This is a genomic window from Dyadobacter sp. CY351, from assembly GCF_021502625.1.
Taxonomy (GTDB): Bacteria; Bacteroidota; Bacteroidia; order Cytophagales; family Spirosomataceae; genus Dyadobacter; species Dyadobacter chenhuakuii.
Window position 1 is genome coordinate 173,014 of the sequence record NZ_JAKFFU010000012.1, and the last position, 57,671, is coordinate 230,684.

The following is a 57,671-nucleotide window of genomic DNA, read 5'->3' on the forward strand; positions in this document are numbered from 1 at the left end:
CCCTGACCTTCCACTACGGGCACGGCGCGGGCTTCAACTTTGTCCATAGGGACAGTAAATGTTCCTGTAACGGTTATCTCTCTCTGCCCCCTAACACTTTGCTGATATACAGCCTGGAAAGCCGGTGAAGTGATTCGGATTTGCGAGAAAGCTGTTGAAGATATAATACTGATTAACAGCAATGCCTTTGCCACAACCGGGAGAATAATTCTATAACGCATTGGAATTCTTAAACAGGGTAAAAATTTGTATATCTGATGGATGTTGGATTTTTTCAACTTCGGCGTGTGCGCCATTACAAAACGGTCACAAATGTAAATGATTATTTTTGCTAAAATATCACTATTCCGTTTTTTTGATCACATCACTAGCGCTACGACCGTTTACTGAACGATAATCAGCTTTTGGGATGCAGTAAACGCCACCGAAACAATCCGCACCACGTACAAACCACTTGATAAGCCCTGGATATTAAAGAATTGCTGACTGTCAAATTTCTTTACGGTGAAGGTTCTGTGAATAACCCCGCGGCTGTCGATGATCTGAACTTCGGCGTTATTCAGGTTTTGTAATGTTTCAATAGTGATCTTGCCGTCGACAACCGGGTTTGGATAAGTAACGAAACCTGGATTCCGGGTATCTGCAATAAAACTGAAGGGATCAGAAAAATCTGAAAAACAGGTTAACGTGGGGCTGTAAATTACCGTATTATTAACTACATAACTTCCCGACTGGATCGCTTTCAATGTTGTTCCGTTTTCGGTCAGTTCCTGTCCGTTAAGCTTCCAGACGTGATCTCCTGAATTTAAATTGTTTTCTGCCAGCAACGTAAACACACCGATCTGCTTAATGGTCGGCCGCGTAGGCGTAGGCTTTACATCCACCTGGATTGATCTTGAGAATGGTGAGTAACAGCCTTTTTCATCCCGGACCCTGGCGGCATAGCTGCCCGTTGTATCTGCCTGAATGCTTTCGCCTTCTTCCAGGGTGTTCCAAAAGAATGTATTTCCTAATGTTGCCTTCAGCACCACAAAGTCACCGTCGCAGAAAGTGGTGGCTCCTTCCGCAGCAATATTCGGAGCTGGCGGCAGGGCAAGTGTTTCTGTTGTGATCTGGTTACTGGGATCAGAAAAGCATTGGAACTCGTTGATCGTTTGCACGGAGAATGTTCCGGGCGTGGTCACTTTCAATGATTGTGTCGAAGCGCCATTGCTCCATAGGAACGCCGCGGCCGGTGACGATTGCAAATTAACGCTAAGGTCTGCGCAGAAAACCGTAGGGCCGTCGGCGCGGATTGTTGGCGTTTCAGGAAGAACATTCGCCACAACCCTTACCACGGGTGACACCGGAGAAACACAACCGTTTTCATCTTTCGCCGCAATTGTAAAATTACCGGAATTGCGGATCTCGATTTCCCTGCCGGTTTCGCCGTTGCTCCACAAATAAGAGAACGCTTCGCTGCTTCTTAATGTCGTATAGTCCCGGAGGCAGAATGTGGTTGGACGAAGAGCAGTGATGGCTGGTGTTGCAGGAAGAGCATTTACTTTCACAGCTATCTCGTCCGAAGTCGATTCACAGCCATTGGAATCACGCTGTTTCAAAGAGAATGTGCCTGAGGCAGTTACCGTAATCGCTTTTGAAGTTGCGGCTGTGCTCCATATGTTCCCGCTATCATAGTTGGAAGTCATGATCAAATTTTCACCCTGGCAAAAAGTAGTGTTGCCGCTCAAAGCAACCACAGGCTTTTGCGGTAATGCATTAACCTTAACATTAACAGGATCAGAATCAGGTGAGTAGCACCCAACTTCATCCAATGCTCTTACCCGATATTCACCGGAAGATTTTACGACAATGGTCGATGTGTTTCCGCCGTTTGACCAGGCATTTTTCAACTTTGAGTCGGAAGTAAGGCTTACTTCGCCGCCGTCACAGAATTCGAGCACGCCCGAGGCCGCGATCTTTGGTTTTGGTGGCAGGGGCGAAGTGGAGACCGTCATTGTAATCTTGTCGGACGTCGATTCGCAGCCATAAAAATTCCTGGTTGTAACAAAATATTCTCCACCTGTGGTCACAGGCACGCGATCGCTGGTGGAGCCGTTGCTCCATCTGATGTTTTCAGAAGTGTTGGATATCAATGTTGCCGTATTCCCAAGGCAAACCGGATTGCTTCCTTCAAGCTGTATAATCGGCTTATTAGGTTGAATGTTGTCATTGATCCTGATATTCGGAGAGAAGATATAACGTCCTTTTCCATCGCGGGCGCTCACGCTATGCGTGCCGTTTCCAACCTGGGTATTGCTTGAATTCGAACCATTGCTCCAGCTGAATTGGGAAAGACCAACATTGTCGGCCTCCAGGTTGAGGTTACCATTGCCAGCGCAGGATGCGCTTACCCTTAACGGCCTAACGCCCTGGTAAGGGTTTGAATTTGCAAAAAAGTTATCGTTCAGTTGCTGCGCCCAGGCATCGCCCAGCTGCCTCAGCCCGTCATCCTTGAAGTGAACGCCTTCACCTTCTGCCGGACGTGGGATTTGGAGCAAATCTGTGTTCGGTCCCTGGAATACGTTAGGGACATTATTGATAACCCGTTGCTGTCCGTCCGTAACACGGGAAGTTGCCCCGAGCCGGTTATCATAAGAAGTAATTGAGACAACCCACGAAATGTTTTCACCAGCATCGTTTCTGCTGGTTTCAATCACTTTTTTTAGATCGTTGAAATAGGAATCGGTGCTTGTTGATGGTGCATAGTTATCAGACTCGCCTTGTTGCCAGAGAATCCCTCTCAACCCGGTAATGGGCGTCAGGCGCTGAATAACATTCCGAAGATTTCCATATGGCATTCCGAATGGTTCATAATTGACTGCCGCATACACCGATTGCGTCGGCCCATCTATACTCTCTTTCCAGTTCCGGACAGCAGTTCCTGTCCAGGCTACATTGAAAAATAAAACGGGCACCTGGAGTTTGTTAACAAGCTGATCGCCAAGCCGTCCCCAGCTCCATGCAGACTGTCCACGAGGGCTGATCTTTGTCTCCGCATCTAGGTGAGAAAATTGTGGATGACGGTCATAAGTCTCAGGAAAAGGCTGATTATAGAGTCTGTTTACGGTGCTTACACGGTCGTCCTGCGCACCTTGTGAACCGAAATGTTCGAAACCTTCTGCATTGGACTGGCCGGCAATAATAAACACTTCGCCTATGCCTACATGGTCTATCCGGGCAGGTTCACCGAGCTGCTGGTCGCCATTGAAAGCGCGTACATAAAGTGTATACCAGCCTCCTGTCCCTTCGATGGCGCCTGTGTACAAGCCACCCTGCGGATTGTTCGAAATTTCTTTCCAGTCGGTGGAGATCCCTTGCCCGTTGATGGCTTCTAGCCGCGCGTCAATGCGTGTAGTGATTTTTGTGTATGTGCCTGAAATGTAAATGTTGGCGCGATTGCCCTTATCCCGTTGAAAAACAGCTCGATCTGTTGGAAAGTCAATGTTTACTTGTGCAGAAGAGGTGAACGAAAGAAAGATTAATCCTACCCAGAACAAGTATGGTAGATAGTGCTTCATGAGTAATATAATTCATTAGAATAACTCCTTGGACACACAAATTGCATCAATTGGTTGCCTGTTTCAATAAAATATTATTTTACGGACAACGGCAAATTGATGAGGTTCCATATCTGATCTTTCAATTGTTCAATTCCTTCTTGGGTAATTGCAGAAATGAAAATACTGGGTATGGATGCTGGAATTTGTGATTTTAAATCGGCACGTTCCTCTTCGGAAAGAACGTCAGTTTTTGAGATCGCGAGAATGCGACTCTTATCGAGAAGGGAAGGATTGTATATTCTTAACTCTTGGAGCAATGTTTCGTATTCGGCGTTAATGTCTTCACTGTCAGCCGGAACCATGAACAGTAAGATGGAATTTCTTTCTATGTGTCGTAAAAAACGCAAGCCAAGGCCTTTTCCTTGTGATGCGCCTTCGATAATGCCGGGAATGTCGGCCATCACGAAGGATTTGTAGTCCCGGTAAGAAACTACGCCCAGGTTGGGCACCAATGTAGTGAAAGGATAATCAGCGATTTCCGGCCGTGCAGCCGAAACAACGGAAAGCAATGTGGACTTGCCTGCATTTGGGAAACCAACCAGGCCAACATCTGCTAACACCTTCAATTCCAGGATAATCCAGGCTTCGAGGCCAGCCTCTCCTGTCTGCGCATGTTGCGGAGTCTGGTTCGTGGCTGATTTGAAATGGTCGTTACCCATTCCACCGCGACCGCCTTTCAGCAAGATCACTTCCTGACCGTCTTCGGTAATTTCAAAAAGTTGTTCACCGGTTTCGGCATTTTTGGCGATGGTGCCTAGTGGCACTTCGAGGGTAATGTCCTTACCGATCGAGCCTGAACGTCTTCCGCCTTCGCCGCCTTTTCCGTCAAAGGCTTTGATGTGCTTGGTGTATTTCAGGTGGAGCAATGTCCATAGCTGGCTGTTCCCTTTCAGGATTACGTGGCCGCCACGTCCGCCGTCACCGCCGTCCGGCCCGCCTTTTTCAACGTGTTTTTCCCTTCTGAAATGCAGTGAACCCGCACCACCAGAACCGGAGCGCACATTAATTTTGACGTAATCAATAAAGTTGGAGGAAGCCATGTGTATAGTGAATGAGTAAATTATTTAATGGTAACCGTCGAAATTGCTTTGGTAATTTCTCCAAAAATGAAATCAATCTCACCAATTCCGTCGATCGCGACAAATTTGCCTTGTTCCTGGTAATAGTCAGCAACCGGTTTGGTTTTGCTGTTATATTCCTGAATGCGTTTGCTGATCAGTTCTTCATTCTGGTCATCAGGACGGCCGGAAGTCTTTCCACGGTTAAGCAAACGAGCAAGCAGCTCATTATCGTCTACAACCAGTGCAATCATTACAGAAATACTTTCATTGTAGCTGGCCAGAAGCTGGTCTAGCGCCTCCGATTGCTTTACAGTCCGCGGGAATCCGTCGAAGATAAAACCGGCAGCATCCCGGTGCTCTTTCAGCTTATTGTCGATCATGCCGATCACCACCTCGTCAGGAACCAAAATCCCCTGATCCATCAATGTTTTTGCTTGAAGGCCCAATTCTGATCCTGCCTGGATTTCTGAACGCAGCAGATCACCTGTCGAAAGGTGTATCAGTTTGTATTTAGCAATAATATTTTCACTTTGAGTGCCTTTACCTGCACCCGGAGGGCCAAACAGTATAAGATTCAGCATAGTTGCAAAAAAATTGATGTCGCGGTGGAATGGTGTTTTTCGGCAAATTTACAATTCTAAATAAATGCCAGCCTAATAGTTAGTAGTATTTTTACAATAAAAAATCCTCCTGATGGCTTAAAATCAGGAGGACATGGAATATTTTTTAGAATAAATCAGGGAATAACGACCCGTTTGATGGCTCCGTCTTCATTTTGCACAACGGTTACGAAAACGGTTCCTTTTGTATTTTTCTTTAATTCAATCTGCCCTACAAACTCACCCTCAAAGTCCTTGATTTCTTTCTTTCCGACTTCTTTTCCTTTTGTATCCGTAACAATTACACTCACATCGCCTTTTTGCGGAACGCCGAATTTAAGGTTCAGGACACCATTATCAGGATTATTTGTATAAGCAGTCAGCGAACGCACACTTGCCGGTTTCACGACTTCCTTATTCCAGAATTCACCCATTTCATTTCCAAAATGCTCCATATCACGCATAAGCATTTTGGTCTTTGGTTTCCATTCGTTTTCAAAAGTCCGCATATGCTTTTTGAGATTCTCGGTATTGAATTCAAAATCATTGGAAAAATCGCCTTTCCAATGATAAGCCAGTGGCTCCCGATCATCGCGGTGGTCAATGATCACTTTGCGCCTTTTTTTTGCGGCCATATCCTCATCGCCGTCATCAATGGTCACCGATACCATCTGGTTATTTTTCTTTTTATCAACACCCAGTGAGTCCAGGACTTTGTCCACAAACTTATCCCGTTCGTCGTCCGTCATAGCGCCCACGCGATAACTCCGCTCCTTGCTCTCCGTTTTACCATCCTTTTCCCCGGTAACCTTGATGCGAATGGTTGCTTTTTCCTCCTTTCCGGGTTTTTCCGGTTTATCTTCCTGTGCCTGTGCTAACATTGCAGTTGCGCCGGTAAGCAGCAATGACAACATGATTTTGTTTAAAAAAGAAGTCCTCATAAGTAAGATTAGGTTATGTGTATGAATGAATTACAAAATTATCAGAAGCTATTTTCAGTGGGTGTTAAATTTTGTTAAAAACAAGATTGACCCGGGCGGATGCGTTAAATTTGTTTTCAGCAAGAATGTCGGTGGATACGGCGTGCGCGTTGCACCGGAGAATTTAAATTTATGACGAAGAGGAAAATTCAGATAATAGTCGGCTTAATGTGCATTGCGCTCATTGGCCTTATTGGATTTCAATGGTATTGGATCCGTGAGGCGATTGCAATCCGCAATGAGCAGTTCAACCAAAAGGTTTCGGAATCTGTACAGCAAGTGGTGCATCGCCTCGAAAAGCAGGAAATGATGTATCTGCTTCAACGCAGGATTGAAACCGAACAACAGAAAAGCAAGCTGAACCGCATTACCCAGCTGCGGCATACGCCCATCAAAAAGACGCCGGCTGCCAAAACCAAACCTGCCCGTGAGCTTGCGCAGCGAACGCAGCCCCGCATGGAGATCGCAATTGGACCCAATGGCGAGGAAATTCATTATCAGATCATTACCGAAGCCGTTCCGACGGATGTGCTCAGCCCCAATTTCCGGGTGATGGTGGAGCACCAGCAGCAGATTATGGAAGAGTTTTTCCAGGCTCAGCAATATGGTGCTGCCGGGATTGACGAATTCATGCGCAGAAGATTAGACGACGAAAGGCGCCTGGGCAATGCATTCAGAGGAATGCAGGATAGCGATGCCAAGAAATATCAGACAGGCAACGGAATGTATCCAGATTCATCTCAGAGAAGGATCGCAAACCGCCAGGTGGCTATTCCCGAGTCAAGAAAAAATGGCAAAAGCACAAATGCTGTGATCAGCGACGCAGAACCTGATCGGGCATCATTGCTGAAAGAGGTGATGAAGGATTTTATTTATACTAAAAGACCTATTGAGCAGCGCGTTAACCGTTTCTTGCTGGATACATTATTAAAAAAGGAATTTGTTGAAAGCGGCATCACGCTACCCTACGAATTTGCCGTGAGGGGCCGGTCAGACAACAGCCTGATCTTTTCCACGGCAAGCCTCAGGCCGAGGGAATGGGAAGAAAAGTCTTACAAAGCGGATCTTTTTCCCAGTGAGACCATTAATGCACCTAATTCTTTGTATGTATACTTCCCTGATCAGCAAAAGTACATTTTGAGCAATATGGGAGTAATGTTCGGTGGTTCTGGGATCTTGATAATCGTCATTATGGCCTGCTTTTACATGGCGGTTACTACGATCTTGCGCCAGAAAAAGCTTTCGGACATTAAAAATGACTTTATCAATAACATGACCCACGAGTTCAAAACGCCGATTTCAACCATTGCATTGGCAGCGGAAATGGCGCAGGAAAACTCGTCGGCGATCCAGCAGGCCGCAATCGGTTCGAGGCTCGACCGGTATCTGGGCATCATTAAGGAAGAAAATAAAAGACTGGGAACGCATGTCGAAAAAGTGTTGCAAATGGCGCTTCTGGATAAAGGGCATGTTAAATTAAAGCTCAGCCAGGCGGATGTGCATGACCTGATCGGTAAAGCTTTAAATGCCCAGAGCGTCCAGATCGAGCAGCGGGATGGTGAGATCGATCTTGATTTCGAAGCGACTCATGAAGTGGTTTCAGGCGATGAAATTCACATTTCAAATATCCTTAATAACCTGATTGACAATGCTATCAAATACTCGCCTGAGAAACTGCATATCCGCATCAGGACCTGGAATGAGAATGATGGCATTAACATTGCCATTTCCGACAGCGGAATTGGCATGGGCCGGGAACAGCAGCACCGCATTTTTGATACATTCTACCGCATTCCTACGGGTAATGTGCATGACGTGAAAGGTTTCGGGCTCGGATTGAGCTATGTTAAAAAGATGGTAGAAGCGCATGATGGAACCGTTCACGTGCAAAGCAAACCAGGCGAAGGCAGCACATTTACAGTCTGGCTGCCCATTAGCAAAGAGGAACAATTAGTTTAGAAATTTCGTCGGCAACGCCTAACTTGCCATCTTTTTAGATGACCAACCGCGGTTTGCGGGAAATTTCAGATTATACAATGATTTCCAAAACATATGCCCCCCAGGAAATAGAGGATAAATGGTACTCCTACTGGATTGAAAACAAGTTCTTCAATTCAAAACCAAATCCTGATAAGGAACCTTACTCAATCGTAATTCCTCCCCCAAATGTCACGGGCGTGCTGCATATGGGGCATATGCTCAATAATACGATACAGGATATTCTGATCCGGAAAGCCCGTATGGAAGGCAAAGAAGCCTGCTGGGTGCCTGGAACCGACCATGCTTCCATTGCAACGGAAGCCAAAGTGGTTGCGATGCTCAAAGAACGCGGCATCAACAAACGTGACCTTACCCGCGACGAGTTTTTAGAATATTGCTGGGAATGGACGCACAAATATGGCGGCATCATCCTCCAACAATTGCGCAAGCTGGGCGCTTCCTGCGACTGGGACCGCACGCGCTTCACGATGGAGCCTGATTTGTACGATTCGGTTATCGACGTTTTTATTGACCTCTATAATAAAGGAGACATTTACCGCGGGCACCGCATGGTGAACTGGGACCCGCAGGCACGAACGACGGTCTCGGATGAAGAAGTGATCATGAAGGAGGTGAATCAAAAATTGGTTTACCTGAAATATCCCCTTGTAGATGAAATCGGCGAAGCGCTTACGGACGAAGCGATCATTATTGCCACCACGCGTCCGGAAACCATTATGGCTGATGTCGCCATTTGCGTAAACCCGCACGACGAGCGTTACAAGCATTTAATAGGGAAACAAGTTGCTATCCCGCTGATCAACCGCACCATTCCGATCATTGCCGACGAATATGTGGAGATGGAATTCGGAACTGGCTGTTTGAAAGTGACGCCTGCGCACGATGCGAACGATTATGTGTTGGGCAAAAGACACGATCTGCCGGTTATCGATCTGCTCAATGAAGATGGCACATTGAATGAGAAGGCGCAGATTTTGGTTGGTGAAGATCGCTTCGTAGCGCGTAAAAAGATCATTAAGCTGCTCGAAGAATCGGGTGCCCTGGTGAAGACAGAAGAATACAAATCCAATGTAGGCCATTCCGAGCGGACCAATTCGGTGATCGAGCCGCGTCTTTCGGAGCAGTGGTTTTTAAAAATGGATAAAATCAGCAAGCCTGCACTGGAAAATGTCATGAATGACACGGTGCAGCTGATTCCTGCCAAGTTCAAGAATACGTATCGGCACTGGATGGAGAATGTTCATGATTGGAATATCAGCCGTCAGCTTTGGTGGGGCCACCGCATTCCGGCTTATTATTTGAAAGACGGAACGACCATTATAGCAAAATCCAAGCGCGATGCATTGCATAAGGCGCAGCATGAATATCAGTTATTCGCATTGACAGAAGAGGACATTGAGCAGGACCCGGATGTTCTGGACACCTGGTTTTCGGCCTGGCTGTGGCCGATTACTGTTTTCAACGGCATTAAGGAGCCGGATAATGCGGACATTAACTATTATTATCCTACCAATGACCTCGTTACTGCACCCGAAATTCTGTTTTTCTGGGTGGCGCGGATGATCATTGCAGGTTATGAATACAAAGGACAGTATCCGTTTAAGAATGTTTATCTCACGGGAATTGTACGGGATAAGCAAGGCCGGAAAATGTCGAAATCACTCGGTAACTCGCCCGATCCGATCGATCTCATCAACCAGTATGGTGCCGATAGTATTCGTACGGGCATGCTTTTCAGCTCACAGGCAGGCAATGACCTTCCTTATGATGATAAGTTGGTTGAGCAAGGAAGAAATTTTGGTAATAAAATATGGAATGCGTTCCGTTTGGTTGAAGGTTTCCAGGTTTCCGACAGCATATCAGCGCCCGCGGGTTCGCAACTGGCGATCCAATGGTTTGAAAGTAAACTGAACCAGACCATTCTGGAAGTGCAGGATCATTTCTCCAAATTCCGCATTTCGGATGCCCTTAACTCGGTTTATAAACTGATCTGGGATGATTTCTGCGCGCAATATCTGGAAATGATCAAGCCTGGCTTCGAGCAGCCGATCGATAGGCAGACTTACGATGCAACATTGGAATTCTTCGACCGATTAATGCGCCTTTTGCATCCGTTCATGCCATTTATTTCAGAAGAAATCTGGCAGAATATTATTGAAAGAAAAGAAAAGGATTCCATTTGCATTGCTCCATTCCCGCAAGCCGGCAACATGGATCAGTCACTGCTGAATGATTTTGAAGTGCTTTTTGAAGTGATATCTTCGATCCGGAATTTGAGAAATGCAAAGAATATCAGTCCAAAAATTGCGCTTCCACTTGCTATAAGGACGGATAACCAGGCGCGTTACTCGGGATTAGAGCCATTAATACTAAAACTGGCGAATGTTGAGAACATTGGCTATGTGACTGACGAAGGTGAAGGAACTGCCTTCCGGGTGAAATCAGATGAGTTTTTTGTCAACCTGGCGGATGAGCTGGATGTGGAAACGGAGCGTGAAAACCTGCAACGTGAACTGGAATACACGCAAGGGTTTCTGGATTCGGTGATCAAGAAATTATCCAACGAACGCTTTGTCCAAAATGCAAAAGGCGACATTGTGGAGAAGGAGCGCCAGAAGCAGGCGGATGCCGAAGCCAAGCTGGAAACATTGAAAGAAGCGCTTGCAAGGTTGGGTTAGTGGTAGTTTTCGTACCTTTGCGCGATGCAGACTACGCAAAACAAATTTGAGCAATTCAAGCTTAACCGTCAATTACTCAATGCCATTGAAGAAGCGGGATACACCGAGCCAACGCCCATCCAGGAGCAGGCCATCCCGCTCGCTTTATCGGGACAGGACATTCTGGGCATAGCCCAAACAGGCACAGGCAAAACCGCCGCTTATACATTGCCGCTCTTAATGCGGATTAAATATGCCCAGGGCGAGCACGCCCGGGCATTAATTATGGCTCCTACGCGCGAGCTGGCCATGCAAATTTCAGAAGCCATCGCGCAGCTGAGCAAGTACACCGACATTCGTACAGTTGTGCTTTTCGGTGGAGTAGGAGCCAAGGCACAGATCGAGGCGATACGGAAGGGCGTTGACATCATTGTGGCCACGCCCGGCAGGTTCATGGATCTTTATTTTCAGGAAGAGGTCATTGTCAAGCATCTGAATGTGATGATCCTGGACGAAGCCGACAAAATGATGGACATGGGCTTCATGCCGCAGATCCGGAAATTGCTCGAAATCATTCCCACAAAAAGGCAGAATATGCTTTTTTCAGCCACATTCTCGGATAAAGTGGAAAGGCTGTCCTTCGAATTTCTCGAATTCCCAACGCGCATTGAAGTAACACCTCAGGCCACAACGGCCGAAATGGTTTCCCAATCCATTTACGAATTGCCCAATTTTCGCACGAAAATCAATCTTTTGACCCATTTACTGAAAGATCGGGAAGCATTCAACCGTGTCTTGATTTTTACGAGGAGCCGGGAAGTTGCCGGATTGGTCCATCAGAATCTGCTCGATAGGGTGGTGCGCGAGGATGAATTGAAAGTAATCCATGCCAACAAAGGACAGAACACGCGGACCAATGCAATGGAAGCATTTAAAGAAGGTTCCGTGCGCGTAATGGTGGCAACGGACGTGGTAGCCCGGGGCATTGATATCACGGAAGTAAGCCACGTCATCAATTTCGACGTTCCGCTGATTTACGAAGATTACGTGCACCGGATCGGCAGAACGGGCCGTGCAAACCGCATTGGACAGGCCATCACATTCATGACCATGGCCGACGAATATCACATCCGGAAAATCGAAAAAATGATCCGCATGGAAATCCCGCGGATGGAGTTGCCTGAGGATCTGGAAGTCGCTTCAACGCCCGTTACAGAACGCCAGGACATGCTGAGGGAGATAGATAACCAAAAAAGAAAGGAAGATCCGACGTTTTTGGGAGCCTTTCACGAGAAGAAAAAAACGTATCGCCCGGCGCAGAAACAACCCAATAAAGGAGGGTCAAACCGTCGTAATTCGTCCGGAAGAAGTAAACGGAAATAATGCAATACTATTTAGATAAAACCGTTTAACTTGGACAATAGAAAACCTGTTTCTCTATTAAAGTCACCTATGAAAGAGTCCGTTGTTATTTGGCTTGCTATTCTTATCCCAGTATTTGGCCTTGCACAAAACACCCATCTCGCGAGTGCCGGACCGAATACAGATACGAACCTTGCCCAAAAAAAGCCCTTAGATTTAAAAGAAAGACGCGTGCTCCCGCTTTTTGGGGAAGTAAGCAAAACTTCTGATCAGATTGACGAGGAAATCCGTTTTTTGAGTGAATGCGACAAGTCATTTACAAGTCGCGCTGAGGCGAGCAGCTTTTTTACCGCACGTGCCTGGGAATATTTGCAGGAAGGAGCATTGGATACCGCTTGCTATCGCTTCAATCTCGCGCATTTACTCAATGATAAAAATGTGGAAGCATATTGGGGCCTGGGCGTTATTTCCTACCAGCGCGAAAACTGGGTGGAGGCCAAAAGAATGCTAAGCCGGGGAATTGGTTTGCAGGGTGAAAATGTGCCGCTGCTTGTCGATTTGTCAACCGTTGATCTGAAATTATACGCGATAACAAGCCGAAAGGAAGAACTGGATGAAGCGGCCGAACTGCTTAACAGGGCCACTGCAATAGATTCTACTTATGCATTAGGCCAATACAACCTGGCTTTGTTACACTATAATCTCAATGATCTTGATAAATCGTGGGAGCATTTGCATAAAGGAAGATCGCTCGATTTTAACCAGATGAACCTTGATTTTGTGGAGCTTTTAAAAGCCAGGAAGCCAGATCCGCAAGGTTTCTTCAAATAGGTTTTCAATTTGATATACATAAAAAAAGTCTCCCGCGAAGGAGACTTTTTTCGTTTGTGATGAATATGCCTTCTGTTATTTGAAGAAGAAGCCTGTTGGCGCAACATTCACTTTTACTGAATCAACAAGTGATCCGTCTGCGCGGTAACGGAGCGCATAACCTGCCTGCGCGAACGAAGGCGTTACACCTGCATACAAAAGTCCCTGCGTAGGATCAACTGCCAAACCTGTGAAAATTCTTTTGATTAATGGCGTCGTAACATTCACCTGCGCGTCGCTGATGCCGAATTTATAAGTTCCTCCATGTTCGCCGGCAGCATCAAAGTATGACAGAACAAAGAAAACCGTTCTCTTATCCGGGCTGAAAGCAAAGTTGGATGCAGATTTGGTCGCATCGCTTCCCAATGATAACGTAGCGTCTGCATTGTAAGAATCAGGGTTCATTTTAATGACCTTAATGCCATCATTTACCCAAAGTTTTCCATCCGCATCAATCCCGATCGGGTTTGGTGCGTTTTCAAATGAAATTGATTTATCAATTGCGTTTGTGGTCGTATTGATCACCGTCAACGTTGTGCCGCCGCCATAGGAAACCGTTCCCACAAACAACTTGCCGTTATTCAAAACCAGATTTTCCGGCCCGCCTGATGTGATCTCGATTTGGTCAACCACTTTATTGGTAACCAAATCAACGACAGCTACATAACCGGTCGTGAATTTGAAATCGGCATTGGTCCCCCAGCAAGACACATATGCTTTGTTGTTGGTCCCAAAAACCACTTCCCGTGGATTCTCGATTTCCGGCGCGCCAATGGTCGCAATTCTCTGGAACGTGTTGCTGTTGACAATCTCAACCTTATCCTGGCCGGCAGACATATTGTCCACAAGGATGATCCCGGTTGCGTCCAGGGCCACATAATCCTGCACGCCGCCTTTCAATGTAGTCCCGTTTGCCGTGTTGAAAATGTCAATCTCCGCAGTGGTTTGTTCTCTCGTAAAGAACGAGATCGCTCCGTTATTTTGAGAGAAATTCCCTTCATTCACCACAAATACACCCTGGATATAATCACCCTTCGGAGCTGGGTCGCTTTGGTTACACGACCATGCGAAAAGAGACAAAGAGGTAAGAGATGCTAATCTGAATAACTGTTTTTTCATTTTTTGCTTTATTAGTTGTAAAGTTTTTGCCACATAACCTCTTGTAAGACATTACTTTGCGGAATGCGGCGGGTCATAAATTAAAATTAAACTTAATGCAAAGCTTCTGCCAGGCATTGCATTGTTTCTTACATTTAGATAAAACGTGTTTGCCAGATTATTGATCTGTCCCTGCAACCGCATTTTTATTTTATCCCAGACAAAAGTATGTTCTGCCAGCAAATTTGTGAGCGTATATCCTTCTAAAAATTGCGTATTATCAAATGTGCTAAAACGCTTGCTGATCGTCTGCGCCTGACCTGTGAGCCTCGTATTTTTATATTGGATAAATGCATTCAAATTTCCTGAATGCATCGGCACAAATACAAGCTGCTTGCCGATAATATCCGAGGAATAGGCATCATAAGCTTTTTCCTGAGCACTTTTATTTAGCGCATACCCTAGGTTGATGCCTGATTTCCAGTCATTTATCTGATGCCGCCACCCAGCCTGCGCTTCAATTCCACGCGCGAGCACTTGCTGCAAGTTTTCTACACGGTAACTTTGCGTAGGATTCCAATAAGTCCAGTCCTTAATGCGGTTGTGATATGCCGTCAGGGAAGCCGAAAATGTTTGGTTAGCATCGATAACAAAGTTTTGTTCGAGGCCAACTTCTTTGTTCCACCCGTTTTCCGGCCTGATATCCGGGTTTCCGAGTTCTTTCCAGAAGCGTTCATTCAATGTAGGCACGCGATAACTTCTTCCTATTGAGCCTCTTAATTTCAGATTATGGGCTTCTTTTTGGACTAAAAAATAGTCTGCTCCTAATGAAGGCGTGAATGGCGGATCAAATTTAGTTACAAATGCCTGCCTTAAATTCCCGGAAATGACCAGTCGGGCGGTGGCCTGCCAGCGCGTTAACAGAAAAATGTCACCTCTGTTTTCTGTCACCAATGCTTTATCATAGCCAGCGACCTGGGCGCGGTAATGTGCCCATTCGCCTCCTGCTTTAATTTGAATTGCATTGAATTGAAAATCGCGTTCGACACGGTTTGAAAACTTGTCTGTTACCGCATGGTCCAGCTGACTATAATCACCTTTGGCATAATCAATAATGTCTCTCACCCACGAAGTGCGGATTGTGAAGTCTTTAAATTGATAACGTAACATGGTCCTGTAAGCCTCCGTTAAGGTCAGTTCGCGGCCAGCTTTGTCTTCCGGTGTTAACGTGAGCCGGTTACGGGTTAGCCACACATGCGCCGAAATCTGATGATCATTTTTTGAGTTGAAAAACAAATCCTGCACCAGACCACGCTGGAAAGAAGTGGATGGCAAAACAGTGTATTGATTTCGCTCGGTGTATGGAAAATCGTTGTTCATACGGCCGTCATACACATTTGTCTTGCCTGAAAAGCTCCACTGATCACTGATCACCGCCGCATAGCGGGCTGTAACCTGGGTCTGGTGGTTGTTGAAACTTTCCTGCTGCCGGCCGATTGAAAGCTGCAAAGGCTGGGTCGATGGAGCGCTTCCCAGCAAAATACTTCCACCCACGGCATCACTGCCGACAATGCTGGCAGCAGAGCCATATTGGACAGAAAGCTGATCAAAACCGGTAACTGGGATGGTTGAATAATCTGTCTGGCCAAGGATAGGAGAATTAATGTTCAAACCATTCCATAACACAGCGGTATGGTTAGCCGACGTTCCGCGGAAAGAGGCCGTATTAAGCTGACCGGGGCCGTAATTTTTAAATGCAATCGGCGTGTAAAGTGAAAGCAGCTCGCTGATATTCTGGAAGCGGAAAAGATTCAGAGACGCCGAATCGAACTTTTGGATTTTGAGCCCGCTCATGAATTTTTCAGGAACAAAACCCTTTACGATAACAGGTTCCAAACGAATGCTATCCGACTGTGCAACGAGCATTTCCGGACGGAAAAGCCATGTGGCAATGGTCAAAGCCAAAAAAAACTTCCGGTCAATAATCACCTGGTGTCAAATATGTAGCGTTATCAGCTTTGTTTTTCCTCCGAAAACAAAATTTGATAGATCAACTTCTGGCAGGTCTCCTGGCTCGTCTTTTTGGTCCGTGGCCTTCCCGTTCGAGGAACAGTGGCATAGGGGATTGGATCAATATAAACAGACTCACAGTTGCGGGGACAGCTTCCGGTTCAACGGAATTCCCTATTAAGCCTTCATGCCGCATTGAAGCAGCTTTCGGCGCCAAAGGTGCAAAGGTAGTGAATTGGCGGGATTTCCGACGCGGTAACATATCCTTTATCTTCTGTATGATATGCTTTATCTTTGACCAAAATCCTGATCATTGTTGGCTGCTCCTGCTCAAAATCCGACTGCAACTTCTTCGCAAAAAGGCATTTATCTGATGCTCGGTGCTGCATTTTTCTTTTCCCTCACCTCCGCAATTTCCAAGTGGCTCGGCCGTGATTTCCACATTGTACAGCTTGTATTTTTCCGGAACATTGTTGGGGTTGTGTTTGTAGTCACCAGCATTTGGCGACGTCCTGTAAGGCAGCAGGGAGGCAAGCTGGGGCTGCTTATTTTCCGCGGCGTTGTGGGCACATTGTCGTTGTATATGCTTTTTTATGCGATACAAACGTTGGGGCTTGGCCGCGCCTCCACATACCAATACACTTATCCCATTTTCCTCGCATTGCTATCCTGGCTGCTGATCGGCGAAACGCTCAATTCCCGTGAGTGGGCAGCTATTTTTGTTGGCTTTACCGGCATCCTGTTCGTTTTCCGGCCCGACCTTTCCATTTCGCTGCGGGACAATGCCTTAGGGCTTGGCAATGCATTGTTAACAGCAATTTCTTATTTGTCAATCAGGCAGTTAGGTGTTGTTTATGACTCACGCGCGATCATTCTTTCTTTTATGTTGAGCGGCATTGTGATGCCCATTATTTCCATGCTCGTCGGGACTTACTATCCTATGGAAAATCTGGATTTCCTGATTGGCACATTCACCTGGCCAACTCACATTGCGCAATGGCTTGGCTTTCTGGCGCTCGGACTGACGGCGCTCATGGGTCAGAGAATGCTGACGCAATCCTTCACATTTGACAAAGCCGGGCGCGTTGCTGCCATTGGATATTCCAATATTCTGTTCTCAGTTCTGATCGGTTTTTTCATGGGAGAGGCCATTCCTTCATTCTCTATGTTCGCAGGCATGTTGCTGATCGTGGCGGGAGGGATTATGGTTTCGCTGGCAAAAAGAAAGCCCGCTATGGCAGCCGACCGAAATAATAAAGTCAGCCGTTAAGCACAATTATTCCACAGTGAAATTTGTTCAGTTATTGAAATCAAATGAAGTTATGAAAAGATCAGCTGCATCATTTTTTCTGTTTTTGGCCATTCTAACAGTGGCCTCGGGTTTCAGATCCGACAAGAACAGGCCTGCGGAAGGCATTCAATGGTTAACAATTGAAGAAGCCTACGCTAAAATTCAGCAAGAGCCCCGCAAGGTTTTGATCGATGTATATACTGATTGGTGCGGATGGTGCAAAGTGATGGACCGCGAAACATTCAAAAATAAAGCAGTTGTCGAATACGTCAACCGCAAATACTACGCCGTCAAGCTCGATGCAGAACAGAAAAAAGCCATCACATTAGGAGACAAAAAATTCGAATTTCTCTCCGAAGGCGGGCGCGGTGTACATCAACTCGCATTAGCTCTTACCAACAACCAACCCAGTTACCCAACCACCGTTTTCCTGGACGATGAATTCAACATGATCCAGCCCTTACCCGGCTACATGAAACCCAAAGAATTCCACCAGGTAATCACATTCATAGGAGAAGATTACCACAAAAAAGAAGCCTTCGATACTTATAAATCAAAGACTTATAATGAGTTGTTCGCGGGTAAGTAGGTTTCTATTTCCGCAGGACCAAAATCGCGGAGCGATGCCATATTGGTAGAAATTCTAAACCGTCTCTCCCTCCTGCATGCGCTCTGCGTTCTCTGCGATGCGTAGTCTTTCGATAAATTCTCCGATGTCACCTTCCATAACTGCCGGAAGATTGTAAACTGTGTAGCCAATGCGGTGATCGGTAATGCGGCTTTGCGGGTAGTTGTAGGTGCGGATCTTATCGGAGCGGTCGCCGCTTCCTACCATTGATTTTCTTTGCGAGCTGATGGCGTCGTTATGCTCTTTTAATTTGATCTCGTACAGCCTCGAACGCAAAACACTCAATGCGCGGTCCTTGTTTTTCAACTGTGAACGCTCATCCTGGCAGCTTACCACCAATCCGGATGGAATGTGTGTCAGACGAACCGCGGAATAAGTGGTGTTAACCGACTGTCCACCAGCACCTGACGATTGAAATGTATCTACGCGGACATCATTCATATTTATCTGAACATCCACTTCCTCTGCTTCTGGCAGCACAGCCACGGAGGCCGCTGATGTATGGATGCGACCCTGCGATTCAGTTTGCGGAACGCGCTGAACGCGGTGTACGCCCGATTCAAACTTCATTTTCCCGTAAACGTCCTCTCCTTCAACTTTACAGATAATCTCTTTATATCCGCCGTTGGTGCCTTCGGTAAAATCCATGATAGAAGAACGCCAGCCCATTTTTTCAAAAAATCGCTGATACATTCTGAACATATCGCCCGCAAATATCGCAGCTTCATCACCACCGGTTCCGCCGCGGACTTCGAGTATAATGTTGCGGCTATCATTAGGATCTTTTGGAATAAGCAGCTCTTTGATCGCCTGTTCGAGCTGCTCCAATTTTGGGGTCAGGTCGTCCAGTTCTTCTTTTGCCATTTCCCGAAGCTCTTCATCCTTTTCGGTCGAGATGAGTTCTTTGGTTCCGGCTATGTCTTTTTGCAATTTCAAATAAAGGGCATACTGCTCCACGATCTTTCCCAGATCCTTATATTCTTTGCTTATTTTGGAATAACGGGCAGAGTCCGAAACGATTTCCGGTTGTATAATTTGTTGCGAAACTTCTTCGAAACGTTCTTTTATGGCTTCTAATTTATCGATCATCTTTATTGAATATCTTTGGCACCACGCATTCGGGGCACAAAGATACGCATTTTAGATAAATGAAGGTTTTCTGAGATATCCGCGGGCTCGTGAATTAGATGCTTTGGAATACTGTTACCCATTTATAATGTGCATGGAAATGAAAAAAATACTGGTTGTTGCGGCGCTGATCATGTTTATGACGAGCTGCGATACGGGAAACCGCGTTGAGAATACGAAGGAGCTGTCTAACGAAATAAATGCGTCAAAAATAAAACGTGTGACCAACACGCAGCTTGTTTATTCGGCTGATGCCTGGGGTAAAAAAATCGCTAAGATCGCTGAAAAGGCGCTAGCCAACGAATTGGAAAAGCATCCGGAAAAAGCCGGAGAAATCTGCCAGAAATTAGCCGAAATTCCGGTGGTTGCCGCATTGCAGAAAGAATATGGTGTTAAGGTTGAGCTTCTGGATATGACTGACCTTAAAAATCCCGACCTCGCGCTGAAAGAGCGGGAATTGCTGGACGCATATCTTTACAGCGCCAAAAGCAAATCCGTCGCCAGCGATAATCTCCAGCAACTCAGCGACACATTACTGGTCTACAATGTGCCCGTCCCCGTAGAAAGCATCATCTGCAAATCATGCCTCCCAAAAGACGAAACACCATTCGCAGTATGGCGACTGTTGTTCAACAAAAAAGACATCATCAGAAAGCTGGATGCGAAACAGTTGAAGGATTGATTCTGTGTCCGGAATGCTTTTTTTAAGAATTAAAGTAAAAATTGCTGTTCCTTTTCCCAATGCAAGCTCCTATTAATAAGACGATTCCGAAAGTTATTGAGAATGAGGTTTTAAAGGCTTTGTCTTTTTATCCTGAGTTACGGGAGACGCGGATTGATTTTGTTTTCAAGCGCAACATTAAGCGATCCGTCATGCAGGCGCAACCCAAAATTGGGACGATGTTTGGGACAAAACGGGGCTATAACATTAACATTAGTGCCCTTTTCCGGTTAACTACTTCCGCGATCCCGATTCACCAGATCCCGCCGGACATTATGGTTGGCTGGATAGGCCACGAACTGGGTCATGTGATGGATTATGAAAACAGGGATGTTATAGGAATGATGCGGTTTGGGATCGGTTATTTATTTTCAACCAAATATATCCAGCAAGCCGAAAGAGTCGCCGACACCTATGCAGTGAATCATGGGCTAGGAAGCTATATCGTTAAGACAAAGCATTTTATACTCAATCACGCGAGTTTGTCGGAGAAATATAAAAGCAAAATCGCCCGGCTATATCTTTCACCGGACGACATTATGGAGCAAGTCAAAAAGCTGGAAGCCGCTCAGCTCGATGCACGAAAAAAGGAAGATCAAGAGTAATTCCTGACAAAGGACTCAAATTCAAGAAAATCTTCTTCCTTCATCACGCGTGGGATTTTTACCTGCCCACCGAGTTTTTTAGTCTCTTCGCTCCATTTATAGAAAATCTCTTCCGGGATCAGTTCCGTTTCGATCCCCTTCAAAGCACGTCCACGCGCTACATTATAGTTCTTATTATTTTCCCGAAGCGTTTTATCCAGTGATTCAGCAACTTTAATTGGATCCGGCGATTTATCGCAACTTAAAATCCATTTGTGAATATAATCCTCGCCTCTGTGTACAGCTGCAACGATAAATTCTTTGATCACCACATCATATTCTTGTTCGAGAACCCGCAATGCATCATTCATCTGATTCACTGAAAGTTGCGAACCTACTACATTCAGAAAATGCTTGGTGCGACCGGTGATTTTTATTTCGGCTTTTGCCTTGTCTGTAATTTGCACCGTATCACCGATCATATAGCGCCATGCGCCTGATACTGTGGACAATAACAATACATATTCGACATTTTCCCCCGCCTTTTCCAGAGACAAAACAGGCGCACCGGGTTTCACCAAACCGTTTTCATCCACATGGTCGCCATTGAAGGGCACAAATTCATAAAAGATGCCGTTATCAGGAAAAAGCGCCATGGAGTTTGTATCAGGGCGTTTTTGAATAGCGATAAACCCTTCGGAAGCCAGATAGGTGTCAATGTAAACAAGCGGATGAGCGAATAATTGTTCAAGGCTCTTCCGATAAGGCTCAAATGCGACTCCACCGGTTGTATAAACCATCAGATTCGGCCATATTTCATGAATGTTGTTCAACTTATTATGGCTGATAATCTCTTTCAGCATTAACTCAACCCACGCCGGAATTCCTGAAATGCATCCTATATCCCATTTTGGGGCTTCTTCTGCAATTCTTTTCACGCGCTCGTCCCAGTCGGCAATATCTGCAATTTCTCTCCCCGGCTTGTAAAATCCGCCAAACCAGGTCGGCAGGTTACTGGCACTGATCCCGCTGATCTCACCTTCCTGGTGGTCGTCTTTCTGGATTAAGGAAGTGCTGCTGCCCAGCATTAAAATTTGTTTGGTAAAAAAATCACCGGGCAAATTGAATGCATGAATGTTCGTAATTTCTGAAATGCCTGCTTTCCTGATCGCGGTTAACATATCATCAGTAACAGGAATGTATTTGCTGGCACTTGTGGTCCCGCTGCTTAGCGCAAAATACTGCTGTCCGCCGGGCCAGGTCACATTCTGGTGGCCTTCAAGCAAATAGTGCCACCATTCACCGAACATTTTGTCATAATCGTGAACGGGCACTTTGTCCTGAAAAGCAGCAATAATATCGTCAGCTTTCAGAAGCTCCGAAAAGTCATAAGCTTTACCAAAAGCGGTCAATCGTGCAGTTTCAAGCAGGTTTCGTAAAACTTTTTCCTGAGCTTTGAAAGGATCAGGATCACTGGTAATCATTCCTGTAAAATCAATCGCCTTTTTTATCAGTTCTCCGATTACCGCCATGCTTAGTTGTGCTTTTAATTGACCAAAATCATTATTTGCTTACAACATGGTAAATTTCGTACCAGTCTTCGTGGCTGAGTTTTATATCCGATGCGCTTGCGCCATTTCTGATACGTGTTTCCGAAAGTGAGCCGATAATGGGCAGAGTCCCCAGTCTCATCAGCCAGGCAACGGCAGTTTGCTCGATATTTGCATCGTATTTTTTACCGATCTCATCAAGTTTGGCTCTAAGGCGCACAGCTTTTTCTTCTGTTCCGTTCAGAATTTTCCCACCCGCGAGCGGTGCCCATGCGAGCGGTTTACTGAAATTTTGCTTAATAAAATCGATACGACCATCTTCAATAGCCGTCGTATTCATCAAATTCAATTCGATGTGATTGGTAACGATCGGGATCCTTAAATAGGAAGCCAGTAATTGGTGCTGGAAAACTGTAAAGTTGGCAACGCCGATATGTTTCGTTTTTCCTGACTTTACAATTTCTGCAAGCGCTGTCGCTGTTTCTTCCGGATCGGCCAGAAAATCACTTTGATGCAGTAAAAAAATGTCGAGATAATCCGTCTTGAGGCGTTTCAGCGATCCGTTAATGCTGTTGACAATGTGGTCACGGGATGTGTCGTAATAAGTCAGGTTTTTATCAGCAGATTTTCTGATCCCGCATTTGCCAAACAAGACAATTTCGTCTCTTTTAAAAGATTTATTTTGAACTACTTTCCCGAAATGCTCTTCAATCGCAGTGTCTCCATAAACATCGGCATGATCAAAAGTGTTGATACCCAGTTCCAGACAGAGATTGACAGTTTTTTCAATTTGAGACGTGGTTTGGGCACCTTCGTCTGTCCACCTCCAGAAGCCGTAAATTGCTTCGGAAACTTTGGGGCCAGAGTCGCTTAAACTAACTTTTTTCATAAGGCGGATGTTTGAATGCTGGTGCAAAAATATCTATTTATCCAAACGTTTATCTTTTACGATCAGATAAATATCGTTTTCCAGTTCGAGATAACCGTAATCATACACAAAGTGGTAAATGTTCCCTTTGAGTGTTGGGCGAATGCTGGTGATGAGATTAAAGTCGAATCCTTTGCCTGTCAGCAGGCTTTTTGTTGTTTTGATTTTGTCTTCGGGGCAGATTTCTTCCAGTATCCGGCGATTTTTCCGGAGCTGGTTGTTCATGGTCCTGACGATGTTATAAGAATCTGAATTTAACCGGTTATTGTAGCTGTTCCGGCACATATCCAAGCAGAATTTTTTATCTACCCTCCCCATTAGTGGTTTCCCGCATTCCAGGCAATTCTTCATTTTGTCAACGTTTATTCAGATCCGCTTTACGGAATCCGGTAAGTGTGCATATGTGATCTCTTAGTGCAATATAGCAAAATTACTTTTTCAGCGATAAACTAACGGATTTACCCGTTTGCAAACGGCTGCAAATGCTTGTACCTGACTGTAAATAGTTAATAACCGAATCGTATCCCACCGATCCAGCACATTTGCATTGTCGATTGATCACGATCGATTTGTAAGGTTAAGTATTCATTTTAAACAAACAGAAATCATGAATTCAGTAAAGCTAATCGGAAATGTAGGGCGGGAAATTAATGTGAAGGAGTTTGAAGGCGGAAGAGCGGTAACTTTTTCGCTGGCAACGGATGAAAATTATATCAATAAGAACAAAGAGGAGGTCAAATCGACTTCATGGCATTCAATTATTGCGTGGGGACCGCTTGCGCAGCGTTGCGAAGCTATGCTTGAAAAAGGAAAAATGGTGTCTGTGGAAGGAAAACTAAGTCATCGCCAGTACATAAATAAGGATAATCAACCGGTGCGGGCGGTGGAAATTGTGGCTTTTAAAGTGGAGGAGATTGTCAGAAAAGAGCCGCAGGAGGCGAATGCTTAAATAAATGCTGGCTGCAATGATCTAGCAGGGATGAGACAGAAAAAGCCTGGTCTTAACAACAGTGAAGTTATTAAGACCAGGAATGATGTTACAAGCTGTTTTCCAAAGCTGCTTTCCAGTTGCCGTAAGCTTCTTTGGTGGCTTCTGTTAATGCTTGATCAGGTTCAATCGTGCTTAATGCAGACAGGCCTACAAATGCCTCAGACCGGTTTTTGTAATAACCGAGTCCGAATCCTGCTGCACGGGCAGCGCCCTGGGCGCCGTCTGTGTTGTAAAGTTCCACGGTTGCCCCGGATACATTGGCAAATGTTTCTCGGAAAACAGGGCTCAGGAACATGTTTGCCTCACCTGCACGGATATTTTTCAGAGATACGCCTACGGTTTCCATGATTTCCATGCCGTAGTACAAGGCGAAAACAATGCCTTCCTGTGCAGCGCGTGTATAGTGGTTCAGACCGTGGCGGCTGAATTGTAAGCCTTTGAATGTGCTTCCGGGATCCTGGTTTTCAAGCATCCGTTCTGCACCATTTCCGAAAGGAAGACAGAACAGCCCATCAGCGCCGACAGGGGCCTGTGAAGCAAGTGCATTCATTTCGGGATAGGAAACATTGCCTTGGAACAACGAATTGCGCAGCCAGCCGTTCAGACTTCCGGTGCCGTTCACGCAAAGCAATACGCCATAACGGGATGCTTTTGATATGGGGTTAACGTGCAGGAATGTATTTACACGGGATTTTGCGTCAAATTTCACCTGATCGCTCACGCCATAAACCACGCCGGATGTTCCGGCAGTTGCCGCAACTTCGCCCGGTTCGAGGACATTCAGCGAGAATGCATTGTTGGGCTGGTCGCCAGCGCGATAGGTGACAGGAATGCCAGCGCGAAGTCCCAATGCTTCGGCTGCGGATGCCGTAACTTTTCCTTGTTCCGAGAATGTGGGTAAAACCTCCGGCATAATCTCGTGATTGAAACCGAAATAATCGAAAAGGAAATCTGCCGGCCGGTCATTGACAAAATCCCAAAAAATACCTTCGGATAAGCCCGATGGCGTGGTAACAATGTCGCCGGTCATACGTGCCGCCAGGTAATCGCCCGGAAGCATGAATTTATAAACCTTTGCATAAACGTCAGGTTCATTTTCCTTAACCCAACCCAATTTGGATGCCGTGAAATTGCCAGGAGAATTAAGCAGGTGCGGAAGCACGTATTCTTCGCCCAATGCTTCCATTGCCTTATTTCCAACCTCAACTGCGCGACTGTCGCACCAGATGATGGATGGACGCAAGACATTCATGTCCTTGTCTACAACCACCAAACCGTGCATTTGATATGAGATCCCGATCGCGCCAACCTCCTCCGGTGAAATGCCAGCTTTCTGGATTACTGCCTTTGAAGCCAGGCAGGCATTCTGCCACCACATTTCAGGCTGTTGCTCCGCAAAGCCCGGCTTGGGTGCGGCGATCGTCATTTCCCGTTCAGGATAAAATGCAGCGGCAGCCACTGCTCCCGAGTCTGCGTGGATCAAACATGCTTTTACGGACGAACTGCCTAAATCGAATCCCAAGAAATACATTGTGCTATTATGATTAAAATTGCTGTAATATTTAAATATAAGCCGAAAAAAATACAAAAATGTTCCCTCGGTTTTGAAAAAGCAAACTGTTAAGTGTAAATATTACACTTATTTATTTTCTTACTGTCTAACCGCTTTTACCACGAAAAACGAAAAAGATATCCAGTGCCGGAAAAATTCACTATTTTAATGAAGATATTGAAACAATTTGAATCTATTTGTAGTCTTATTTGTGTTATCGAAGCAAAGCACCAAATAGCTGATTGTTGATTTCAAGGTGTAAATTTTAAGAAAACGGAGCATCCGTCAATGGGTATTATGAAAAAAATTGTACAAGTGGTTTTGATTGGTGGCTTTATTGTGATGTTCGCCGGATTCCGTCCCATCGAAAAAAAGTGGGAAAAACCCTTCTCCCGGCTGGATAGTGAGGTAAGAAAGAACAGCAAAGCGTACCAGACGCTTGGTGAAGCAACAAAGACGATCGGGCATAGGCTTACCGGCAGTGTGAATGGAGAAAAAGCCGAAGAATATGCATTTCAGCTCCTGAAAAGTTACGGGTTTACAGATGTTGCCTTTCAGCCGTTTGAGGTTGAAGCGTGGATGCGCGATACGGTAACATTGTCTATTGCACCAAGCAGCAGCGATAATTTCAGAGAAGTTCCGGTTGTTTCACTGGCCCACTCACCTGTAGAATCCAAACTTCAGGGTGAAATCGTAGATGTAGGCAATGGTCTTGAAGAGGACTTTGAGGCAATTAAGGAGCGTGTAAAAGGCAAAGTAGCCCTTGCGAACATTAACTTAGTAGGATCTCCTGGTAAGAAAAACCTGCACCGTTCGGAGAAAACGGCTTTGGCAATCAAATATGGCGCAACTGGCGTGATCATGGTTAATGGAGCGCCGGGCAAGATCTTGCTTACGGGAACAGCTTCTGTAACTGGTGCTATCATTTCGATTCCGGCGGTTTGTATTTCAAACGAAAGCGGCGGTGAGCTGCGCAAATGGCTGAAAGAAGAAGGCCCGCTCGAAGCGCACATTGATATGCACAACATTTCGAAACCGATTAAGGCAAGGAATGTGATTGCAACATTAAGGGGAAAAACAGATGAGAAAGTGATCATCGGCGGCCACCTGGATTCGTGGGACCTGGCCACCGGCGCAATCGACAATGGCATAGGATCATTTGCAGTAATGGATATTGCGAGAACCTTCAAAGCGTTGAAAGTGAAGCCCGAGCGCACGATTCAGTTTGTATTATTCATGGGCGAAGAGCAGGGCCTTTTGGGATCAAAGCACTTCGTGGGCGAATTAAAGAAATCGGGAGAGATTAATAAGGTGAGTTATATGATGAACCTGGATATGACAAACGATCCGAAAGGCGTTAATGCTTTTGGAAGGGACGAAATGAACGAGTTTTTTGCAGGTGTAGGCAGTGCCATTCAGCATGTAGACCAAAGCTTTAAGAACGAATCGTCTAACCGTGCTGGCTTGCACAGCGACCATCAGCCATTTATGCTTGAAGGCGTTCCCATAGCAGGATTATCCGGTCATCTGGATCCGAATGTTTTGCAATGTTACCACGCTGATTGTGATGATTTTAGTCTTGTAAACAAAGATCAGTTTGAAAATACCGTGCGCATTGCGTCCATGTATTTGTATGCGCTGGCAAACACCGAAACCATAGCCGTTTCCAAGCTTTCTGATACCAAAACACGGGATTTTCTGATTTCACAGGGGTTGAAGGAAGAATTGGTCATTGGGCAGGAGTGGCGGTGGGAACAATAAAACCTAGTAATGCTTGTATTTCCGAACGCAAAAATTAACATAGGCCTCAATATCGTCGAAAAACGTGCTGACGGTTACCATAATATTGAATCTTGTTTCTATCCCGTTGGCTGGTCTGACGCGCTGGAAATAACATTGGCAGGCGAATTTTCCTTCCGGAGTGACGGAATAGTGATCCCGGGAAATTCATCTGATAACCTTTGTACAAAGGCTTATCAAATGATCGCAGCAGATTATGCTTTGCCGGCAGTGAAAATACATTTATTAAAAAGCATTCCGATCGGAGCGGGGCTTGGTGGTGGTTCGGCGGATGCTGCATTTGCGATCAAGGCATTGAATGAGCAGTTTGACCTTAAAATATCTTTTGAAAAACAGCTTGATTACGCACGTAGATTAGGGAGTGATTGCGCTTTTTTCATTTCGAACAAGCCTGCTTATTGTTTTCAGAAAGGGGATGAATTTGAGGATATCGACCTGAATTTGAAGGGAAAGTGGATTGTTCTGGTAAATCCTGGTTTGCATATTTCAACTGTTGACGCATATTCAGGCATTGTCCCGAAACGGAATGAGCATGATCTGCGTAATGTGTTGAAAGAGCCGATTGAAAATTGGAAGTATAAAGTAAAAAATGATTTTGAAGCAACGCTTTTCCCTAAATATCCTCTCTTAGGAGAAATAAAAGAAGCATTGTATCAGCAAGGAGCCTTGTATGCTGCTATGAGCGGTTCGGGGTCAACCTTGTTTGGAATATTTGAGCTGAAAAAGGATTTGCAGAAGCATTTTGCCGATTACAAAGTCTGGCAGGGGCCATTGGATTAAAAAATATTAGCAGGCTACAAAACGCGGGAAATAGTAGTTATATTCACCTCCCGCTTGCAAACCATTAGAGAAAGAGTTGTAAATGAGCGCCAAACCAACGACCAAATTAAAGGAAAACCCTTTCACCAAACGGCGGGAACCTCTCGGGTTTATGCTTTGGCTGGGCGTGGTCGGAAGCTCGTTGCTGTTTACTTCCATCTTCATTATTTTCCTGGTGAGGGTGCAAAGGGAAACCGGGCATATGATGGTTCTGCCAGATATGTTCTGGCTCAGCACATTGGTGATCCTGTTCAGTAGTATTACATTACACGAAGCCAACCTGGCTTTTGCGAGTGAGCGTTTTTTGCATTACCGCGTATTCCTTGGCGCAACGCTAGTTCTGGGAATCACATTTATCTTACTACAAGTTGGCGGATGGGCTGAAATGCTTAATGCAGGCGTATTTGAAGGAGTAACAACTTCCAGCGGGCTAGTTTATCTCCTCACCGGATTACACCTGGTGCATATCGTTGCCGGTGTGATTTATCTAAGCATTCTTTTCCAGAAAGCGATTAAAAATCGGACTTATATAGATTCTTTCATTTACAGTGTGAATGCACCTAATAAGTTAAAGATTAAGTTGTTGACAAGATACTGGCACTTTACCGGTGCGCTCTGGCTCGTTGTATTTCTCTTCCTTATCGTTCTTTACTAGTTCGATCCTTCTTTATTAACGCTTCCTGAGAAATTACGTTTGAGGCTCCTTCTGGCAAGGAATGTGCTCAGTAATGTGAGAACAGCCGCCATGATCATGGGTGCGCCCGGCAAGTAGACAGGCGCGGCAGGCTGCGTGAAAAAGGAAAATAGATTAGTCATTAATGGTGGGCCAATAATGGATGTCAGACTTTGCAGGCTGGTTAATGCGCCCTGAATTTCGCCTTGCTCATTGGGTTGCACCTGCGTAGAAATGATGCCTTGTAACGCCGGCCCGGCAATGCTGCCCATAATGTAAGGAACCATAAAGGCGTACATCATCCAGCCCTGCGTGGCAAATGCATATAATATAAATCCAACGGCATACAAGAGTAAACCAATGTAAACACCTCGCTTCTGCCCAAGTTTCGGTAAAATTAGCCGTATTAAATAACCTTGTACAAATGCACTCAGCACACCCACAGCGCCCAATGAATAGCCAATATGCGCTTCGTCCCAGCCAAATTTTTCAATAACATAAAACGACCAGTTGCTTTGCACCGCATGCAATGCTACATAAAGCAGCCCCAGTGAGAATATCAATCCGTAAATGACCGGGTAACGTTTCAGGTTTTTTAAAGAGCCAATCGGGTTTGCCCGTGACCATTCAAATTTCCTGCGATGCTCTACAGAAAGTGATTCAGGTAAGATAAAATAGCCATAAAGGCAGTTTAACAAGGAGAATGCAGCAGCAGCGATGAACGGAACGCGGGTTCCATATTGACCGAGCAAACCGCCGACAACCGGGCCAATAATGAAGCCCAGGCCAAACGCAGCGCCAAGCAAGCCGAAGTTTTGCGCCCGTTTTTCGGGTGTGCTGATGTCAGCAATGTACGCGGCGCCCGTTGTGAAGCTCGCGCCCATGATACCCGCAATGATGCGCCCGACATACAACCATGCGAGTGTAGGGGCAAAAGCAAGAAAAATGTAGTCAATGCCGAAACCAAACAACGAGGCAAGCAACACAGGCCGGCGGCCAAACCGGTCACTGATCCCGCCAATAATGGGGGCGCAAAGAAATTGCATGGATGCGTAAGCAAATAAAAGCCAGCCGCCATCACGGGACGCAGCACTAATGCTGTCGCCGGTGAGCTCGCTGATCAGTTTGGGCATTACCGGAATGATAATGCCGAGGCCGATTACATCTATTAACAGAGTGACAAAAATAAAACCAAGTGCGGGAGAACGTTTGTCATTCATGTGAGAGATGTTATTTCTTCAAGATCTTGAACTCAACACGGCGGTTTTGCTGCTGGCCCTCGGGCGTGTCGTTTTTGGCAACCGGAACCGTCTCACCATAACCTTTGCTGCCTACCCGGTCCGGCTCGATTCCTTTTCCGATCAGATATTCCCGGACAGAATCGGCCCGGTCCTGGGATAGCTTAATGTTGAATTCCGCGCTGCCGGTGTTGTCTGTGTGCCCACCCAATTCAATGGCCAAGGTCTTATTTTCAGTCATTGAAATGGCGATCCTGTTCAGTTCGGGAAAGGACTCCGGACTTAATGCTGACTTGCCTGTGGCGAAGAAAATGTTGTTAAGCCGCACAATCTGGCCTTCTTCGATCGGGATCAGCTTCAAAGATTTGTTGGTGATTTCTTTAAAACCCTTGGTAGCGGTGGAATCACTCAGGTCAATGTTCTCGCCTTCGGCAATAAAGTCCGGCGCTACGGCACGCATGCTGTATTTCTGACCATACGGAAGGACGATTTTGTATTCACCGGTGGTTGGATTGGTCGTCGCGGTTCCGACTTCCTCACCGTCGGCCAGGCTTTCATAAATGATCGTCGCCTCCACAGGTTTCCCCGTTTTGGAGTCGATTACCTTACCACTGATCATGACAACAGGGTCGGAGACAGGAACGCTGGCAATCGGGGCTTCGGCCGTGTCGCCGGGAACCTCTTTTGGTTTCAGGTTATAACGAACCACATCCCCTTTGCCCTCCGTGTCTTTGAACGAGACCATATAGGAGTAATCGCCCACAGCCGAAATGGTGTAGTATGCGTCATAACCGTCGGAATTAATGGCCGGGCCCAGGTTTACGGGCCGGCTCCACCGTTTCCAAGTTTTGTCAATGCGCTTGCTGTAATAAATGTCGTTGCTTCCCTGGCCGCCTTTGCGGTCGCTCGAAAAATACAATGTTACCCCGTCGGGAGCGAGAAAAGGTGTTGTTTCGGTGAATTCTTCTGAATTGATCTCATTGCCCAGGTTCATAGGTTTGGACCAGGAACCATCTTTGGCCTTGAAGCTCACATAAATGTCGTCTACCTTGCTGTTCTTTTTCTCGCTGAATGACATCACCAGTGTTTTACCATCCGTTGAAAGATAGCCGCAGTCAAACTGTCCTTTGCTGATTTTGGCATAACCCGGAATATCAATCTTATTGGGAGCAGCCCACCCGCGTGCCGTTTTTTTGCTGGTTGAAAATCCCCGCGTTTCGTACACGCCGTTTTTGTATGAACCCTTGATCAGTAATGTGTTACCGTCGGGTGTAATGCTGTAAAGACTGTTGTAATCTTCCTTGTTTAGCGGCTGGGGAAGGCGGCGGGCTTGCGTCCACTTGTCGTTTTTTAATTCCGAAAACCAGATGTCCTGACTGCCTTTGGCGCCATGCGTATTTTGCGGATGGCTTACCCTTGAAAAGTAGATGGTCTTGCCATCAGGCGAGATAATGGGGTTAATTTCATTGTATTCGGTGTTTACCGTTTTTCCGAGATTTTCCAGCTGCGCATGGGCGCAAAGGGAAACGGAAAGAAACAGCACGGTCAGTGTCGAAATGCGCATCGTTTTTTGGAAGGGTGACTTAGTTATTATCTACATATAACGACTTATCCAGAGGCTTATTTTCTATGTTTTGTACACGAAATGCCTCCATTTTTTCCAAAAGGTCAGCAGCATTGTCAGCTACCACCAAAAGCTTTTGATTATCAGGGTGTAAAAATCCTTCCTCCACCATTTTATCAAGTTGCAAAAGCAACAGATCGTAAAATCCGCTAACATTCAAGAGCCCGACTGGCCCTTTGAAAATTTTAAGCTGCGACCAGGTTAGTATTTCAAAAAGCTCATCAAATGTGCCATAACCACCCGGAAGCGCAATAACGCCGTCCGTAAGGGAAACCATTTTAGCCTTGCGCTCATGCATGGTTTCGGTAAAGTGGATTTCAGTCAGCGTTTTGTGCGCTACTTCAAGTTTGGCAAGAAAGTTGGGAATGATCCCGGTCACAGAACCATTGTTTTCCATGGCTCCGTCCGCCACACGGCCCATTAGGCCCATGTTGCCGCCGCCGTAAATGAGTCTGATGTTTCGTTTTGCCAACTCCGCGCCTAACGTGTACGCAGTTTCCGCATAGATCGTTTTTTTACCGGGATTGGAACCGCAATAGACTACGATTGATTGCATAGTTTAATATATAGTGTTAATGTATGGTTCTGTTAATCAAGCAATTCTGTTGCCAACGCTTTTAAGTCGAGGTCGCCGTAAGTGCCTGAGCTCATCAAAAGGAGATTGGCATTTTCCCACGTTAATGTTTTCAAGAACGCCACCATTTCCGCGGAATCGGTAAAAACTTTCAGATCGTCGCGCTTGAAAGCTGTGCGAATGTCTTCTTCCGAGATCGGTTCAAGGCGCTTGTGTTCAACTGTTTGCGGATTGTAATAAACCACTGCAATGTCTGCTGCCTTCAATTTTCTGCGATATTGGCTCAAAAACGCTTTGTTAAGGCTGCTGAATGTGTGCAGCTCTGCGCAGGCAACCAATGTGCGCTCCGGATATTGTTCTTTCAATGCAGCTGTCGTAGCCTCTACTTTTGACGGCGCATGTGCGAAATCGCGGTAAATGTTGACGGTTTCGCTTTTACCCAACAGTTCCAGGCGTTTGGAAGCACCTTTGAAAATTTGAATGGCTTCATAAAACTCGTCGTCGGTAATGCCCAGGCGTTCACAAACTGCATAAGCTCCGCTGATATTTTTCATGTTGTGATTACCAAAAACCAGCACAGGAACTTCCTTATTATCAGGCGTGATGAGGATTGTTTTGCCATCTTCAATCTTGTAGGGATGGGCATGATAGGGTGTGCTCACAACATCTGCACGCTCTTTTTGCCCGATAACATTCAGCATATCGTCGGTTTCATCGAAGATAATTCCGCCTGCTTTTGGCAACGAGTCGGCCAGTAGTTCAAATTGCTTCACGTAGGATTCCCAGGTTGGGAAAACGTTGAAATGATCCCAGGCAATGCCACTGATCAAGGCAATGTGCGGCTGGTAATGCATGAATTTCGGGGTAGGATCGAGGGGCGAAGTGAAATATTCGTCGCCTTCGATCACGATCAGCGGTGCTTCTTCCGAAAGCTTCACCATGTTGTCAAACCCTTCGATCTGGGCACCTACCAAATAATTGAAAACACGCTTATTATGATTCAAAACGTGTAAAATCATGGAAGTAATGGTCGTTTTACCATGGCTTCCTGCGATCACCACGCGTTGTTTGTTTACGCTTTGTTCAAAAATATATTCGGGATATGAATACACCTTAATGCCCAGTTCCTTTGCTTTTGCCAGCTCCGGATTGTCCTGCCTGGCATGCATACCCAAAATAACAGCCGAAAGATCGGCTGTTATTTTTTCAGGAAACCAGCCAGTAACCGCCGGAAGCAATTCATGTTTAGAAAGGCGGCTTGCCGAGGGTTCATATATTTCGTCATCGGACCCCGTTACTACAAAACCTTTTAAATGCAGGGCAATCGCAAGATTATGCATTACGCTGCCGCCGATCGATATAAAATGTATTTTATCCAGAGATGAAATCTGACTCATTGATAATGATTAACTGTTTCTAATTAAGCTAGTTTTTTATATTTAATCCGCTTCGGCGTCAGGTCGGAGCCCAGTCGCTTCTTACGGTTTTCCTCATATTCAGAGAAATTACCTTCAAACCAATACACCTGCGAATCACCTTCAAAAGCAAGGATATGCGTTGCTACGCGATCCAGGAACCACCGGTCGTGGGAGATGATTACTGCGCAGCCTGCAAAGTTTTCCAGACCTTCTTCCAGTGCGCGCAATGTATTGATATCCAAGTCATTGGTAGGCTCATCGAGCAAAAGTAAATTGCCGCCTTCCTTCAATGTCATGGCTAAGTGCACGCGGTTCCTTTCTCCGCCGGACAGGTTACCGACTTTCTTTTCCTGATCGCCGCCGCCAAAATTAAAACGGCTTACGTAGGCCCGTGCATTCGATTGCTTGCCTGCGATCATGATCCAGTCGTTGCCGTCTGCAATGCTTTGGTAAACCGTTTTGGCAGGATCCAGATTATCATGTTCCTGGTCCACATAGGCCAGTTCCACCGTGTCGCCCACATCGAAATGTCCGCTCAATGGTTTCAATTGCCCTGTTATGAGTTTGAAAAGTGTGGTTTTACCCGCACCATTCGGCCCGATAATGCCAACGATCCCGTTGGGAGGCAATGCGAAACTTAGGTTTTCATACAAAAGCCTGTCTCCAAAACCCATTGAGACATTGTGCGCTTCGATAACCTTGTTCCCGAGACGGGGTCCCGCCGGGATAAAGATCTCCAATTTTTCTTCTTTCTCGCGCCCTTCCTCACCCAATAAGCGCTCGTAAGCACCCAAACGGGCTTTGGATTTGGCCTGACGACCTTTCGCGCCCATGCGCACCCATTCAAGCTCGCGCTGCAATGTTTTCTGACGCTTTGACTCTGTTTTCTCTTCTTTCTTCAAACGTTCCTGCTTTTGTTCAAGCCAGGAAGTGTAATTTCCTTTCCATGGAATGCCTTCGCCGCGGTCCAGTTCCAGGATCCAGCCAGCCACATTATCCAGGAAGTAACGATCGTGGGTTACGGCGATAACCGTTCCTTTATATTGTCTCAAATGCTCTTCCAGCCATAAAACCGACTCCGCATCCAAGTGGTTGGTAGGCTCATCCAGCAGCAATACATCAGGCTGGCGAAGGAGCAGGCGGCATAATGCAACCCGGCGTTTTTCACCACCCGAGAGCGTTGCAACCAATGTATCTGACGGCGGGCAGCGCAGGGCGTCCATCGCTATTTCCAGTCGGTTATCCAGGTTCCAGGCGTCTGTTGAATCCAGCTTTTCCTGCACTTCGCCCTGGCGTTCCAGCAGCTTATCGAAGTCCGCATCTTCTTCTCCGAATGCCTCATTGATCTGCTCAAATTCCTTTAACAGGTCAACTATTTCCTGAACACCTTCTTCTACAACTTCTCTTACAGTCTTTGTGGGATCCAGTTTGGGCTCTTGTTCAAGCATTCCAACGGAGTAACCGGGAGAGAAAACCACGTCTCCCTGTATGTCCTTATCAATTCCTGCTATAACGCGCAAAAGCGTTGATTTACCTGATCCGTTTAAACCTAAAACCCCAATTTTAGCACCATAAAAAAAGGATAAATAGATGTTTTTAATGATATGCCGGTTTGGAGGAATGATTTTGTTAACCCCCGACATTGAGAAAATAATGGTTTCGTTACTCATTTTTTGTTTAATTTGTGCGATAACAAATATCGTTATTATCCCTACACTTAGCAGATAAAAAATTGAAAGAATGGAAAATGCCACATTGAATGATGAATACGGCTATGTTAAAGACAGCAAAGTATTTTTAAAGGGGTATTTGGAATTCCCCGACCGGCAAATTGGAGAAGTAAAGAGAACTGAGCAGGAAGCGATTGATTACTTTAAAAATCGTTTTAATATCGTTCTGAACAAAGTGGAGCAGTTGGAACAAGAAATAGATGAGGCACTTAACAAGGGTTCTTATCTTACCAAGCTGATCCAGCTTCAACGTAAGCTTAAAGGTTTTGATGCACTCGGGGACTTTGTTCCATTGTTGCAGAGACTGGAAGAGAAAGAGGAATATCTGAAAGGTTTGATCGAGGTTAACCAGCTTAAAAACCTGGAAATCAAACGTGCTTTGATCGAAGATGTGAAGGTTGCGGCGGCTATCGAAGATTATACGGCGGCAACGGACCAGATTCAGGAAATCAAAGCCAAGTGGATTCGCACCGGACCTGTGGAGAAGGAATATCAGGAAGAAGTGGAAACAACTTTTCAGCAAATCCTGGACGATTTCTTCCAACGCCGGAGGGATTATTTCGACGAGCAGAATAAAATTAACCAGTTCCGTATCGAAGAGTATGAAAAGCTGATCAAGATCACGAAAACGCTGAGTTACTCACGCGATCTGGACGACGCTTATCAGAAAGCCAGGGAAGTGCGGAATGCCTGGAACAACATTGGTGAAGTGCCGCCAAAGCGCTTTTTCAAAGTGAATAAGGCTTACAGGCACTTTTTGAAATTGTTCTATGATAAATATAATCTCGCCAAAGGCATCGAGCCCAAAGTGCGCGTTGACCCGCGGATCGTAGAACAACAGAAATTGCTGCAACAAGCGGAAACATTGCTTCGTGCACCGGACATTATTGAGGCATCGCAGGAAGCAAAAGTCCTTTTGAGCAAATGGAAGGAGATTAAAATCCCTTTCAAAATGGCAGATAAGGAACTTGCAGAGCGTTTCAGAATGGTTTGCGATAAGATATTTGAGCTAAGTTATCTGGCCCGTGTGATCAGCCGTAAATATCCTGCATTTGAACTGAAAAGCCCCGAAGAGCAGCTCAGAACGAAATACAGAGAACTTGAATGGCTTGCCAAACGCGAGAAAAGTGACCTGGAATTTGCCATACTTGAATTTGACAGGACTGCCACCGGCGATCCAGAGCAAGACAAGCAGGCAGCCGGCCGCATCAACATTCAGAAGCGGAAGGTTCAGATGAAAGAAAAGATCCTTTCAGAATTCGAAAGAAAATTGAAAACGATTACGGGTTAGTCAAATACGGGCTAGCGCTTATTTAGCAACCCGCATTGAGGACTGATTAATAACAAGATTGGAAGGCAATACCCTGGTCTCATATTCGGCCGGGGTATTTTTGCTTTCTATCAGGTCCAGAAGCAATGATGTGGCTTGCTGGCCCATTTCAAATGACGGCTGCGTAACCGAGCTTACCGGCGGATCGAGCAATGACGACATAGCCAGATCACAAAAACCAACCACCGCCACGTCGTCCGGCATGCGGTAACCCAGCTGCCGCAGTGCCCAATGGATGCCCATGGTGATCCGGTCGCTTGCTCCGAAAATGGCATCAGGACGTTCCCGAAGCGCCATCAACTGATACGTGCGCTCCGTCCCGCCTGCCTGGGTGATTTCACTATGCAACACCCATTCTTCCTTAAAATCAATGTTGTGTTTCCTTAATGCGTCCTTATAACCTTCCAAACGGAACCGCGTGATGGAAACTGGTTTTGGCCCCGCAATGTGTGCAATGCGCTTGCAACCGCGTTTAATCAAATGTTCTGTTGCTTCAAATGCGCCTTTATAGTCATCCACGCGCACCTTATGCGTTTGCATTGCGTCACTCACGCGGTCAAAAAATACCACCGGGATGCCTTGTTCCTGCAAAGAAACAAAATGATCAATGTTCTCCGACTGGCTTGAAATGGCCACAACAAGCCCATCGACACGCCGTGAAGCAATGTGCCGGGATGCGGAACGCTCGCGTTCGAGCTGTTCATGGCTTTGGTAAATCATGGTGTGGTAACCGCGGCTATAAGCAATGTCCTCCACGCCGCCGATGGCCGACGAGTAAAATCGATTGGCAATGTCAGGCACAATGACGCCAATGGTTTGCGTGCGGTTTTTGAGTAAACTGATGGCAATCGGGTTGGGATAGTAGTTGAGCTTTTCAGCCAGCTCAATGACTTTATTTTTTGTCTCCTCACTGATTTCACTGCTGTCCCGCAAAGCCCGCGAAACCGTCGATTTGGAAATGTTAAGCTGCCTGGCAATTTCCTTAATGGTGATAGAGACCTTCTTCATGGAATGTATGGGAATAATACAATTGCAACAATTTGTATAAAAAATGCGCTAACCGGCATTTGTTGCACAAATTACAAAGAGTGCACCAAGTTCCGGGAAAAATTACGAAAACGGGAACGGTTCCGGGAACGGTTGCGTAGATTTATTGATTTTTTTCAAGATTAAATTTTGTGTATCAACGAACCAATCGTTAAACTAGGTTCACTGTTGACGAGGCAAGTATGCCTTTTACCACTACGAATCCAGGAAATTTTCTATAATTAACCTAGCTCATTAATGGAAGCAAAATCATTTACCAACACCCTGTCATCCGCCCATTCCCAGAAAAGCGCGCTGGAAAGTTTATTTGGCAAAGTGGTGGCAACCGGAGATTATCATGCTTTCCGTGAATTGTTCACGCATCATTACCGGTCGCTTTGTAATTATGCAATGCGTGTGGTGGTTACGCGGGAAATCGCGGAGGAAGTGGTTTCAGATGTGTTTGTGAAACTTTGGAAAAATCGCGAGCAGATTGAAGTGCATACTTCGTTTCAGGCTTACATTTACAGAGCAGTAAGAAATCAGGCGCTGGATTATCTTAAACTGAGGATCCACCGGCAGAATGAGCGTGAATCACTGGATTCCGTACAATGGAACCTGACACACGCGGATCATTTCTCGCCTGCCGAAGAACTTACATTCAACGAGTTTTTTGATCATGTAGAAGGTTGCATCAAGGCTTTGCCAAGGCAATGTCAGCTGATTTTCCGGCTCAGCCGCGAAGAGGGCCTTCGTTACCGTGACATTGCTGAAAAGCTTGAAATTTCGGTTAAAACAGTGGAAACGCAGATGAGCCGGGCGTTGAAAGTCTTACGCGAACGCGTTCCCGAACATAGGTTAGTAGCATAAATTCAGATATGGCATTAGAACAAACATGGCGTTGGTTTGGCCCCAATGATCCTGTCACATTGCAGGACGTCCGTCAAGCCGGGGCAACAGGCATCGTAACCGCATTGCACCACATCCGTAACGGGGAAGTGTGGGAAGTCGCTGAAATACAAGCACGCAAAGAAATGATCGAGCAAGCCGGCCTTACCTGGTCGGTGGTGGAAAGTGTCCCGGTCCACGAAGCGATCAAGACCCGGACCGGAGATTTCGAACGATACATTATAAATTACCAGCAAACATTGGTGAACCTGGGCGCATGCGGCATAGACACCGTTTGCTACAACTTCATGCCTATTCTGGACTGGACAAGAACCGATCTGGATGCCCCTATGAAGGATGGTTCAACAGGTTTGCGGTTTGACGCAGCCCAGTTTGCCGCTTTTGATCTTTATCTTTTGAAAAGACCTGAGGCGGAAGACGACTACACCGCCGAGCAAAAGCAAAAAGCAAAAAGCTGGCTGGATCATGCGGGGGAAGCAGAAGTTAACAAGCTCGTAAGGAACATTATAGCAGGCTTGCCGGGCTCCGAGGAAAGCTTTACCATTGCGGAATTCCGGACGGCATTGAGTGCATATGCGCATGTGGGTGACCTGGAATTACGGACCCATTTATATCAGTTCATCCAGGCCATTGCGCCGGTTGCAGCCGAGGCAGGGATAAGGCTTGCGATCCATCCGGATGATCCTCCGTATCCAATTTTGGGACTGCCACGCGTGGTAAGCACAGAAAACGATGCATTGTTATTATTGGAAGCATATGATCATGAGGCAAATGGCATTTGCTTTTGTACAGGTTCATATGGTGTAAGACCTGATAATGACCTCAGCGGAATGGTCGACAGGTTGGGTAACCGGATCCATTTTATCCATTTGCGGGCCACAAAAAGAGAACACGACGGCAGTTTCTACGAAGCAGACCACCTCGATGGCGATGTGGACATGTATAGCGTTATGAAAGCATTGCTATCAGAGCAAAGACGCCGGACCGAAGCCGGAAGGACAGATTTAAGAATGCCGTTCCGCCCGGACCACGGTCACAGAATGCTCGACGATCTTTCAGGGACTAAAAGGACAAATCCGGGTTACACTGCCATCGGAAGGTTACGTGGTTTGGCAGAGTTACGGGGGTTGGAGTATGCTATTGAGCGGATTGGCCCCTAAATCCCCTGAAGGGGACTTTGCGTTTCTGCTGGGGGTTAGCCCCTAAATCCCCTAAAGGGGACTTGCGTTTTGCTTTGTATTGATCTTAAATAACTAAAAAAATAGCCCCCTCTTAGGGGGTTGGGGGTATGACAACATTCGCTACTGCACAAAAAACATTCATATCCGACGATTTTCTGCTTCGTTCGGAGACTGCGCGCATTCTTTATCATGATTATGCCAAAGAGATGCCCATTATCGACTATCACTGCCACCTTCCTCCCGATCAGATCGCGGCGGATAAGCAGTTTGAGAATATCACGCAGATCTGGTTATATGGGGACCATTATAAGTGGCGGGCGATGCGTGCGAATGGCATTAATGAGCGCTATTGTACGGGTGATGCGAGCGACTGGGAAAAGTTTGAACAATGGGCGATCACGGTGCCTTACACCATGCGTAACCCGCTGTATCACTGGACGCATTTGGAATTGCTGCGTTATTTTGACATTGATATCTTACTAAACAAAGATTCTGCAAGAGAGATCTATGACGAATGTTCGGCGAAATTAAAGCAGCCGGATTTTTCGGTTAGAAATCTTTTGAAACGCATGAATGTGAAGATCGTTTGTACAACAGATGATCCTACGGATTCTCTTTCTGACCATCAGGCGATCAAAGACAGTGGTTTTGACCTTAAAGTGCTGCCTACTTTCCGTCCTGATAAAGCAATGTTGCTGATCGATTCGCCGGAAGAATTCAATCAATATCTTACCAAGCTGGCAACGGCTTCGGGGGCGGGAGAAATTAATTCTTACGAAGAACTCCTGGCAGCTTTGCAGAACCGACACGACTTTTTTGCATCCATGGGCGGCAAGCTTTCGGATCATGGTTTAGAGCATATTTATGCCTCATTTGATGAAGAAGCTGCGAAAGCGGCGTTTGCGGCGGCGCGCAACGGACAGCTTCCAGGCGATGCACAACGTGAAGCATTCAAATCTATGGTGCTTTTTGAAACGGCAAAAATGGATCATGCAAAATCCTGGACACAACAATTTCACTTAGGAGCATTGCGTAACAACAATGCGCGTATGCTGCGGGAGCTCGGCCCGGATACAGGCTGGGATTCTATTGGCGATTACAGCCAGGCCTCTGCAATGTCTAAGTTTTTTAATAAACTGGATTCCACAAATCAGCTGACCAAAACCATCCTCTATAACCTCAATCCGGCCGATAATGAAGTATTGGCGACGATGACCGGTAATTATAATGACGGCACCATTGCAGGCAAAATGCAGTTTGGCTCCGGCTGGTGGTATCTTGATCAGAAAGACGGAATGGAGCGCCAGATGAATGCACTTTCCAACATGGGGCTATTGAGCCGTTTCGTAGGAATGCTGACCGATTCAAGGAGCTTTCTGTCTTACCCGCGTCATGAATATTTCCGCAGGATCCTTTGCAACATGATTGGCAGCGATGTAGAAAATGGTGAGCTTCCTGATGATATGCAATGGCTTGGAAAAGTGGTTCAGGACATTTCTTATCGCAATGCAAGTAATTATTTCGGATTTTAGGTAGGTTTGCAACTATGGCTCAAATAGTTTCTTTTGGAGAAGTCCTCATGCGACTTTCTACACCAGGTTTTTCCCGTTTTGAACAAGCACGTCAACTGAATGTTACCTATGCCGGCGGAGAAGCGAATGTTTCTACGGCTTTGGCATATTGGGGACATCATACGGCACATGTAACGCGTTTTCCTGACTCGGCAATAGGTCGGGCAGCAGCGCAATATCTTCAATTTCACGGGGTTGACATCTCCCACATCATTTACGGAGGCCCCAGAATGGCCGTTTATTTTCTTGAAATGGGTGCGGCCCTGCGCGGCAGCCAGATCGTTTATGATCGTGCTAACTCATCATTGGCCGAGATAGACCCAAAGGAAATTGATTGGGACAGCATTTTGAAAGATGCCAAATGGTTTCACTGGGCAGGCATTACGCCGGCACTTTCCCAGGGAGCAGCAGACGCGCTCCTGGATGGAATTAAAACAGCACGGAAATACGGAATAACGGTCTCAGGTGATATTTTTTACAGGGCAAATCTGTGGAAATATGGTAAAAAGCCATCCGACATTCTCCCCGAACTGACTGCCGGAACGGACATTGTGATTGCAAACAGCGAAAATATAAAGGAGATTTTTGGCATCGGCGGAAACGATTTTGTAGAGTCCTGTGTCAATTTACAGAAGGCTTATCCGCAAGTGAAGACGGTTGTTGATACAAAACGGACTTCTATCAGTGCTTCCCATAACCTTTTGCGGGCTTATCTATGGAACGGAAAAGAATTGTTGGAAACGGCTGATATTGAAATCAACCCCATTATCGACAGAGTGGGCGGCGGAGACGCATTCATTGCCGGTTTGATACACGGATTGATTACATTTAGTGATCAGCAAAAAGCACTTGAATTTGGCGTTGCGGCCTCTGCGTTGAAACATACGATCGAAGGTGACGCATTGATTTCCACAATTCAGGAGGTTGAGGCGATCCGGCAGGGGGAAACTTCAGGTAGGATCAAACGCTGATTACGTTCCAAAAAAAGAATGATATGGACAAAGAAACAACATTAACACTATTGAATCAGGTCGGCGTGCTGCCGCTGTTTTATCATGGTGATATAGAAATTGCGAAAGAGGTTATTAATGCCAGTTACAGGGGCGGTGCCCGTGCGTTTGAGTTTACAAACCGCGGCGAAAACGCATTTACTGTATTTACTGAGCTGGTTGCCTATACAAAAGAGAGCTTGCCAGGCTTATCCATGGGCATAGGGACCATTTATGATGCCGAAACTGCACAGAAATTCATCGATGCAGGGACCGATTTCATTGTAACACCTTGCCTTAACCCTGCCGTTGGATATGCTTGTGCAAAAGCCAACATTCCCTGGATTCCGGGCGTTTCTACATTAACGGAGATTTACAACGCACAGCAGGCAGGAGCCGAAGTGGTTAAACTTTTTCCGGGTGATGTTGTAGGATCCAAATTTATTAAAGCGATCCGCGGGCCTATGCCGAATGTTAAAATCATGGTAACCGGCGGCGTACAGCCAACTGCTGAAAGCATTAACGAATGGTTTGGAGCAGGCGCCTATGCGGTTGGCTTGGGATCCAATTTATTTCCAAAAGACATTATCGAAGCCGGTAATTATTCCTGGATCGAGCAGAAAGTTGCTGAAAGCATAGCACTGGTCACCCAGTTCCGAAAAGCGAGCTGATCATTCAATTTTCAATATTACTGAAAGCGGAACTTAATCTTTTTTACGTTCCGCTTTTTTGCGTTCACGCTTCGCCTTTCTTTCCGCACGTCGCTCTTTACGCTTCTCTTTTCTCTCCTTCCGCACTTCCTTAATGGTGTCTTTTACGCTCATAGAAGAGTCGTACTCAGCCTTAAAGGCTTCTACATAAGCGTTCCGGAGCACATTGATAATGATGGGCCAGAAGTCAGTTGAAATTTCGCCCACAGTCCCTTTTAATGGAATGCGTGTGGCCACCTGATCTTTCTTTTTATTTTCCAAAATGAAAGCACCGCCTTCTGCCAGGAGTTCGCGAAAGAACTGGCTCGCATTGCGGTTTTCTTCCTTCATTTTAAATATTTTCATGTCTTTGGTAAGCGGCTTTAAATAGCCTTCCAGCTTCCCGTCGACCATTTTCATCTCGCTCAGAAGACTCATTGTGCCCTGCTCAAAGTCCAGGTTGCCATACTGCCTCGCCAGACTGTTGAGCTTCACCAATTGAAGGTCTTTTAAACTAAGATTGTAATCAAAGTCCGGAATTTTCTTTAACAGCATCATATTGGCCGTAAAGAGCATGGTCCCGCCAAAACCAGGCATATCACCAGTCGCTTTTACTGGCGAAGGAAAACTTTTACCTTTTTCTTCAACGTTCCGGATGTTCTCGATTTCGAGGTTGAAGTTTTTCAGCGTCAAGTCGGTTTTGGGCTGGCTTACAATGCTGGTAAGGTCTACTTTGCCATTAATGATCTGGAAACGGTTTATTTCAATGGGCAAAAGGTCTTTGATCACTTTGGTCCAATCGTTTTCCGCACCAGTCTGGCTGGCTTCCTCGCTGCTGCTGAATGCGAAGTTGATCTCAGGATTATGACATTCCACCTCGCTCACCAACTTTCCTTTCAACAACGACTCCCACTGCACCGAGAGGTCCATCTTAGGGATAAGAATAAAAGGCTCCTTTATTTTGCCATTCACCTTGCGGATATTCATGCCGTCTATCTGGTAAGCGCCGCGGATGAGATGAATGTCAACGTCGTCAATGTGCCCGGTATAGCCATCCATATCAGCCAGCACCTTGTTCACATATTTAACGACGAAATAGGGAAGCAGCAAGCGTGCGATTATAACGATAACCACTATTCCTATCAGTATTTTTATAGATTTTTTCACAGTTATAAGTCAAAAATCGTGATGATCATTCTTTGCGTTTCAGGGTGTCATAAAGTCAAAAATGATGCCAAAGGGATTTTTGATATCGAACAGGCAATGGAGAATTGAAGTGCTTGGAAATAAAAAGTCCGCTTTTGTCTGTTTCAACAAAAAGCGGACCGTATGTATGAAGGCTTCCGGTAAAGTCGCCTTATCCTATTTTTATTAGAAAATAGTGCTATACCACATTAATCAACATCAATTTTGGGCGCATCGGCACCGGGGACAATGCGCAATGTATCCATCGCTGCTGCCTCGGCCATATGCGACTTCACAGCGTCCAGAAATCCGGGAAGCTGCGTCAGATCCGTATCCCAAAGTGATACATCGGCTAAAACTTTCTCTGCAAGATCAAGCGGTGAAGCGGCCGTTTTCCACATTTCATCAAAATACGGGGCGGCATCGCAGCGGATCGAATAAGGCTGGCCATCGCGATCGCCGTAGTAAGCGCCGTCTTTGTGGACGACCGGCTTCATAAATTTCAGGAATGCAGCGAAACCCTCTGCAAAAAGCGCTGGTGCCTGATCGGACTTTTTGTAATGGCTCAGCAATGTGGGGATATTCCGCATTCTCATTTTGGCTGTGTATTGCACAGTAATGTCGACCAGCTGGTGGCGGATGAACGGATTGCGAAAACGGTCCAGAACTTGGTTGCCAAATTCCTGCGCACGCGCCGCATCCACATCATAAGGAATGGCCGGAGCGAGTTCTGTCAACATTAAATCCGCAATAAAAGATGCGGTTTCGGTGTTTTCCATGCTTTCCCGGACCGTATCCAGGCCATTCAGGAAGCAAAGGCCGCAAGCAAGCGTATGCGTGCCGTTAAGGAGGCGTAATTTCAGCTCTCTGTACAGATCAATGTTGGGTTCTATCACAACGCCTTTGTCCGCCTCAGCAAAGCTTAAAACGGATTTCACATGTTCGCTCCCTTCAATGGCCCACAATCTGTAAACCTCCGAAACGATCAGTAAGTCATCCTTATAACCTTGTTGACCCGAAATAAGCGCCACGGTTTCAGCGTCCGGTTTGCCGGGAACAATGCGATCCACGAGCGAGCTGCAAAAATGATTATGTTCTTCCAGCCATTGATTGAATGTTTCGTCCAGGTTGTGACGTTTGGCTTGTTCGAGAACAATGTCGCGTAATTTTTGCCCGCTGTTAACGATCAGCTCAGTAGGAACGATCACCATTCCGGACGCTGCACTTCCGTTAAATGCTTTAAAGCGCTCATACAAGTAAGCCGTCAGTTTTCCGGGGTAGGAAGCTGGGGGAGTGGCAAAAATATCATCTTCAGTCAGTTGTATCCCAACTTCTGTCGTATTTGAAATAACAATTTTTAATTCCGGGTTGTGAGCACATTCCAGGATCTCAGCCCAATGACTGTTTGCTGAAATGGTCCGGCTAATGGCGCTATTAATTACCAGCTTATCAACCTGATTTCCATCCTCAATGCCGCGGATGCTGTGTGAGAATACGTTTTGCTGCGTAGCAAATGCATCGGTCCCGCCGCTGTTTGTAGACTTCACAACCACGATCCTGCCATTGAAAATCCCTTGCTGATTGGCCTTGTTTACAAAATAATCGGGCAAGCCGCGCAGCAGCACGCCTGTACCAAACTGAATGATCTTTTCAGGCAGTGCAAGCAGGTTTTGATGGTTTGGCAACAAGTCTGGACGCTGGTCCAGCAATTCGGGGGAAAGCTGCGGTAGGGACATTTTAATAATGAATAGTTGTTGATATCAGGACGTGTTTTCGAATTACAAACCCCTAAGCAAAAAAGACGCCCGGAAGCGTCTTTTTTGAACTCAAAATAAATTATTTTTTTGAAAACGGCCTTTAAACGTCCAGAGTCGCGTATCCGCTTTCTTCTTTTTCTTTCTTCTCTTCCGGGAAAATAAAATTGGTGGCATTTTTTACCTTCTCAGGCAGCAATGCATATTCCAGCACCTCATCAATCTGATCCACATAATGGAACGACAGATCTTTGATATAATTCGCTGGCACCTCCTCCACATCCTTGCGGTTTTTTACACAAAGAATAATTTCCTTCACACCGGCACGGCGCGCAGCAAGGATTTTTTCCTTCACACCGCCCACAGGCAATACTTTTCCCCTTAATGTTATCTCGCCCGTCATCGCGATGAACGGTTTCACCCGGCGCTGCGTAAAGATCGAAGCCATAGAAGTTACCATGGTCACGCCCGCAGAAGGCCCGTCCTTGGGCACGGCACCCGCAGGCACGTGTACGTGAAGGTCATAATGGTTAAAGATCCTGTAATCGATGCCTAACCGGTCTGCATTGGCTTTCAGATAAGATAATGCGGCCACTGCCGATTCTTTCATCACATCGCCCAGCTGGCCAGACAATGTAAGGTTTCCTTTTCCGCGGCTCAGGCTGGTTTCAATGAAAAGAATTTCACCACCGACAGAAGTCCAGGCCAGGCCTGTTACTACGCCTGCAAAATCATTATCCTGATACAGATCCTTGTCAAAAATCTCTGAGCCAAGGTATTTTTCAATCTGCTCAGCCTTAATGGTTTTAGGATATTCCTGCTCCATTGCAACCGATTTCGCGATTTTACGGACAACCGATCCTATTTTCTGTTCCAGGTTCCGGACACCGGATTCCCTTGTATAACCTTCTATAATTTTAGTCAATGCAACATCGTCGATCTTGATATCAGTCGATTTCAAGCCGTGATCTTTGCGTTGTTTGGGAACGAGGTAACGTTTCGCGATCTGCAATTTCTCTTCGATCGTATAACCCGTCATTTCAATGATCTCCATCCGGTCGCGCAGGGCAGGGTGGATGGTGTCCAGTGCATTGGCGGTCGCTACGAACAGAACCTTGGAAAGATCGTATTCAACTTCCAGGTAATTGTCTGTAAATGAAGAGTTTTGCTCAGGGTCAAGCACTTCCAATAATGCGGAAGAAGGATCGCCGCGGTAATCGGAGCTAACTTTATCAATTTCATCCAGAATGAACACAGGATTGGCATAACCTGCTTTTTTAATGTTCTGAATGATTTTTCCTGGCATTGCGCCGATATATGTCTTTCTGTGGCCACGGATTTCAGCCTCATCATGCACGCCGCCCAGCGCCATTCTGATGTATTCACGGTTCAGTGCTTTTGCAATGGATCTTCCCAGCGAAGTTTTACCAACTCCCGGAGGTCCGTATAAACAAAGGATAGGCGCTTTCAGATTGCCTTTCAACTTTAAAACAGCCAGATATTCAATGATACGCTCTTTTACTTTCTCCAAACCAAAATGGTCTGCGTCCAGCACTTTCTGCGCACGGACCAGGTCGAAATTGTCTTTGGTATATTGTCCCCACGGCAGGTCAACAAGCATTTCCAGGTAATTCATCGTCACCGGATATTCGGGTGCCATTGGGTTAATGCGTTGCAGCTTCGCCAGTTCTTTTTCGAAATGCAGGCGCACCGCGTCCGACCATTTTTTCTGGCTTGCTTTCAAACGGATCTCATCCAGATCGCGCTCCGGGCTGTCCATACCGAGCTCGTCGTGCAGGACTTTTATTTGTTGTCTAAGGAAATAATCGCGTTGCTGCTGGTCAATGTCGGAGCTGGCTTTGGTTTGGATTTCCCGTTTCAATTCCAGCATTTCTATTTCCCGCATCATATACTGAAGCAGCAATGTGGCCTGCTTGTGTCCATTTCTCTCTTCAAGCAGCTTTTGCTTATCCGCAACCTCTACATTAATGTTGGAGGAAAGAAAATGGATCAGGAAAATAGGGCTTTCAATGTTATCCAGCGCGATCCTGGCTTCCTGAGGGATTTCAGGGTTCAGGCGCATGATCTTATGCGCGCCGTCACGCAGGGACTGCAAAAGTGCTTTGGATTCCTTTTTGGTCGGGCCAACAAATGAATCGTCAATCGCCTTAACCTGTGCAGTCAGATATGGTTCTTCGTGCAGAATGGTTTTAATCTCAAAACGCTGTCTTCCCTGCACAATAATCGTCACATTCCCATCTGGTAACGTGATCATTTTCAGGATCTGGGCAACCGTTCCGACATTGTAAAGGTCCTCAGCAGTAGGGTCTTCCTTGTTGGGAATGGCTTGCGTTACTGCTCCGAGTATGCGTTGATTTATATCCGAATTCCTGTATATTTTTTTGACTAAACGAATGGCCTTCTGGCGCACTACGGTCACGGGAATAACCATTCCTGGGAAAAGTACTGTTTGCCTGATCGGCAGTATCGCAAGTTCTTCGGGGAGTTCAAAAGGCTCATCGGAGCCATCAGGGCCACCAAGAGGAACAATTTCAAGGCTATCCATATCCGAATCGGACATTAGCAGCCGACTATATAAGTCAGAAGGTTCAAATTTCATAGGCATTCTGTCAAAATGACAGATAATCTTTTCCCAATATATAAATAATGACTTTCAAAAGAAAGGGAATAATAAAACAAAATAGCCATGCCACCAACGGCTGTGTCAGGCTTTTTAGTAACCGGAATGCGGTTAAAGAATGTGTACAGATTGTCCCTTTTTAAACAAGAATGTGCGTTTTTCGGAAGCGCTTTTAATGTTCGTCATATTGACCTGATCATCAAAAACCTCCATCAGCGTGCTGTTTTGTAGCTTGAAGCCATTCAGAGGACCATTGAATGGAATTTCGAGATAAACCCATGTTGCATCCTCCTCCTGTTCCTTCCCCACATACTTTGCAGCAACCGGTTTTTTCTGACTGTCCATCAGTACAAACGATTTCAAAACATATCGCTCGACCAAGGGATCATTTTTGTCATTGTTCTTTATCACAACGCGCTGCTTATCATTTCCCTGGGTCAGCCCTGGCTGTGACAGCGCACGTTCAAGATCGTCCGTGAACATACGTATACTCACTTCGAATGTTCTGAGCGCAGGGTTATACTGCATCTGTGTGACGCTAACATGATAATCATGCACTGACGACGACAGGGTCAAAACGAAAAAAATAAGGAAAGGAAAGCGGATTAAGCGCTTTGTCCTTTCCTTATTTTCAACCAAAAATATTTTAAAATACTGCTTTCCAGACATCATTGAATATTGCAAAAGCCATCAGGCCAAGTAAAAGCACCATGCCGACTTTCTGTGCATTTTCCAAAAAGCGATCGGATGGTTTACGTCCCGAAATGATCTCGTAAGAAAGGATCACCGCGTGGCCGCCATCCAATGCCGGAATTGGTAATGCATTCATGAACGCAAGCACCATTGAAAGCAAACCGGTTAAATACCAGAAACGGCTCCAGTCCCAAACGCCACCGAACATACGGGCAATGCCGATCGGTCCGCTTAGTGCTTTGGAAGCTGAAACTTCACCTCTGAATATTTTACCAAAACCTTTAATGTTGTTATAAACGACGGCAAAAGCATCATTTGTGCCCACCGAAATGGCTTGTGCCAATGTATATTTTACAGCCGTGTAGTTCAACAGACTTTCGGGATAGAAACCCAGCGTTCCGTCTTCGTCCACAGTAGCATTAAGCGTTTTGCTTTCCGCACCGCGTTGAACGAGCAGTTCAGCTTTTTTGCCTTTCAGATTTTGCAGCTGCCCTTGCAGCTCATGGAAGAACTGGATAGGCTGACCATTGATAGAAATGACCTTATCCCCCGTTAACAGACCTGCTTTTTGTGCAGGAGACGCCGGTACAACTTCACCGATCTTGAATGGTTCCAAAGGACGGATAAAGCTTCTTTTTTCTTCCGGATCAGATAATTTTTCAATAAAATCATTCGGAATGTCGATCTCAACCTCTTTTCCGGCACGGTTCACCGTGTAAGAACTATTGCTTCCGAGCAGCACTTCCGAACTTCCCAGTTCATCAAAACTAGTGAACGGCTTACCATTCACCTTTACAATTTTGTCGCGCGTTTGCAGGCCGATTTCCTTGGCCAGGTCGCCGGCTACAATGCCGTATTTATTGACCTCGGTGCTGGAAAGATATTTATCCCCATTATTATACGCAATGACGATGAATATGAAAATCCCGACGATCACATTGACGATAATTCCGCCAAGCATAACGATCAAACGCTGCCAGGCTGGTTTCGAACGGAATTCATAGGGCTGAGGCTCCTTGTTCATCGTCTCAGTATCCATGGACTCGTCGATCATTCCCGATATTTTGACGAAACCTCCCAACGGGATTGCGCCAATGCCATATTCTGTTTCTCCTTTTTTAAAGCTGAATATCTTCGGAGGAAAACCAATGAAGTATTTTTCAACTCGCATTCCAAACATTTTCGCAGCAAACATATGCCCCCATTCATGCAGCCCTACCAAAATTGATAAGCCCAGAATGAGCTGCCCTGCCATTATTAATACTTCCATTCAGGTTTCGGTAATCGTTATTTGTTATTAATTAATGTACTAAATCTAATGCTTAAAATCCTCAATCCACGCTCAGAATTAAGAAACGTAATTGTGCCCTGTAAAGTTACGCAAATCCGGGCACAACATTATTTTTCTATCTGAATACCCATCATTCGCATCAATTCCGAAGCATTGAAGCTCTTACAAATTCCATCGTGCAGCTTGTAGTCGAATAGTAATTCACCGTTTTCGACATCGGACCTGAAATGGAAATTGTGAACGTAACTTTCCGTAGCGCCCCATTCCCCAAGTTCAAGATCGTGGGTCGAAACCAGCCCGGAAGCTTTTTTCATATGCAACTGTCTGATCAACGCTTCGGCTCCGCGGTGGCGGTCGGAAGAGTTGGTGCCTTTCAGGATTTCGTCCAGTAAATAAAATACCGGGGCAACATTGTTCTGGTCGGACAGTTCCAGCAGCTTTTTCAGCCTTTTTAGTTCAGCATAAAAAGATGAAGTGCTTTCTTCAAGCGAATCTTGCGTGCGCATGCTGCTGAAAACGCGTACAGGTGCGCATTTGAATGTTTTTGCACTTACTACTGCGCCCATTTGAGCCAATACGAAATTTAACCCGATTGTTCGGAGAAACGTACTTTTGCCTGACATATTCGAGCCTGTTACCAGAACAGTATGCCCTGTTCCCGACACACTGAAATCATTGCTGATCCGGCGTTCCAGCGGAATGAGCGGATGGCCCATTTCCTTGGTATCAATCTGGAATTCAGGAGAATCGACAATTTCGGGAGTAATGTACGTGGGATTGGCAAATGCGTGACCAGCCAAACTGTTCATTGCTTCGGCGTCGGCCAGGACTTCCAGCCAGTCGGCTAATTTGTCGTGATTGTCCCGTTTCCAATTTTCAAGTCCTGCAATGCAAAAGAGGTCCCAAAGCGTTGGAATCCCCACAAATAGTGAGAAAAATATATTGTTGCGGTAATCCAGTTTTTCGAAGAGTGCTCCGACTTGTTTCAATGATTGCCCTGAACCTGCAATGCGGTCTTTGCGGGTAAGCCACCACTGTGCCTGGTAGGGAAACGATTGGGCGACTTCGAGGATTTCTCCATAAGAAACCAGTGTTTTCCCCAGCTCAGTGGTGCGGTTTGTGACAGCATCAACATATGCTTTGAACCGCGCAATTAATACGGCATTCACGGCAATGCATAACAATAATGGCCACGCAGGCAGGATCGAAAATAAAAACAAAACGGCAACAATCACGGTAATGACACTGAACCAGCGGAAATTCAGCAGGCGTGCCATGTCTTTGTCCATAAATTCCGTCGACCATTTTCTGAAATCGCCGAGTTGCTGTGCGGCATGTTCATGCAGTAAGGCAGTTGCTTCCAGCGCCTGGATCATTTCGGGATGGTTGCTGAATTCCGCCGCAGCTTCCTGCCGAAGCCTGATCTCCTTGACATCCGCATGGTTTTTGAGCCAGTTTGCGAAACGCTGGCTGCCTTCCGCGGTGCGGGTACGGTTGAGGAGCTTATACAGTGAATATTCTCCAAAAATGTCCAGATCACTTCCAAACGCATGTTCTTTTTCCTGAAACTGCACGCCGGAATCTGCTCTGTTGAAACGGAATGAAAGCCGGTTAAGCTCGTCGGTGTTGATCGTAACAAGGTTGCGCTGAAAATCGCGTAATCTCCGGGCGGCTTGCTGGCGGCGCATCGAAATCAAGAAAATCACGAGCAATCCGAATGCTACTAATCCCCAGACAGGCTGGTTTTGGTTACTCCACAGCCATAGGAAGAAGATCATGGCAAAAAACACGAGCAACCTGGCAATGGCTAGCTGATTAAAGTTCTGCAATGCGGCTGCTTCGGCAATAGCTGCTTTGTTTTTTTCTGTTTCAAAAAATGCTTTGGAGGATTTCTGGGTTGTGCTGCTTGTTTCCATCAATTGCTATCTGCGGTTTCAAATTGCAATTTGATCAGATTTGCGTACAAACCATTGTCCATAAGTGTTAATTGCTGGTGCGTTCCCGATTCCGCAATGCGGCCTTCCCGGATAACGTAAATCATATCCACCTTCCTGATAGTCGCCAAACGGTGCGCTATAACGATCGTAGTGCGGTTTTTCATCAATTCATCCAATGCAATCTGCACCAGCTTTTCCGATTCCGCATCAAGCGAACTTGTTGCTTCGTCTAGGATCAGAATTTTAGGATCTTTCAAAATCGCGCGGGCAATGGCTATGCGCTGGCGCTGACCGCCGGAGAGCTTGATACCGCGTTCGCCAACGACTGTGTCAAATTTTTCAGGGAATGTATCAATGAACTCCCTGGCGTGTGCGCGTCGGGCAGCATCGTAGATTTCTTCCCGGGTTGCATTGGGTTTTCCGTAGGCGATGTTCTCGTAAATTGTTCCACCAAAGAGCATTACCTCCTGCGGCACGATGGCAATGTTCTTGCGCAGCTCGGTTAATCCGTAAGATTCAACAGGCTGGCCGTCAATAAGAATGTTGCCCGTCTGGTGATCGTAGAATCGCATGAGCAACTGCACGATCGTTGACTTTCCAGCGCCGCTGTAACCGACCAGAGCAATTTTTTCTCCTGCTTTTATCTCAAATGAAATTCCTTTTAAAACCGGCAGATCCGCCCGTGAAGGATAAGAGAAATGCACATCCTGATACACAATGTGGCCTTCAATAGGGCTGGCAAGCGCATTTTTTGCATTTTCCAGATCCAGCTCGGGTTCTTCTTCCAGTATTTCAAATATCCTTTCGGAAGCGCCGATGACCCGGTTTATCTGCGCATACAAATCGCCCATTCCGCTGATGGAAGCGCCTATGAATGTGGTATAAAGAATGAATGTAAACAAATCCGAAAGCCCGAACTCACCTGCCTGCACCAGTCCTGCGCCATACCAGATCACCCCGACAATGCCACCAAAAAGGGCGAAAATAATAAACGAAACAAATCCACCCCGGAATGCTGCCGCATAAAGCGATAAATCCACCACCCGCTTCAAAATCAGCTGGTAACGGTTTACTTCTAGCGGTTCATTAGTAAATGCTTTGACCACATTCACAGACTGCAATGTTTCCTCTACAACCACATTGGCCGCCGCAAGCTCGTCCTGCACTTTCCTCGCAAGCCGGCGCTGATGCCTGCCGAAAAACACCGAAGCGATAACCAAAACCGGAAATGTTGCCAGCATGAAAAGCGTGAGTTTCCATGAAGTATAAAAAAGAATGGAAACACCCACGATTAACGTGGCGACCTGTCTGAAAATCTCTGCTAACGTGAAGGAAAGTAAACCCTGTAACTGCGAAACGTCGGAAGTAATGCGGCTCGTAAGCTCGCCAACGCGACGCTGTTCGAGAAAAGCGATGGGTAATGTGATAATTTTGGTAAAAACATCCGACCGGATATTGGTCATCGCCAGTTCGCTCACTTTTGTAAACAAATACACCCGGAAGAATGAAAAAACCGCCTGGCATATCAATATAAAGAACAGGAAAAGCGTGATCTGGTTAATGGTGTAGGGCGATTTGCCCTCAATCACTTCAATAATGCTTCCTACCAGCTTCGGGAAAGCCAGTGAAGTGGCGGTGGACAGCACAAGAAAAATGAGCCCGATAAAGAATGTGAGCCGGTACGGCCTTAAATATTTGAGCAGGTCAAGCGTCGTTTTAAGCCCTTGCCAGCTTATTTTTCGCACCGCGAATGGCGATGGTTGTTCAGGAGTGGGTTCACTTTTGGCCATTAAAAATCAGTATAGTGCACATGATAACACATGATTTGAAAATAATATTCAAATATGCGTGGTTAGGCTGCAAAAGTAAGTAAGAACGGGAAACTATTGTATGGCAATTTCCCGGGAGCGGGCATGTGAATCTTTCTGATTCCGGTTTTTGTACCAGTTGCGTATTAAATGATTGGCCGGAATTTCAACGAATTTGTTGATCAGCCAGGCGGCTAAGGTAACCAGGGCCATGGCTATGAGCAGGGCTGGGTAAATGTTCACCTGCCAGACATCGGTAAGTATTGCCAGCAAACGCAAACCCACATACTGATGGATCAGATACAGGCAATAGGAGATTTTACCCAAAAAGAGAAGGGGCGCTGTGTTTAGAAATTTCAGCTTGCCAAATATCGCCAGCGCAAAAACAATGTGGAAAAAAGTCAGGATCGCATAATGTTCATAAGGAGTCACATGATACTGTGAACGGCCGCCCTGATTGTGCAGATAGCACGCGGCGAAGAGACAAAACCCAATTAACAGCGAGTTTTTCTTTACATGGTTTCCATTTCTGATGAGGTAAAAAAGAATGCCGGAAAAGAATAGCGGGAAGTGGTTGAGCAGTTCGATCTTCCGGGTTGCAAACTCATGAAAACCTGTATATAGCGGCGAAAAAGCATGAAAAAGGATAATGAAAACGGTAAAAATAAAGCCCGCACTCACAATGTTTTTGATATTCCCGGTAACCAGTAGCACCAGGATCCAGAAATAGAATATAAGCTCAACCAATAATGTCCAGTAAGACTGGTCCATATTCTCCTGATTGAAAAAGATCGGCATCATCGTCGTATTTGCCAGAAGCTTTTGAAGGGTAACTGCCTCTGGTTCAATAAGCATCATGGCCATTGTTGTTATTAACAGGCAACACCAGAATGCGGGATACAGCCTTGCGAACCTGAAAACGACGAAATCAGGCCATTTTTTTACTCTTGAAATGGTAAGGAAAATGACAAATCCGCTGATAATGAAAAATATATCAACGCCCGTGACGCCATATCGGAATTCCCATCCCAGCAATAAGCTGTTGGAATTGATCGTGAAATGAAAAAGGACAACCAGCACTGCCGCCAGACCGCGTAATGCGTCCAGTTCAAGAAAGCGGGAATCGATAATGTTAAGATGAGGACGTTTTTCAGTCATTCAATGGCTCCTGACCGGGCAGGAAAAATTAACGTTGAGTAATAATACTATGCTGCCAAATTTGGAGAAAAATCCACAGTTCTCACATTTGACAAGGCAAAAATTCTCGTCAAACGGTGACTTAATGGTAAGATTCTCAAATGGTTATAAAAAATCACCAAAAAATTGCAAACTTGTACGCAACCCTGACTTTCGGTTTGCCGTACTAGTGTTAAAAGAGCAAATAGCATGCCCGAGTATACCTCCGCAGTTCTTCTTGAACTACTCGACGGCTGTTTAAAGAAAAACCGCCGCAGTCAGGAGCTGTTGTATAAACAGTTTTACGGCTATGCTATGAGCATTTGTTTGCGCTATACACGCAGCAGGGAAGAAGCGAAAGAGATACTCAACGATGGATTTTTTAAGGTTTTTACCAAGCTGGATACATTCGATTCCAGCCGTTCATTTAAAACCTGGTTGAGCAGAATTATGATTAATACAGCCCTCGATCATTACAGACAGGAAATACGCCGGGATGTTTTTGATGATGTGGAAGTTGCGGACAATGTGGCCATTGATGAAACGGTCATCAGCAAACTTGCACACGAAGAATTGATGGAGCTGATCCAGAAACTGACCCCTTCTTACAGACTTGTATTTAGTTTATCAGTTATAGACGGCTATACACACGAAGAGATTGCAGACCAGCTGAATATTTCAGTAGGGGCGTCGAAGTCAAATTTGTCGCGTGCAAGAGAAAAATTGAGAGAAATGTTATCAAAGATAAATATTGGCGATTATGACAGAGTTACCAGATGACGAACTGGATAAGCTCTTCAGAAAGTCATCAGAAGAGCTTGATCCACAATTTGATCCGGAGGATTGGAATAGGTTAAGAAAGCGGCTGGATGCCAACGACGGCAAAGTTCCGGGCGGCTGGTTGAGGAAATGGTGGCCTTTGGGCTTACTTGCGCTGCTGATCCCGATCGGCTTCGCACTGTATTTCACGAACAAAACGCAGGAATCAGCGACCCTGCCCATTACGGACCGCCAGTCGAAGAGCGAAATTGCGGCTGATAATAAGGCAAGTGACGATGTAGCAACAAGCAATTTTGATAAAACTGATTTAAACAAAAACGAAGTACGGACTGGTGAAAAAAATCCGAAATCGCCCGAAAAGCTGCCGGAAAGGGCCATTCTGTCAACCAAACCTTTACGTAATAAGGAAGCAGACATTGCGAAATCTTCCTCTGTCGCAAATTTGAATATTACCGATTACCAACGCAGGAAAAAATTGCCCCGGAGCCAGTCTAAGACAGGCGGAGTGTACTTAGAGCCTAACCGCTCAAAGCAGGAGGAAGGCGACGGGGCTTTTTTCGTTAACGGCATTGCCAACGACGGATTACCGGAGCGAATTGTAACGAACAATGCTCCAAATGAACAAGTTAAGGAGCAACCTATATCGGAGGAGCAAGTAAGAACATTGATTTCCGCCACGAGGTTAGCGAGCAGGACATTGAACTGGGAAAATCAGCCGGAAATCCCGGCTGTAACATTCGATGCACCCGAAGATGTTGTTGAACCGGCAGAACCTGAAAAAGTGGTGGAAGATTATGCCAAATGGGCCGTCCGGCTTGGTTATTCGCCGGATTTGACAACAGTTGGTTTCAAAAATTATACAAAGCCGGGGACCGCTTTTTCTCTTTTAATTGAATACGGCTTATCGTCAAGGCTTTATCTGCAGAGCGGAGTGATATGGAGCCGAAAAGATTATTACGCTTACGCAAAGGACTATGAGCTGAAAGATTATGTGACTTATTATAATACGCCATATGGAGTTGATGGAGAATGTACTATGATTGAAGTCCCGCTCGGGCTCCGTTATAATTTCATCCATAAAGCACAGTCGAAGTTGTTCATAGGAACTGGCGTTTCATCTTATTATGCTCAAAAAGAGCAGTACAAGTATCATTATGCCAAATATGTCCCTAAGCAGAAAGAAGGTTGGGATGGAAAAACAGGATGGTTCTTACTGAGTCAT

46 protein-coding genes and 1 riboswitch (2 of these 47 only partly in view) are annotated in these 57,671 nt (G+C 45.9%); of the genes, 20 read left to right on the forward strand and 26 right to left on the reverse strand.

What is annotated here, in order from left to right:
- The 5 genes from L0660_RS21375 to L0660_RS21395 all read right to left on the reverse strand — a co-directional run.
- Positions 1–221 carry the 5' portion of a sialate O-acetylesterase gene (locus L0660_RS21375; protein ID WP_235161247.1) on the reverse strand. 1,930 nt of this gene lie to the left of the window's left edge, so 221 of the gene's 2,151 nt are visible here — the first part of the coding sequence; it begins with the start codon at positions 219–221; the stop codon falls past the left edge of the window.
- A gap of 162 nt (positions 222–383) precedes the next feature.
- A complete protein-coding gene (locus L0660_RS21380) occupies positions 384–3,560 on the reverse strand; it encodes a sialate O-acetylesterase (RefSeq protein WP_235161248.1) in 3,177 nt (1,058 codons plus the stop codon).
- Positions 3,561–3,634: 74 nt separating this feature from the next.
- Complete coding sequence (gene obgE, locus L0660_RS21385; protein WP_235161249.1) at positions 3,635–4,642, reverse strand: GTPase ObgE; 1,008 nt, start codon at positions 4,640–4,642, stop codon at positions 3,635–3,637.
- Positions 4,643–4,662: 20 nt separating this feature from the next.
- Positions 4,663–5,244 (reverse strand): adenylate kinase, encoded by a 582-nt coding sequence (locus L0660_RS21390; protein ID WP_233794859.1) that lies wholly within the window; start codon positions 5,242–5,244, stop codon positions 4,663–4,665.
- 155 nt (positions 5,245–5,399) lie between these two features.
- Positions 5,400–6,203, reverse strand: a complete 804-nt coding sequence (locus L0660_RS21395) for a T9SS C-terminal target domain-containing protein (protein WP_235161250.1) — start codon at positions 6,201–6,203, stop codon at positions 5,400–5,402.
- A 171-nt stretch (positions 6,204–6,374) separates the two neighbouring features.
- Here L0660_RS21395 and L0660_RS21400 point away from each other — a divergent pair, with 171 nt between their 5' ends.
- The 4 genes from L0660_RS21400 (at position 6,375) to L0660_RS21415 (ending at position 13,093) form a co-directional block, all read left to right on the forward strand.
- Positions 6,375–8,201: a sensor histidine kinase KdpD gene (locus tag L0660_RS21400; RefSeq protein ID WP_235161251.1), complete on the forward strand. Its 1,827-nt coding sequence runs from the start codon at positions 6,375–6,377 to the stop codon at positions 8,199–8,201.
- 77 nt (positions 8,202–8,278) lie between these two features.
- Positions 8,279–10,921, forward strand: a complete 2,643-nt coding sequence (locus L0660_RS21405; protein ID WP_235161252.1) for a valine--tRNA ligase — start codon at positions 8,279–8,281, stop codon at positions 10,919–10,921.
- A 24-nt stretch (positions 10,922–10,945) separates the two neighbouring features.
- Positions 10,946–12,283, forward strand: coding sequence for a DEAD/DEAH box helicase (locus L0660_RS21410; protein ID WP_233794863.1), 1,338 nt, complete (start codon positions 10,946–10,948; stop codon positions 12,281–12,283).
- Between the two features lie 69 nt (positions 12,284–12,352).
- Positions 12,353–13,093: a M48 family metallopeptidase gene (locus L0660_RS21415; RefSeq protein ID WP_051350046.1), complete on the forward strand. Its 741-nt coding sequence runs from the start codon at positions 12,353–12,355 to the stop codon at positions 13,091–13,093.
- A gap of 75 nt (positions 13,094–13,168) precedes the next feature.
- Here the strand turns inward: L0660_RS21415 and L0660_RS21420 are convergent, their stop codons facing one another.
- Together L0660_RS21420 and L0660_RS21425 are read right to left on the reverse strand one after the other, a co-directional pair.
- The gene (locus L0660_RS21420) at positions 13,169–14,251 is read right to left on the reverse strand and encodes a YncE family protein (protein ID WP_233794865.1); all 1,083 of its coding nucleotides are present in this window, start codon (positions 14,249–14,251) and stop codon (positions 13,169–13,171) included.
- Positions 14,252–14,302: 51 nt separating this feature from the next.
- Entirely contained in the window at positions 14,303–16,195 is a 1,893-nt protein-coding gene (locus L0660_RS21425; RefSeq protein WP_235161253.1) for a TonB-dependent siderophore receptor, read from the reverse strand.
- A 76-nt stretch (positions 16,196–16,271) separates the two neighbouring features.
- A riboswitch (cobalamin riboswitch) is annotated at positions 16,272–16,473 on the reverse strand.
- Between the two features lie 83 nt (positions 16,474–16,556).
- Here L0660_RS21425 and L0660_RS21430 point away from each other — a divergent pair.
- Positions 16,557–17,510 carry a DMT family transporter gene (locus L0660_RS21430; protein WP_235161254.1) on the forward strand — a complete coding sequence of 318 codons (954 nt, stop codon included), beginning with the start codon at positions 16,557–16,559 and terminating at the stop codon, positions 17,508–17,510.
- Positions 17,511–17,562: 52 nt separating this feature from the next.
- Entirely contained in the window at positions 17,563–18,120 is a 558-nt protein-coding gene (locus L0660_RS21435) for a DUF255 domain-containing protein (protein ID WP_235161255.1), read from the forward strand.
- Between the two features lie 54 nt (positions 18,121–18,174).
- Here L0660_RS21435 and prfA read toward each other — a convergent pair whose 3' ends face one another.
- A complete protein-coding gene (prfA, locus tag L0660_RS21440) occupies positions 18,175–19,248 on the reverse strand; it encodes a peptide chain release factor 1 (protein ID WP_233794869.1) in 1,074 nt (357 codons plus the stop codon).
- 139 nt (positions 19,249–19,387) lie between these two features.
- On the opposite strand from prfA, the gene L0660_RS21445 reads away from it, so the two are divergent.
- Together L0660_RS21445 and L0660_RS21450 are read left to right on the forward strand one after the other, a co-directional pair.
- Positions 19,388–19,969 carry a hypothetical protein gene (locus L0660_RS21445; RefSeq protein ID WP_235161256.1) on the forward strand — a complete coding sequence of 194 codons (582 nt, stop codon included), beginning with the start codon at positions 19,388–19,390 and terminating at the stop codon, positions 19,967–19,969.
- A gap of 59 nt (positions 19,970–20,028) precedes the next feature.
- A complete protein-coding gene (locus L0660_RS21450) occupies positions 20,029–20,613 on the forward strand; it encodes a hypothetical protein (protein WP_235161257.1) in 585 nt (194 codons plus the stop codon).
- Here L0660_RS21450 and L0660_RS21455 read toward each other — a convergent pair.
- Genes L0660_RS21455 through L0660_RS21465 form a run of 3 tightly spaced genes read right to left on the reverse strand, consistent with a single transcriptional unit; the run spans position 20,604 to position 23,421 of the window.
- On the reverse strand, positions 20,604–22,124 hold the full coding sequence (locus L0660_RS21455; protein WP_235161258.1) for a GH3 auxin-responsive promoter family protein: 1,521 nt from the start codon (positions 22,122–22,124) through the stop codon (positions 20,604–20,606). The two genes, L0660_RS21450 and L0660_RS21455, sit on opposite strands and share 10 nt — an antisense overlap.
- Before the next feature lie 31 nt (positions 22,125–22,155).
- Positions 22,156–23,031, reverse strand: coding sequence for an aldo/keto reductase family oxidoreductase (locus L0660_RS21460; RefSeq protein ID WP_233794873.1), 876 nt, complete (start codon positions 23,029–23,031; stop codon positions 22,156–22,158).
- 33 nt (positions 23,032–23,064) lie between these two features.
- A complete protein-coding gene (locus L0660_RS21465) occupies positions 23,065–23,421 on the reverse strand; it encodes a hypothetical protein (RefSeq protein WP_235161259.1) in 357 nt (118 codons plus the stop codon).
- Between the two features lie 256 nt (positions 23,422–23,677).
- On the opposite strand from L0660_RS21465, the gene L0660_RS21470 reads away from it, so the two are divergent.
- Positions 23,678–24,019, forward strand: coding sequence for a single-stranded DNA-binding protein (locus L0660_RS21470; protein ID WP_235161260.1), 342 nt, complete (start codon positions 23,678–23,680; stop codon positions 24,017–24,019).
- An 88-nt stretch (positions 24,020–24,107) separates the two neighbouring features.
- Here L0660_RS21470 and L0660_RS21475 read toward each other — a convergent pair whose 3' ends face one another.
- A complete protein-coding gene (locus L0660_RS21475; RefSeq protein WP_235161261.1) occupies positions 24,108–25,592 on the reverse strand; it encodes a xylulokinase in 1,485 nt (494 codons plus the stop codon).
- Between the two features lie 318 nt (positions 25,593–25,910).
- Between L0660_RS21475 and L0660_RS21480 the strand changes: the two genes are divergently transcribed.
- The 3 genes from L0660_RS21480 to L0660_RS21490 all read left to right on the forward strand — a co-directional run bounded on the left by L0660_RS21480 (position 25,911) and on the right by L0660_RS21490 (position 28,887).
- The gene (locus L0660_RS21480; protein ID WP_235161262.1) at positions 25,911–27,374 is read left to right on the forward strand and encodes a M28 family peptidase; all 1,464 of its coding nucleotides are present in this window, start codon (positions 25,911–25,913) and stop codon (positions 27,372–27,374) included.
- A gap of 9 nt (positions 27,375–27,383) precedes the next feature.
- Positions 27,384–28,193 (forward strand): 4-(cytidine 5'-diphospho)-2-C-methyl-D-erythritol kinase, encoded by an 810-nt coding sequence (gene ispE, locus L0660_RS21485; protein ID WP_235161263.1) that lies wholly within the window; start codon positions 27,384–27,386, stop codon positions 28,191–28,193.
- An 82-nt stretch (positions 28,194–28,275) separates the two neighbouring features.
- The gene (locus tag L0660_RS21490) at positions 28,276–28,887 is read left to right on the forward strand and encodes a heme-copper oxidase subunit III (RefSeq protein WP_233794879.1); all 612 of its coding nucleotides are present in this window, start codon (positions 28,276–28,278) and stop codon (positions 28,885–28,887) included.
- Here L0660_RS21490 and L0660_RS21495 read toward each other — a convergent pair.
- From L0660_RS21495 to ettA, 5 genes are read right to left on the reverse strand one after another with little or no spacing between them, the layout of a single operon-like run.
- Complete coding sequence (locus L0660_RS21495; RefSeq protein ID WP_235161264.1) at positions 28,884–30,125, reverse strand: TCR/Tet family MFS transporter; 1,242 nt, start codon at positions 30,123–30,125, stop codon at positions 28,884–28,886. The two genes, L0660_RS21490 and L0660_RS21495, sit on opposite strands and share 4 nt — an antisense overlap.
- Positions 30,126–30,135: 10 nt before the next feature.
- A complete protein-coding gene (locus tag L0660_RS21500) occupies positions 30,136–31,707 on the reverse strand; it encodes an OmpA family protein (protein WP_235161265.1) in 1,572 nt (523 codons plus the stop codon).
- Between the two features lie 19 nt (positions 31,708–31,726).
- The gene (locus L0660_RS21505) at positions 31,727–32,323 is read right to left on the reverse strand and encodes a TIGR00730 family Rossman fold protein (RefSeq protein WP_026629344.1); all 597 of its coding nucleotides are present in this window, start codon (positions 32,321–32,323) and stop codon (positions 31,727–31,729) included.
- 32 nt (positions 32,324–32,355) lie between these two features.
- Positions 32,356–33,738, reverse strand: coding sequence for a UDP-N-acetylmuramate--L-alanine ligase (murC, locus tag L0660_RS21510; protein ID WP_235161266.1), 1,383 nt, complete (start codon positions 33,736–33,738; stop codon positions 32,356–32,358).
- A 23-nt stretch (positions 33,739–33,761) separates the two neighbouring features.
- Positions 33,762–35,429 (reverse strand): energy-dependent translational throttle protein EttA, encoded by a 1,668-nt coding sequence (ettA, locus tag L0660_RS21515; protein ID WP_026629342.1) that lies wholly within the window; start codon positions 35,427–35,429, stop codon positions 33,762–33,764.
- Between the two features lie 70 nt (positions 35,430–35,499).
- On the opposite strand from ettA, the gene L0660_RS21520 reads away from it, so the two are divergent.
- Positions 35,500–36,780 carry a DUF349 domain-containing protein gene (locus tag L0660_RS21520; protein WP_082217289.1) on the forward strand — a complete coding sequence of 427 codons (1,281 nt, stop codon included), beginning with the start codon at positions 35,500–35,502 and terminating at the stop codon, positions 36,778–36,780.
- A gap of 18 nt (positions 36,781–36,798) precedes the next feature.
- On the opposite strand, the gene L0660_RS21525 is transcribed toward L0660_RS21520, so the two are convergent.
- Entirely contained in the window at positions 36,799–37,827 is a 1,029-nt protein-coding gene (locus L0660_RS21525; protein WP_233794884.1) for a LacI family DNA-binding transcriptional regulator, read from the reverse strand.
- Positions 37,828–38,103: 276 nt separating this feature from the next.
- Here L0660_RS21525 and L0660_RS21530 point away from each other — a divergent pair, with 276 nt between their 5' ends.
- The 5 genes from L0660_RS21530 (at position 38,104) to L0660_RS21550 (ending at position 43,166) form a co-directional block, all read left to right on the forward strand.
- Positions 38,104–38,715, forward strand: coding sequence for an RNA polymerase sigma-70 factor (locus L0660_RS21530; RefSeq protein WP_235161267.1), 612 nt, complete (start codon positions 38,104–38,106; stop codon positions 38,713–38,715).
- Between the two features lie 8 nt (positions 38,716–38,723).
- The gene (uxuA, locus tag L0660_RS21535; protein ID WP_235161268.1) at positions 38,724–39,914 is read left to right on the forward strand and encodes a mannonate dehydratase; all 1,191 of its coding nucleotides are present in this window, start codon (positions 38,724–38,726) and stop codon (positions 39,912–39,914) included.
- Between the two features lie 128 nt (positions 39,915–40,042).
- Entirely contained in the window at positions 40,043–41,467 is a 1,425-nt protein-coding gene (uxaC, locus tag L0660_RS21540; protein ID WP_235161269.1) for a glucuronate isomerase, read from the forward strand.
- Positions 41,468–41,481: 14 nt separating this feature from the next.
- Positions 41,482–42,477 carry a sugar kinase gene (locus L0660_RS21545; RefSeq protein WP_235161270.1) on the forward strand — a complete coding sequence of 332 codons (996 nt, stop codon included), beginning with the start codon at positions 41,482–41,484 and terminating at the stop codon, positions 42,475–42,477.
- A 23-nt stretch (positions 42,478–42,500) separates the two neighbouring features.
- On the forward strand, positions 42,501–43,166 hold the full coding sequence (locus tag L0660_RS21550) for a bifunctional 4-hydroxy-2-oxoglutarate aldolase/2-dehydro-3-deoxy-phosphogluconate aldolase (protein ID WP_235161271.1): 666 nt from the start codon (positions 42,501–42,503) through the stop codon (positions 43,164–43,166).
- A 33-nt stretch (positions 43,167–43,199) separates the two neighbouring features.
- Here the strand turns inward: L0660_RS21550 and L0660_RS21555 are convergent, their stop codons facing one another.
- The 8 genes from L0660_RS21555 to L0660_RS21590 form a co-directional block, all read right to left on the reverse strand.
- A complete protein-coding gene (locus L0660_RS21555) occupies positions 43,200–44,318 on the reverse strand; it encodes a DUF748 domain-containing protein (protein ID WP_310589638.1) in 1,119 nt (372 codons plus the stop codon).
- Between the two features lie 260 nt (positions 44,319–44,578).
- Positions 44,579–46,105, reverse strand: coding sequence for a tagaturonate reductase (locus L0660_RS21560; RefSeq protein WP_235161272.1), 1,527 nt, complete (start codon positions 46,103–46,105; stop codon positions 44,579–44,581).
- 121 nt (positions 46,106–46,226) lie between these two features.
- Positions 46,227–48,743: an endopeptidase La gene (lon, locus tag L0660_RS21565; RefSeq protein ID WP_235161273.1), complete on the reverse strand. Its 2,517-nt coding sequence runs from the start codon at positions 48,741–48,743 to the stop codon at positions 46,227–46,229.
- Between the two features lie 132 nt (positions 48,744–48,875).
- On the reverse strand, positions 48,876–49,436 hold the full coding sequence (locus tag L0660_RS21570; protein ID WP_310589264.1) for a DUF6702 family protein: 561 nt from the start codon (positions 49,434–49,436) through the stop codon (positions 48,876–48,878).
- Positions 49,411–50,727, reverse strand: a complete 1,317-nt coding sequence (rseP, locus tag L0660_RS21575; RefSeq protein ID WP_235161274.1) for an RIP metalloprotease RseP — start codon at positions 50,725–50,727, stop codon at positions 49,411–49,413. The genes L0660_RS21570 and rseP overlap by 26 nt, the downstream gene beginning before the upstream one ends.
- Before the next feature lie 128 nt (positions 50,728–50,855).
- A complete protein-coding gene (locus tag L0660_RS21580) occupies positions 50,856–52,664 on the reverse strand; it encodes a MutS-related protein (protein ID WP_235161275.1) in 1,809 nt (602 codons plus the stop codon).
- On the reverse strand, positions 52,664–54,475 hold the full coding sequence (locus L0660_RS21585) for an ABC transporter ATP-binding protein (protein WP_235161276.1): 1,812 nt from the start codon (positions 54,473–54,475) through the stop codon (positions 52,664–52,666). The genes L0660_RS21580 and L0660_RS21585 overlap by 1 nt, the downstream gene beginning before the upstream one ends.
- Positions 54,476–54,568: 93 nt before the next feature.
- Positions 54,569–55,651, reverse strand: coding sequence for an acyltransferase (locus L0660_RS21590; protein WP_235161277.1), 1,083 nt, complete (start codon positions 55,649–55,651; stop codon positions 54,569–54,571).
- 228 nt (positions 55,652–55,879) lie between these two features.
- On the opposite strand from L0660_RS21590, the gene L0660_RS21595 reads away from it, so the two are divergent.
- Together L0660_RS21595 and L0660_RS21600 are read left to right on the forward strand one after the other, a co-directional pair.
- Positions 55,880–56,449 (forward strand): RNA polymerase sigma factor, encoded by a 570-nt coding sequence (locus L0660_RS21595; protein ID WP_026629327.1) that lies wholly within the window; start codon positions 55,880–55,882, stop codon positions 56,447–56,449.
- A protein-coding gene (locus L0660_RS21600) for a PorT family protein (protein WP_235161278.1) crosses the window boundary here: on the forward strand, positions 56,430–57,671 show its 5' portion. The gene runs 162 nt beyond the window's last position; only the first 1,242 of its 1,404 coding nucleotides appear in the window; it begins with the start codon at positions 56,430–56,432; the stop codon falls past the right edge of the window. Before L0660_RS21595 ends, L0660_RS21600 begins: the two co-directional genes overlap by 20 nt.

Bases quoted from the DNA above. Each gene is read 5' to 3' on its own strand.
- L0660_RS21390 (WP_233794859.1), bottom strand. From the start codon at position 5,244: ATGCTGAATCTTATACTGTTTGGCCCTCCGGGTGCAGGTAAAGGCACT.
- murC (WP_235161266.1), bottom strand. From the start codon at position 33,738: ATGAGTCAGATTTCATCTCTGGATAAAATACATTTTATATCGATCGGC.
- L0660_RS21500 (WP_235161265.1), bottom strand. From the start codon at position 31,707: ATGCGCATTTCGACACTGACCGTGCTGTTTCTTTCCGTTTCCCTTTGC.
- L0660_RS21530 (WP_235161267.1), top strand. From the start codon at position 38,104: ATGGAAGCAAAATCATTTACCAACACCCTGTCATCCGCCCATTCCCAG.
- L0660_RS21420 (WP_233794865.1), bottom strand. From the start codon at position 14,251: ATGAAAAAACAGTTATTCAGATTAGCATCTCTTACCTCTTTGTCTCTT.
- L0660_RS21580 (WP_235161275.1), bottom strand. From the start codon at position 52,664: ATGGAAACAAGCAGCACAACCCAGAAATCCTCCAAAGCATTTTTTGAA.
- L0660_RS21380 (WP_235161248.1), bottom strand. From the start codon at position 3,560: ATGAAGCACTATCTACCATACTTGTTCTGGGTAGGATTAATCTTTCTT.
- uxaC (WP_235161269.1), top strand. From the start codon at position 40,043: ATGACAACATTCGCTACTGCACAAAAAACATTCATATCCGACGATTTT.
- uxuA (WP_235161268.1), top strand. From the start codon at position 38,724: ATGGCATTAGAACAAACATGGCGTTGGTTTGGCCCCAATGATCCTGTC.
- L0660_RS21585 (WP_235161276.1), bottom strand. From the start codon at position 54,475: ATGGCCAAAAGTGAACCCACTCCTGAACAACCATCGCCATTCGCGGTG.
- rseP (WP_235161274.1), bottom strand. From the start codon at position 50,727: ATGGAAGTATTAATAATGGCAGGGCAGCTCATTCTGGGCTTATCAATT.
- L0660_RS21545 (WP_235161270.1), top strand. From the start codon at position 41,482: ATGGCTCAAATAGTTTCTTTTGGAGAAGTCCTCATGCGACTTTCTACA.
- L0660_RS21415 (WP_051350046.1), top strand. From the start codon at position 12,353: ATGAAAGAGTCCGTTGTTATTTGGCTTGCTATTCTTATCCCAGTATTT.
- obgE (WP_235161249.1), bottom strand. From the start codon at position 4,642: ATGGCTTCCTCCAACTTTATTGATTACGTCAAAATTAATGTGCGCTCC.
- L0660_RS21550 (WP_235161271.1), top strand. From the start codon at position 42,501: ATGGACAAAGAAACAACATTAACACTATTGAATCAGGTCGGCGTGCTG.
- L0660_RS21470 (WP_235161260.1), top strand. From the start codon at position 23,678: ATGAATTCAGTAAAGCTAATCGGAAATGTAGGGCGGGAAATTAATGTG.
- L0660_RS21595 (WP_026629327.1), top strand. From the start codon at position 55,880: ATGCCCGAGTATACCTCCGCAGTTCTTCTTGAACTACTCGACGGCTGT.
- L0660_RS21460 (WP_233794873.1), bottom strand. From the start codon at position 23,031: ATGAAAAAAGTTAGTTTAAGCGACTCTGGCCCCAAAGTTTCCGAAGCA.
- ettA (WP_026629342.1), bottom strand. From the start codon at position 35,429: ATGAGTAACGAAACCATTATTTTCTCAATGTCGGGGGTTAACAAAATC.
- L0660_RS21405 (WP_235161252.1), top strand. From the start codon at position 8,279: ATGATTTCCAAAACATATGCCCCCCAGGAAATAGAGGATAAATGGTAC.
- L0660_RS21465 (WP_235161259.1), bottom strand. From the start codon at position 23,421: ATGAAGAATTGCCTGGAATGCGGGAAACCACTAATGGGGAGGGTAGAT.
- L0660_RS21480 (WP_235161262.1), top strand. From the start codon at position 25,911: ATGAAAAAAATTGTACAAGTGGTTTTGATTGGTGGCTTTATTGTGATG.
- L0660_RS21410 (WP_233794863.1), top strand. From the start codon at position 10,946: ATGCAGACTACGCAAAACAAATTTGAGCAATTCAAGCTTAACCGTCAA.
- L0660_RS21590 (WP_235161277.1), bottom strand. From the start codon at position 55,651: ATGACTGAAAAACGTCCTCATCTTAACATTATCGATTCCCGCTTTCTT.
- L0660_RS21560 (WP_235161272.1), bottom strand. From the start codon at position 46,105: ATGTCCCTACCGCAGCTTTCCCCCGAATTGCTGGACCAGCGTCCAGAC.
- L0660_RS21505 (WP_026629344.1), bottom strand. From the start codon at position 32,323: ATGCAATCAATCGTAGTCTATTGCGGTTCCAATCCCGGTAAAAAAACG.
- L0660_RS21475 (WP_235161261.1), bottom strand. From the start codon at position 25,592: ATGTATTTCTTGGGATTCGATTTAGGCAGTTCGTCCGTAAAAGCATGT.
- L0660_RS21455 (WP_235161258.1), bottom strand. From the start codon at position 22,124: ATGGCGGTAATCGGAGAACTGATAAAAAAGGCGATTGATTTTACAGGA.
- L0660_RS21400 (WP_235161251.1), top strand. From the start codon at position 6,375: ATGACGAAGAGGAAAATTCAGATAATAGTCGGCTTAATGTGCATTGCG.
- lon (WP_235161273.1), bottom strand. From the start codon at position 48,743: ATGAAATTTGAACCTTCTGACTTATATAGTCGGCTGCTAATGTCCGAT.
- L0660_RS21445 (WP_235161256.1), top strand. From the start codon at position 19,388: ATGAAAAAAATACTGGTTGTTGCGGCGCTGATCATGTTTATGACGAGC.
- L0660_RS21495 (WP_235161264.1), bottom strand. From the start codon at position 30,125: ATGAATGACAAACGTTCTCCCGCACTTGGTTTTATTTTTGTCACTCTG.
- L0660_RS21525 (WP_233794884.1), bottom strand. From the start codon at position 37,827: ATGAAGAAGGTCTCTATCACCATTAAGGAAATTGCCAGGCAGCTTAAC.
- ispE (WP_235161263.1), top strand. From the start codon at position 27,384: ATGCTTGTATTTCCGAACGCAAAAATTAACATAGGCCTCAATATCGTC.
- L0660_RS21570 (WP_310589264.1), bottom strand. From the start codon at position 49,436: ATGATGTCTGGAAAGCAGTATTTTAAAATATTTTTGGTTGAAAATAAG.
- L0660_RS21490 (WP_233794879.1), top strand. From the start codon at position 28,276: ATGAGCGCCAAACCAACGACCAAATTAAAGGAAAACCCTTTCACCAAA.
- L0660_RS21395 (WP_235161250.1), bottom strand. From the start codon at position 6,203: ATGAGGACTTCTTTTTTAAACAAAATCATGTTGTCATTGCTGCTTACC.
- L0660_RS21520 (WP_082217289.1), top strand. From the start codon at position 35,500: ATGGAAAATGCCACATTGAATGATGAATACGGCTATGTTAAAGACAGC.
- L0660_RS21435 (WP_235161255.1), top strand. From the start codon at position 17,563: ATGAAAAGATCAGCTGCATCATTTTTTCTGTTTTTGGCCATTCTAACA.
- L0660_RS21450 (WP_235161257.1), top strand. From the start codon at position 20,029: ATGCAAGCTCCTATTAATAAGACGATTCCGAAAGTTATTGAGAATGAG.
- prfA (WP_233794869.1), bottom strand. From the start codon at position 19,248: ATGATCGATAAATTAGAAGCCATAAAAGAACGTTTCGAAGAAGTTTCG.